The organism is Novibacillus thermophilus, assembly GCF_002005165.1.
In the GTDB taxonomy this organism is placed as follows: Bacteria; Bacillota; Bacilli; order Thermoactinomycetales; family Novibacillaceae; genus Novibacillus; species Novibacillus thermophilus.
Map to the genome: position 1 here is coordinate 1958729 of NZ_CP019699.1, position 57671 is coordinate 2016399.

Genomic DNA, 57671 nt, shown 5'->3' on the forward strand with positions numbered 1-57671 from the left:
TACATCCGCGGTCACGGGTTGCTTCACGACGATGTCGGCATTTACAGGGAAATAGAGGTAGAGGGAAGGAGGAAACCGTTTTACAACTTTACTTACATCGACCGCATTGTGGATGCTTACTTGGAATTAGGGGTTCGCCCCTTTGTCGAAGTCGGATTTATGCCGAAGCTGCTGGCTTCAGGAGGACAGACGCTCTTCGCCTGGGAGGCCAATGTGACTCCTCCGAAAGACTACGGGCAGTGGGCGTCACTCATCAAAGCCGTCGTCTCCCACTTTATCGAACGCTACGGCGAGGCGGAAGTTGTAAAGTGGCCGTTTGAAATTTGGAATGAGCCGAATCTCGTCGATTTTTGGAAAGGCGCCGATAAAGAAGAGTATTTTAAGTTGTACCAGGTCACGGCACACGCCATAAAAAGCGTCACCCCGGACATTCCAGTCGGCGGGCCGGCCATATGTGGAGGGTCTGATGAGTGGATCGTCGACTTTCTCCAATTTTGCCATCGAGAGCGCGTTCCGGTGGATTTCGTGACGAGGCACGCGTACACGTCGAGGGAGCCACACAAAGTGACGCCGGACTATTACTACCAGGAACTGGCGGAACCAGAAAAAATGCTCAACGAGTTCAAAAGTGTGCGGGCGTTGATCGAGGCGTCGCCGTTTCCTGCACTGCCTTTGCACATCACGGAATACAACACATCGTACAGCCCGGTGAACCCGATCCACGACACGGTATGCAATGCCGCTTATTTGGCGCGCATTTTAAGCGAAGGAGGAGATTACGCCGACACGTATTCGTATTGGACGTTTAGCGATGTGTTTGAGGAGAGGGATGTGCCGCGCGCCCAGTTTCACGGCGGGTTCGGGATGATCGGCTTAGGCAGCGTTCCGAAACCGACGTTCCACTTGTTCGCTTTTTTCAACGCTTTAGGGGAAGAGCGTTTGTACCGCGACCGTGAGACCGTTGTCACGCGAAAGTCGGACGGCACCATTGCCCTCGTCGCCTGGAATCTCGTGACCGAAAAGGGAGACGGGTTTGACAAGACCATCTCTTACGTCATTCCAGCGCCGGCAGACGACGTGTTCATTAAGCGCCAGACAGTGGACGAACAACACGCCAACCCGTGGAAAACGTGGAAAGAGATGGGGAGGCCGCGCTTTCCGAGTCACAGCATGGTGGACACATTGCGTCAGGCAGCCCAGCCGCTCATGCGGACGGCGCGCGCCAAAAGTGAAGCGGGTTTTGTCACACTCGATGTGACACTGACGAAAAATGAAGTGACACTCATTGAAATTGTGCCCGTTCGGGATGAGACCGACAGTTACGTCGGCCTGGACGATGCCCTGATCACATCATATTGATCTTGACGCCCGGGAGAAGAGGTGAGAGGGATGATACATATGGATTCTGCATGGAAAGAGAGTTACGCTTGCTGGTTGCAGTATAAAGAGATAGACGATGCATCTCTCGTCGAGCGTTATGCTTCTTACGGGCAACGCGTGGCAGTCGGCGGCGTTTCACCCGTCTTGCAGTCGGCTGCAAACGAATGCGTAAGAGGCATGACGTCTATGATCGGGGTAGAGCCGACTGTCTCTGACCGGATCACGCGAGATGCGACGCTGATCATCGGGACGAAGGACCAGGTTTCGCTCGAGGACTACGGTATTCGCACGAACCCCTTTCCCCACTTGCCCGATGACGGATACGTCATCCAAACGGCAAACGTAGGCGGAGGTGTTCTGTTGCTGTTGGGAAAGACAGACAGAGGTGCCTTGTACGCCGTCCACCATTTGTTGAGACTGATGCAGCTACGAAAACCCGTGGACGAATTAGCAATCGCTGAAGGCTCGAGGAACAACGTGAGGATGATCAACCACTGGGACAACATGGACGGCAGCGTCGAGCGGGGTTATGCGGGGCAGTCTATTTTTTTCGAGAACGGGAAATTCGCGGACAACCTAGAGCGCCTCGAAGATTACGCCCGACTGCTCTCCTCTGTCGGCATCAACGCCATTTCCGTGAACAACGTCAACGTCGGAAAAGTGGAAACGCGCTTGATTACGGAAGATTGGTTGCCTGAAGTCGCCCGCGTGGCGGATCTCTTTCGGGCGTACGGCATTCAAATCTTTTTGAGCATCAACTACGCCAGTCCAGTGGAAATTGGCGGACTGTCCACTGCCGATCCCCTCGATCCCGCCGTCCGGGAGTGGTGGAGCGAGAGGGTGGCGAACATCTACCGATTCATTCCGGATTTCGGCGGATTTCTCGTCAAAGCCGATTCCGAACACCGGCCCGGTCCCTTCACGTATGGAAGAAATCATGCCGAAGGGGCCAACATGCTCGGGGAAGCGTTGCGCCCGTTCGGCGGCCTCGTCATTTGGCGCTGCTTCGTATACGACTGCCAGCAGGACTGGCGCGACCGGTCGACGGATCGGGCGCGGGCGGCGTACGACCACTTTAAGCCGCTGGACGGAGCCTTTCTAGACAACGTCATTTTGCAAGTAAAAAACGGCCCGATGGACTTTCAGGTGCGGGAACCGGTGTCGCCGCTCTTTGGTGCGATGCCGCAGACGAATCAAGTCATCGAGCTTCAAATAACACAGGAGTATACCGGACAGCAAAAAGATTTGTGTTACCTCGTTCCCCAGTGGAAAGAAATTTTGGACTTTGACACGTACGCCAGAGGCAAGGGCTCAACAGTTAAATCCGTCGTTGACGGTTCTCTGTTCAACTACGCGCACAGCGGTATGGCGGCTGTCTCTAACGTCGGGCGCGATCTGAACTGGACCGGCCACACGCTGGCACAGGCCAACTTGTACGGGTACGGACGACTGGCGTGGAATCCGGAGATGCGGATTGAAGACGTGACAGACGAATGGGTGCGCTTGACCTTTGGACACGACTCGTCTGTTGTGGAACAAATTTCGAAGATGCTGCGTGAGTCTTGGCGCATCTACGAAAACTACACCGCTCCCCTGGGTGTCGGATGGATGGTCAACCCTGGCCACCACTACGGACCGAACGTGGACGGGTACGAATACTCCGTTTGGGGCACGTATCATTTTGCCGACCGGGACGGTGTCGGGGTGGACCGCACCGTCCAAACCGGCACCGGGTTTACGGCTCAGTATTTTTCGCCGAACGCTGAAATGTACGAATCGCTGGAGACGTGCCCCGACGAGTTGTTACTGTTTTTTCACCACGTTCCGTACACGCACCGGCTGAAGTCCGGAGAAACCGTCATTCAACACATTTACAACACGCACTTTGAAGGTGTCGAACAAGTCCAGGCGTTAAGAGAAGGGTGGAGAAAGCTGAAAGGTAAAATCGACGCTCTGAGATTTCACAACGTAGAGGAAAGGTTGGAGGCGCAACTGGCAAATGCGAGGGAGTGGCGCGACCAGATCAACACCTACTTTTACCGGAAATCTGGTATCCCCGACGAAAAAAACCGGACGATCTACAAATAGAATACGATCTTGATAGGAGATTTCATAGATGAGAATGGTATTTCGCTGGTTTGGAAAAGATCACGACCGTGTGGAGTTGCAGCACGTTAAGCAAATTCCGGGAGTGGAGGGAGTGGTGTGGGCGCTCCACGACATTCCGGCCGGAGAAGAGTGGCCGATGGACAGAATGTTAGAGGTGAAGCGTCAAGCAGACGAATGTGGTCTGCACATCGAGGTGGTGGAAAGCGTCAATGTGCACGAGGACATCAAACTGGGCCTCCCTTCCAGAGACGGCTATATCGAAAACTACCAAAGGACGATTGAAAAGCTGGCCCGGGTTGGGGTGAAAGTCATTTGCTACAACTTTATGCCCGTTTTTGACTGGATTCGGACGGACTTGTACAAACGCATGCACGACGGATCGACGACCTTGTTTTACGAGAAGCGCAAACTGGACCATATGGACCCGGCAGAACTCGTCGCCGCCATCGCGCACAACCCGGACCACGTGATGCCAGGTTGGGAACCGGAGCGCCTGAAATACGTGAAGCAGCTGTTTGAAGCGTACAGCGGCGTCACAAAGGAAGACTTGTGGCACAACTTGCAGTATTTTTTGGAGCGGATCGTACCTGTTGCCGAAAAGCACGGCATCCGCATGGCGATGCACCCGGACGATCCGCCGTGGCCTGTGTTCGGGTTGCCTAGAATTGTGACGTCATCAGAAGACATCCGAAGGCTGCTCAAACTCGTCGACAGCCCGTCTAACGGTATTACGTTATGCAGCGGGTCCCTCGGCGCCAATCCGGACAACAATGTTCCGGAAATGGTGGAAGAGTTTGCAGACCGAATTCCGTTCGCGCACATTCGCAATGTGAAAATTTACGAAAACGGCGACTTTATCGAAACGTCGCATCGGAGTGAAGACGGCTCCCTCGACATTTATCGCATCGTGAAAGCTTATCACGACTGCCAATTTACCGGGTACGTTCGCCCAGATCACGGGCGGACGATATGGGGGGAACAGGCGCGGCCCGGATACGGCCTGTACGACCGGGCGCTGGGCATTATGTACTTGTGGGGCATATGGGATGCGTTAGAAAGATCGACGAACTCACCGGTGGAGAGCGCCGGGGCCGAATGAGAGGAGGTTCGAAAGTGAATCCCATCCACGGCACCTTAAAAGGCAAAGTCGCTGTTGTCACGGGAGGCGGCGGAGTGTTGTGCGGGTGCATGTCGAAAGAGTTGGCCAGACAGGGAATGAAAGTCGCCATCTTGAACAGAGGATACGAAAAAGCGGAGAAAGTGGCGAACGAGATCCAGGCGGCAGGGGGAGAGGCGATACCGATTCAGTGCGATGTGCTGGACGTGGAAAGTGTGAAGAGAGCCGATGAGATCGTATTTGAGCGGTACGGCCGGTGCGACGTCCTCATTAACGGGGCTGGCGGCAATCATCCTAAAGGAAGCACGACGAATGAAACTTTGTCCCTTTCAGACGTGGAAGACGAAGCCGTCACCACGTTTTTTGACTTGACGGCTTCAGGGTTTAAATCAGTGTTTGACTTGAACGTCATTGGAACCCTGATCCCGACGCAAATTTTCGTAAAGCGCATGTTGGGGAAAAAGGGCACTGTCGTCAATATCTCTTCCATGAGTGCCCCGAGCCCGATGACAAAAGTTCCGGCATACAGCGGGGCTAAAGCGGCCATTGACAACTTCACTCAGTGGCTGGCCGTTTATTTGGCAGAGGCGGGAATACGCGTCAACGCCATTGCCCCTGGCTTCTTCTTGACAGAGCAAAACCGGTCACTTCTGATGAGGCCCGACGGCTCGCCTACGGAAAGATTGACAAAAATTTTGGCCCACACGCCCATGCAGCGGTTGGGAAAGCCGGAAGACCTACTAGGCACTCTGTTGTGGCTCATTGACGATGAGGCCAGCGGTTTCGTGACAGGGACGACGATTCCCGTTGACGGGGGTTTTATGGCTTACGCCGGCGTCTGAGACGCTGAACTCGTTTCTTGGGAAGGAGTGGCAGGTGTGGGAATAAAGGTGCAAACCGTTATCGAACGCCTTACGCGCCCTGTAGGGACCATTGAGAATACGGTCGATACGCTGAAGTTCGGTTCGCCGGATATGGAAGTGTCAGGAATCGCTGTGACGTTTATGCCGACGCAACATGCCATCCAAAAGGCCGTTGCCTTGGAAGCCAACCTCATGGTTGCCCATGAAGGCGTGTTTCACAGCCACTGGGATCGCCCATCTTACAAAGGCAGTGACGTTATGGAAGCGAAGCAGAGACTCATCAAAGAATCAGGGCTCGCCATTTACCGGTTTCACGATTACTGGCATCGCTATCGTCCGGACGGCATTGCCGAAGGATTGGTACGGTCCCTGAAGTGGGAGGCGTACGTTGAGAAAAAATCTAGAACGGCGACGGTGTTGAACATTCCGCCGACGACGGTCCACACAGTGGCCGAGTACGTGAAAACGCGACTCGGCCTCGATTTTGTGCGGTGTGTAGGGGAGTTGTCGATGAGCTGTCGCCGCGTCGGGTTACTGGTGGGGTATCGAGGGGGCGGGTCCACCGCCGTCCCCCTCTTTGAAGAGGAAGACCTTGAGGTCCTTGTTTACGGAGAAGGCCCGGAATGGGAAACGCCGGAATACGTCCGGGATGCCGTTTTTCAGGGGAGGAGGAGGGCGCTGATCGTACTCGGTCACGCTGAAAGTGAAGAACCTGGCATGCAGTACCTGGCTTCTCTGATGGAGGAGATGTTTCCCAGTGTCCCCATTTTTTATATTCCCGGTCAAAAAAATTTCCACGTCGTCTAACAGTCGGAAGGAGGGCAAGAAGTGGAACTCAAGATCAGAAAAAAAGAGCGGTTGAACGCAGGGTGGCGGTTTCAAAAGGGGAACCTGTCAGGTGCCCACCGCTCGTCTTTCGACGACAGCGATTGGAGGCGATTGAATGTCCCCCATGACTGGAGCATTGAGGAGCCCTTTGACAAAGACATGCCGTTCGGCAGCATGCAAGGGTATTTGCCCAGGTGGACGGTAGGCTGGTATCGAAAACACTTTACAGTAGACGCCGGTGACAGGGGGAAAAGAGTTGTCATTCAATTCGACGGCGTTCACCACAACAGTGAAGTGTGGTTAAACGGCCACTTCATTGGGAAAAGGCCTTATGGGTATGTAAGCTTCCAGTACGACTTGACACCGTATCTCTCGTATGAGCGAGAAAACGTGTTGGCCGTCAAAGTGGACAACACAGTGATGCCGTCGGACCGCTGGTATTCCGGATCTGGGATTTACCGCAACGTATGGCTGATCGCGGCAGACCCCCTTCACGTTGCCCAGTGGGGCACAGCCATCTTTGCAAAGAACATATCGAAAGATGAAGCGACACTCTCGATTCGGACTGCGGTTCACAATCAGTACCGTCAGAGTAAAACGTGCACCGTCGTGACAGAAATTCTCGATGACACAGGGGCTGTTCTGGGGGAGGTGACCTCCGCTGCGACCGTGGAAGCAGAGGAAACCCGGGAAGTGGATCAGTGCTTTCGCCTTGAGAAGCCTGAACTGTGGTCCCCGGATCGTCCGAAGCTTTACGCAGCCAAGACGATCCTCTACTGCGATGGGCGGCCGGTAGACGATTACGTCACACCGTTTGGCGTGCGGGACATCCAGCTGGACCCCCGTGAGGGATTGTCGATTAACGGGACGCCCACCAAATTAAAAGGGGTTTGCATCCACCACGACCTGGGGTGTTTGGGAGCGGCTTTCTACCTTCACGCGATGAAACGAAGGCTTCGCGTGCTGAAAGGCATGGGGTGCAATGCGATCCGCTTTGCCCACAATCCGATGGCTCCGGAATTGCTAGACTTGTGTGATCAGATGGGTTTCCTCGTCGTGAACGAAGCGTTTGACAAATGGAAATCCCTCTACTACGAAGAACTGTTCGACGAGTGGTGGAAAGAGGATCTCAGCGCCACGGTGCTTAGAGACCGCAACCACCCTTGTGTGTTGATGTGGAGTGTCGGCAACGAAGTTGAGGAACAAGGGCAGCCTGCCATGTTGCAAAGGTTGAAGATGCTCACAGACTACTGTCGCGAGCTGGACCCGACGCGGCCGGTCACATGTGCGCTCGAGCCTCACAACTCGCCCCCCCGTTTGCGCGATGCCCCTGTCGAGGACAAAGTGGAACACACGAAGAAGATAGCTGAGCACGTAGACGTTCTCGGATTAAACTACCAGGAACAGTGGTATGAGTCGTACAGAAAAGCCATGCCGCACATGCTCATAGTCGGGACGGAAACGTTTCCCTTTTATCGCGGTCGCGGCAACCGGGTCAAAGGGTTCGAACCGGTCAATCCGTGGTTCGACGTCGAGAAGCACGATTATGTCGTCGGCCAGTTTGTCTGGGTCGGCATTGACTACCTCGGGGAGGCACACGACCCGTGGAAAGGGTGGCCTTTCGGACTGGTTGACACGTGTGGCTTTCGAAAGCCGATATCCTATTTACACCAGAGCTTCTGGTCAGACGAGCCTTTCGTGCAAATGGCCGTGTTCGATGCGGACCGTGAAGAAAGCTGTCCCGCATGGAAACAGCATTGGAAATCTCCACCGTTTTCGTCACACTGGACCTTTCCGCACCTTGAAGGAAAAATGCTCCGGATGGTGACGTTTACGAATTGCGAGAGTGTTGAATTGAAGGTGAACGGCGAATCGTACGGGGAAAAGCGATTGGCGGATTTTTCCGATCGGATGATCGTTTGGCATCTGCCGTATTCACCCGGTACCGTGAAGGCGATTGGAAAAAAAGACGGCCGTGTGCTGTGCGCACACGAACTGAAGACGGCAGGCCGACCGGCCCGGCTGGCGATGAAAGCAGACCGCACCCGCATCGCGGCCGACGGGTACGACCTCGTGCACGTTGAAGTGGCCGTGACCGATGCGGAGGGGATAACGGTTCCCAGCGCCGAATGTGAGATCTGTTTTCGCGTGGAGGGAGAAGGCGAGATGATCGGGGTCGACAACGGAAATTTGTCTAGTGACGAGCCTTACAAAGGAGAGCGCAGGCGGACTTACCTAGGCAGGTGTCTAGCTGTTGTCCGGTCGACTTCGCGCGCGGGTGACATTCGACTGACGGCGACGTCAGGACCGCTAACAGAAAGTGTGACCATCAAAAGTGAAGCCGGAGCGGAGAAAACTGCTCATGTGTGACAGCAGGATTCGTTGTGTTTTAGGCGGTTTGCGTGTAAAATAGAGGTGTATAATAATTTGTATGATAAACAAACGAACTGAAAAGGGGAGACATACTGAGGATGAGCACGATTCAAAATCCGATTTTGAAAGGATTTAACCCGGATCCGAGCATTTGCCGTCGCGGGGATGACTACTATATTGCCGTTTCCACATTCGAATGGTTTCCTGGAGTCGGGATTTACCACTCCAAAGATCTGAAAAACTGGCGCCTCGTGAGCCGGCCGTTAAACAGGACGAGCCAGCTGGACATGAAAGGCAACCCGGATTCGGGCGGCATTTGGGCCCCTTGCCTCTCTTACCACGACGGCCAATTTTGGCTCATCTACACGGATGTCAAACAGGTTGACGGCATATGGAAAGACTGCCACAACTATTTAGTCACGTGTGATGAAGTGGACGGTGAGTGGAGCGAACCGGTGTACTTGAACGGCTCCGGCTTCGATCCGTCCCTGTTTCACGACGATGACGGCAAAAAGTATTTGGTAAACATGGTCTGGGATCACCGTGTCGGCCATCACCCTTTTTACGGCATTGCCTTACAGGAGTACTCACACGAAGAGCGGCGGTTGATAGGCGAACCGGTCGTTATTTTTAAAGGCACGGACATCAAGCTGACAGAGGCGCCGCACTTGTACAAAGTGGATGGCTACTACTATTTGATGACGGCCGAAGGGGGGACCCGGTACGAGCACTGCGTCACGATTGCCCGATCCAAGCACTTGAAGGGAGAGTATGAAGTCCATCCTGACAACCCGATTTTGACGAGTTGGCCTTATCCGAGACATCCACTGCAAAAAGCGGGACACGCCTCCATCGTGCGCACGCATACGGACGAATGGTACCTGGTGCACCTGACTGGCCGTCCGCTGCCCAGGGAAGGACAACCCGTCATACAGGAGCGGGGCTACTGCCCTCTCGGACGGGAAACGGCGATTCAGAAGCTGGAATGGCGAGACGGGTGGCCGTATGTGGTAGGTGGAAAAGCGCCATCCCTCCAAGTTGAAGGACCGCAAATTGGCGAAGTGAAGTGGCCGCAGGACTACGAAGTGAAAGACCACTTTGACAGCGATACGTTGAATCGCCACTTTCAGACGTTGAGAATCCCCCTCGGCGAAGACGTGATGACGCTGAAAGAGAGGAGAGGCTACTTGCGCCTGTACGGACGCGAATCGCTGACGTCCAAATTTACGCAAGCCTTCGTGGCCAGAAGGTGGCAAAGTTTCAACTTTAACGCCGAGACGAAAGTGGAATTCCGCCCGGTGACATTCCAACAGGCAGCCGGATTAGTGTGCTATTATAATACTGAGAACTGGACTTACTTGCACATCACGTGGGACGAGGAAAAGGGAAGAGTCATCGATGTGCTCCGCTGCGACAACTTCCAATTTTCACAACCTTTGGCAGGCCAACTGATCCCGGTACCGGACGAGGCTGAGGCGGTGTACTTGAGAGTCGAGGTCCGGACGGAAACGTACACGTTCTTCTACTCCTTCGACAGACAGAGCTGGAAGGAAATTCCGGTCGCTTTTCGTTCTTACAAGCTGTCAGACGATTACGTGCGGGGCGGCGGCTTCTTCACCGGAGCTTTCGTGGGCATGCACTGCCAAGATACGTCCGGCTCCAACGTTCACGCTGATTTCGACTACTTCCTGTACGAAGAAATCGACGGTGCGTGAGGCGAAAAAAGAAGCGATGGGCATGAACTGTTCGCGGACGAAACGTTCTTCTGGACAACGAAACGGCTGACACCCCTGCCACCACAACGCCTAAGACGCCCCCATGTATGACTGCCACTGCCATTTGAACCCGGGCGACATAGCGGGATAAAGACGTATCAGAACTTTTCCGGAACTGTGGCAGGAGGCCCTTGTGGCACATGGCGCGCTGTGCGTTAGAACGGCGCCGAGGAAAAGCAGTTGGACCGGATGGTACACACAGACCGCAAAAGGTGGAAGGAGTACGTCGTTGAGCTAGAGACTGCCGGTAACTGTGATCTGTAAACGCGTTCACTCGATTGGTGAGGGGAAAGGGGGATCATTCTGGGTAAGTGGAACACACTGCGCAATCAGATCCAGATCGTCTTCGTCGGTGTGATGGTTGTCGTTCTCCTCATAGTCGGGGTTTTGACCTATCACCAAGTGTCGATGCTACTCAAAAGTAATGCAGAGGAACAGATGCAACAAACGGCCATTGAAGCAAATGGCCGTTTTGAATCCCTTTACGAGCAGATCAACATGGTGACCAAGCAAGTGGCGACTGACGAAGGCGTCCAGCGGGTCCTGTTGCGGGAGTTGAGAGGAGAACGGGTGGCGTTTGGAGAGCGCCAGTCACTCATGAAAAGCGTGAACACGTTACAGGCCACTGCAGACGGCATCTATTCGCTGGAGCTGTATACACGAGACGGCCGGAGGCTCCTTCCGTTGGATGACGGGCGGCTGGCAGACCGCATCGGGCGACAGTGGGTGAAACAAGCCGAACGAGCCAAAGGGGGCCTCGTGTGGGTAGGGGAAGACCCTGAAGACGATGCGTATTTTCTCGCCCTTCGGCGCGTCAGTTTGATCGACCGACCCTTTGTTGGCGGAGGGTATTTGCTCATCCGCATCAGCCAAAACTACTTTCAGCTCCATAACGGCCACCCTTCCCATGCGGAAGAAGGGTACACGATTTTAGTCGATCAGTATGCGCATCCCATCGTGTCCAATTTTGACGGGGACTTCCGCCAGTTTCTGCAGAGCGAGGAAGCGACTGTTACGATTGATGAAAGGGATTACATGAAGGTGAGACAGTCGTCAGATGTCACCGGGTGGACGCTTGTGATTTTGACGCCGGTCAGTCAACTGACCCAAGGGATCTCAGTGATCCGCACGGGTATTGTGGGGGCGGGTATCGTCGGATTTGTCATTTTTTCCGCGTGTTCTTTCTTTTTGTCCACGATGATAACCCAACCGATTGTCCGCTTGACGGAAACGATGCGGCGGGCGAGCGAAGGGAAGTGGAAGACGAATCCGGTCAGCGCTTCCACCTCGGAAATTAACGAGTTGAATCATACGTACAACCAGCTCGTAAAAGAAACGAATCACCTTATACAAATGGTGTACGAGAAAGAATTGACCCGCAGCCGGACGGAGTTGAAGGCGCTTGAAGCCCAGATTCACCCCCACTTTCTGTTTAACACACTGGATGCCCTGTACTGGTCCCTGGAAGAAAAAAACGAAGAAGAACTGGCTGAACGCGTCCTCGCCATGTCTGAACTGTTTCGCTACACGATCAGCCGCAACCCCAAGGGGGAATGGGTGACGATCAAGGAAGAAATGGCGCACATCGACCGCTACCTCCAATTGATGAAAATGCGATTCGGAGAGCGCCTAAAGTGGCACCTCTCGTTACCCGCTGAATGGGAGAGGGTGCGAATACCGAAACTGCTCATTCAGCCTCTTGTTGAAAACGCCATTGTCCACGGGACTGGGAACAAAGCCGGCGACAGCTTTGTAACCGTGACGGTGGACAAGGTGCAGGACGAAGAACGTCTCGTCGTCAACGTGACAGACGACGGGCCGGGGATAGACCGGAAGACGATGAACTGGATCTACCAGTCGATGGAGGAGGGGGTCGCTTCTCCCTTTAAGGGAAACGGGATCGCCATTGCGAACGTGCACAAGCGGCTTCGGCTTTATTACAGTCCCAGTGAGTCAGACGGACTGGTCATCCAGAGTGAAGTTGGAAAAGGCACGTCTGTATCATTCGAAATACCGATTCATGGGGGGGAGAAGGATGAGCTCACAGAGCATTCTGGTCGTGGATGACGAACCGAGGGCGAGGCAAGGTTTAACGAAGACGTTGGAGCATTGGGCCAAGGGAAAATTCCGCATTTTAAGTGCTGCCGGCGGTAAAGAAGCGATTGACGTCGTCGAGCGCCAGGCCGTGCATCTATTAATTACCGACATCCGGATGCCGGAAATGACCGGATTGACGTTACTGGAAACGTTAAAGCGGCAGGACGATTATCCCGCGGCCATCGTCATTTCAGCTTACCCACAATTCGAATACGCGCAGGAAGCCCTTCGCCTCGGCGTTCTGAACTATTTGTTGAAACCCGTCAGCAAGTACAAGTTGATTGAGGCGGTGGAAGAGGCTCTCAAGGAGAAAGAGAAACAAATGAGAGCGGTCCTGATGGAGAAGGTGATCGACGATAAACTGATGGACGTCAAGGTCGAAGACGGCAAAATCCGGTCGTCCATCAAGGAGGCGATGCGTTACGTCGAGGAGCACTACGACCAAGACGTCAGTTTGAAACGGGTGGCGAGGCACGTCCACTTGAACGCCAGTTATTTCAGCGTGCTGTTTAAGGAAGAGACGGACATGACTTTTCGCGAGTACGTGACGAGAATTCGGCTGCAACACGCCAAGGAACTGCTCGTGTCGACGGACATGCCGGTGACGGAAATCGCAGAATCCGTCGGCTACAACACGGCGAAGTACTTTATCAAACTGTTCAAACAGTATGAAGGGGTTACCCCCCGTGCGTACCGGAGACGGGCGTTTGACACGTGACAGCCATCCAAAAAAAGTGGCATTTTCCCTAAACGCCGTGACCTACCGCATTCGTGGAGCAAATGGTAAATTGAACGTAGCGACAAAACGAAAGGGGACTCCACACATGTATAAAAAAACGTTATCATTCGGCATTATGCTTGTACTCGTCGTGTCACTCTTTCTTGCAGGATGTGGCGCTGGGGAAAATGCCGGTGAATCGGCCGACAGTGAAGCGAGCAGCGAACCTGGCGAAGAGGCTAAAACGATGAAACTGATGCATCTGTGGCCGGCGGGGAGTTCGAAACAGCACAACGAAATCGTGAGTAACATCATTGAGGAATACGAAGCGGAGCACCCGAATGTCAGCATTGAGACAGAGATCCTGGAGAACGAACAGTACAAAGAAAAACTGAAAGTGCTGTCAGCTTCCAATGAACTGCCGGATGTCGGCATGACGTGGGCGGCCGGCTTTCTGGAACCGTACGTGGACGGTAACATGTTCGCGCCGTTAGACGATGTCGTTGAAAACATCGGCCAAGACCAGTTTGTACCGGGAACGACGGAAGCTTACGCGGTGGACGGTACGACATACGGTCTTCCCCTCGAGTTGAACATCACCCCCGTTTACTACAACAAGAAAATTTTTGAGGAGTACGACCTCGATGTGCCGGAAACGTACGATCAGTTAAAAGACGTGATTCAAACGCTCGCCGACAACGGTGTGACGCCCGTCACGTTGGGCAACAAAGACCGTTGGACCGGTTCCATGTGGTACATGTATTTAGCTGACCGCATCGGTGGGCCGGAAACGATCACGAACGCCATCAACCGCACGATTTCTTTCGAAGACCCCGCTCTCATCGAAGCGGCAGAAGAGATCCAAAACCTCGTGGACATGGGTGCCTTCGTGAAAGGTTTCAACGGTTTGTCCAACGATGAGGCAAAAGGATATTTCTTGAACGAACAGGCGGCCATGTACTTAATGGCGACGTGGGAGCTACCGAACTTTACGACAAATGAGGATGTCCCCCAAGAGTTTAGAGACTCCGTCGGATTTTTTAAATTCCCAATCGTGGAAGGAGGAAAAGGCGACATCGACAGCTATGTCGGGGGACCTGGAGTCGGGCTGTTCGTTGCTGAAAATTCACCGGTAAAAGAAGAGGCGAAGGACTTTGTCTCCTTCTTCGTCGAGAAGTGGGGCGAGCAATCGGTGACGAAAGCCGGAGTCATACCGGCTACAAAAGTGGACACGTCCAACACAGACCTGCCGCAAATGTACATTGACATCTTGAACGAGCTCAACAATGCCACAAACATTACGCTGTATGCCGATGTTCAGATGAGCCCGAGCGCGGCGCAAGTGCACTTGGACATGATACAGTCGCTGTTCGGAAAAGAGACGACACCGGAAGACTTTGCAAAAGTTCAAGAGCAAGCCCTTGACGAAGAACAGTAACCTTACATGATCGTAAGTCGATAAGGGGCATATCTTCATCTGGTCGATATGCCCCTTTTCCATTCACTTGGACATCGCGTCAGGAGAGAGAACAGATGAACAAAGTCATGTCGAATAAACTGGTCATTGCCTTGTACGTTCTGCCTTCGCTTATTCTCGTACTCGCCCTGATTTACGTCCCCATTGTCTTAACGGGGTATTACGGCTTAATGGAGTGGGACGGCATCGGCGAGATGACGTTCGTCGGGCTGGAAAACTACGCCCAGTTAATGCAAGATGACAAGTTTTGGGACAGTACGTTGCACTCGTTTTTACTCGCTCTGTTTTCCACCATCAGTTTGGCGGGCTACTTAGTCATTTCCCTCGTGTTGTCCGGAAATATCAAAGGGGCCGATTTCCTTCGGAAAGTTTACTTGATTCCGATGCTGCTGTCATCGGTCGCCATCGCCCAGCTTTGGATTAAAATTTACGACCCGAACAACGGCATGATCAACAGCTTCCTTACGATGATGGGGGTAGAGAATACACCGACGTGGTTGGCCGACCCGGACATCGTGCTGTACGCCATATTTGTTCCCATCATCTGGCAGTACGCCGGGTTTTACATCATCATTTACTACGCCGCGTTGAAGGGGATTCCCCCATCGCTCATCGAAGCGGCGAGAATTGACGGAGCCAATCCGCTGCAGGTGGCCTTTAAAATCAAAATTCCCCTCATTGCAGGAGTCATTAAAGTGACGGTCGTCCTGGCTGTCGTCGGGTCATTGAAATACTTCGATTTAATTTACGTCATGACCGGCGGTGGACCGAACGGCGCCAGTGAAGTCATGGCGTCGTACATGTACCGAGAAGCGTTTACCAGTTTTCGTTTCGGTTACGGCAGTGCCATCGGATTTTGCCTGCTGTTGATTTGCCTCGTCGTGACCTGGGTCATTCGCAAGCTGACCGTTACGGACGAAGACATTCAGTATTAAAGAGGATGAGAAAAGGTGAAACGCATAGGATACGGCATTTTGTACACCGTTTTAGCTATTGTGGCAGTTTTTCAAGTTTACCCCCTCGTCTGGCTGTTTTTTTTCTCTTTGAAGGACAACCGAGAAATTTTTGGCATGTCCCCGTTCGCTCTGCCAACGGATCCGAAGTGGGAAAATTACGTGAAAGTGTGGACGGAAGGGAATATCAGCCTCTACTTTTTCAACAGTGTGTGGATTACGGCGGTCGCCGTCGTTCTGACGGTGATACTGGCGAGTTTTGTCACGTTTGCGATCACTCGCATGCGGTGGAAGCTGAGCAAATTCGTGCTCGGCTTGTTCATGGTCGGGCTCATGATTCCCATTCACTCGACCTTGATCCCGTTGTTCAGTTTTTTTCTCAAACTGAATCTCATCGACCACCCGCTGTCCATTATTTTGTCGTACACGGCGTTTAACCTTCCCATTACGATCATGATTTTGCTGGGGTTTTACTACACGCTGCCGCGGGAAGTGGAAGAGGCAGCCGTGATGGACGGCTGCTCCGTTCACCGCATCTTTTTTCGCATTACGCTTCCGATGACGACACCTGTTATGGTGACGACTGCCATTATCAACATGATTTACAACTGGAATGAATTCGTGTTTATCAACACGTTTATCAGTTCGGACCAGTATAAGACGTTGACGGTCGGGATTCAAAACTTTGTCGGACAGTACTTGACAGACTGGGGCGCCATCGGTGCAACCCTCGTCATCAGCATCGTCCCGATATTGGTCGCCTTTTTCATTTTGAGTAACCGGATCGTAGAAGGTCTCGCCGAAGGCGCCTTGAAAGGGTAAAACTTTGCACGCTGAGTGCCAGAGATGTCTCTATTAAGGCAAAGGAGAAGGTCTGTCGGACACGGCGAACAAATTTTGTAATATGCTGGAGACGGACCCGATCGCACAGGCACGGTCCCCGAGCTGGGATCGGACGACTTTCACATGTTCCGTTGAAAAATGAAGGGCCCGTGTGGCCAAGGTTTTCTCAATCGGGTTGAAAATCCACTTGCCGCCGGCGGCCAGTGTGTTCCCGATGACGACCAGGTTCGGGTTAAACGTGTTGACGATGTTCGCCACCCCGATGCCGAGGTATTCGCCGGTCTCGTTTAAGTTGGCAATGACGCGATCGTTCCCCCGGTTGGCCTCGTTGACGTAGTCGTAGAAAGAGGTGCGGCTCACATCGGACAAGCGGTAGTCTTCTTTCATTCGCATGTAAAAGGCTTTCTCTGATGCGTACATTTCCCAACAGCCGCGGTTGCCGCACGGGCACTTTAAGCCGTTGCGCTCAATGGTCATGTGCCCCATCTCGCCGGCGTAGCCGACGGCTCCGCGGTACAGTTCGTCGTTCAGTATGAGTCCGACCCCGATGCCGATCCCGGAGCTAATGTACGCCATGTGGTCGTATCCGTTGCCGGCTCCGAACATTTTTTCGCCGAGGGCCGCCATGTTGGCCTCGTTATCGAGGTAGACCGGCAGTTTGGTGTGCTCTTCTAAAATGCGCTTCAGCGGCGTCCTTCTCCAGTTTAAGTTCGGGGCAAGGAGGACCGAGCCGTTTTTGTAATCGACGATACCCGGAACGCCGACTCCGATGCCGAGAATTCCGTGTCTCGTCTGCGGTGCCAGCTGGACGGCTTGCTGAATGAGGGAAACGAGGGTGTCAATGATCTCGTCGGGCGTCAGTTCAGGGGAAATCGCTGTTTCTTTGCTCCAGAGAACTTCACAGTTCAAATTGGTCAGGAGAATCGAGATGTAGTGGACGCCGAGGTCCACTCCGATGACTGATCCGGCGTCTCCGTTAAAAAGCAAGAGGACAGGGCGTCTCCCGCCCGACGATTTGCCTGTCCCGATTTCACGCACGAAGTTCTCGTGAATCAGTTCTTCCACAAGGGAAGAAACTGTGGCCTTGTTCAACGACGTTTGCTTGGCAATTTCCGCCCGCGACACAGGGCCGTGATCTTTAATGAAGTTGAAAACAATCGATTTGTTCAGTTTCCTGACGAGTTTGAGGTCACCTGTCGTATGTGTCTTATCCATATGTCCCTCCAAGTTTATCTAGCTAACAAACTAAAAATCATTTTAACACATGCACCGGACGGAAGGAACACGTGGGGACTGATATGTTAAGCATTAATTTTATCGTTGACATCTCTAAGATATCTCCCATATACTTATACTTAGTTTAATATATAAATTATTAATAGGCAGTGTGTTGGCCGCTTGAATAAAATCGAGTCAAATGGAGGGATGTTGTACATGTCTTATTTCAAGAACATATCGAAAGTTCAGTATGAAGGACCGGAGTCAGACAATCCGCTTGCGTTTAAACACTACAATCCGAAAGAAGTCGTTGGCGGAAAGACGATGGAAGAGCATTTACGCTTTTCTGTCGCTTACTGGCATACCTTCACCGCTGACGGGACTGACCCGTTTGGCGCCCCGTCCATGGTGAGACCGTGGGATGAGTACACGGGGATGGACTTGGCGCGGGCACGTGTCGACGCCGCGTTCGAGCTGTTTGACAAGTTGGGCGTCCCCTTCTTTTGTTTCCACGACCGCGATATTGCGCCGGAAGGGGATACGCTTAAAGAGACAAATCAAAATTTAGATGAGATTGTCTCGCGCATTCAGGATTACATGAAAACGAGCAACGTCAAACTGCTGTGGAATACGGCGAACATGTTCAAACACCCGCGCTATGTTCACGGAGCGGCTACGACGTGCAACGCTGACGTCTTCGCGTACGCTGCCGCTCAGGTGAAAAAAGGACTGGAAGTGGCCAAGGAGCTGGGGGCCCAAAACTACGTCTTCTGGGGCGGCCGCGAAGGGTACCAGACACTGCTCAACACCGACATGCAATTGGAACTGGACAATTTGGCCCGCTTTTACCACATGGCTGTCGAGTACGCTAACGAAATCGGCTTTGACGGACAGTTTCTCATTGAGCCCAAGCCGAAAGAGCCGACAAAGCACCAGTACGATTTTGATGCGGCGACGGCCATCGCCTTTTTGCAAAAGTACGACTTGCAGGATCACTTTAAGTTGAACATTGAGGCGAACCACGCGACGTTGGCCGGACATACATTCCAACACGAGCTGCGCGTAGCCCGCATCAACGGCATGCTGGGGTCGGTGGACGCCAACCAGGGCGATCTGTTGCTCGGATGGGATACAGACGAATTCCCCACCGATCTGTACGCCACGACATTGGCGATGTACGAAATCTTGAAAAACGGTGGCTTGGGGTCAGGCGGCCTCAACTTTGACGCCAAGCCGAGGCGGGAATCCTTTGAAACTGACGATTTGCTCTACATTCACATCGTCGGCATGGACAGTTTTGCCAAGGGGTTGAAAGCGGCCCACAAACTGATTGAAGACCGTGTGTTGGAAGACTTTATCGAGAAACGCTACCGCAGTTTCAGAGAAGGGATCGGGCTGGAGATCACGTCGGGGAAAGCAGATTTCCATACGTTGGAAGCGTACGCGCTCCAAAATGACTCCATTCGGAATGAATCCGGTCGGCAAGAGATGCTGAAAGGGATGGTGAATCGGTACATCATGCGTGTCGATTAGATTGGTCATGGGGGGCTTTCTTGTCGTGTAAAGAGCTCGCCCCCTTGGTTTGTACAACATACAAATAAATAAAAACATTCTCCTTCGCGTCATGCTGAGCGACTTGCTGTGCATTTTAGAATTGATGCACTGGTATTCTAAATTTTTTAGGGAGGGATTAAGTTGAAAGGATTTCAAGCGATTACATGGGCGGTGCTGGTTGTGACCATGCTGTTTCTCGCTTCTGGCTGCTCTTCGCCTGACAGTACGGCAGAGGAGTCAGGAGGGGGAGAAAAGGTCAAGATCGGTCTCTCGCTGGACACTCTTAAAGAAGAAAGGTGGCAGAAAGACCGAGACATCTTTACCGCTAAGGCGGAAGAGTTAGGAGCTGAGGTGCTCGTTCAGTCGGCCGACGGCGATGACGCGACCCAGTTGTCACAAGCTGAAAACCTTATCACACAAGGGGTGGATGTACTCGTGGTCGTCCCGCACAATGCCAGCACGGCTGCAGCGATTGTCGAATCCGCCCACGAGGCAGACGTCCCGGTTCTCGCCTATGACCGTCTGATCTTAGATTCAGAAGTTGACCTTTACATTTCATTCGACAACGAGAAAGTGGGAGAAATGCAGGCCGACTACATCCGTCAACTGGTGCCCGAAGGCAACTATGTTCTGATCGGCGGAGCGCCGACAGACAACAATGCCAAGTTGTTGCGTCAAGGACAGATGAATGTGCTGCAACCTTTAGTCGACAGCGGTGACATCGAAATCGTACATGACGAATGGGCAGAAGACTGGCTGCCGGAGGAAGCGTTAAAAATCATGGAGAATGCTCTGACGGCGAATGACAACAACGTGGACGCGGTCGTGGCTTCCAATGACGCGACAGCAGGAGGGGCGATCGAGGCGTTAGCAGCTCAAAAACTGAGCGGGGAAGTTCCCGTTTCGGGTCAAGATGCCGATCTGGCCGCAGTTCAACGTGTCGTTGAAGGAACGCAAGCGATGACCGTGTACAAGCCGCTGCACGAATTAGCCCAAAGAGCGGCCGAAATCGCCGTTCAATTAGCCCAGGGAGAGGACATCGAAACTGATGACGCCATTCACAATGGCCTCGTAGACGTTCCGGCCGTACTGCTCGAACCGATTTCCGTTGACAAAGAAAATATGGTGGAAACCGTCATCGAAGACGGATTCTACGAATTCGATGAAGTCTACAAGAATGTCCCTGAATCAGAACGGCCTAATGTGGAGTGACGCACATAGGGGTCAGGGCGTGATCAGGGAGGGAGCCAGATGTCGGATGTCATGCTCGAGATGAAAAATATTTCGAAGGCATTTCCAGGCGTTAAAGCGTTGGATCAAGTGAGCTTTAAAGTAAAAAAGGGCGAAATCCATGCCCTTTGTGGTGAAAATGGCGCCGGCAAGTCCACTTTGATGAAAGTGTTGAGTGGACTGTACCCGTACGGAACATACAGCGGTGACATTCTCATAAAAGGTGAAAAAAAGCGGTTTGACAACATACGAGATGCGGAGAAGGCTGGTATCGCCATCATTTACCAGGAGTTGGCGCTCGTTCAGAAGATGACGGTCGGAGAAAACATCTTTCTCGGTGTCGAACCGAAGAAAAACGGACTCATCGATTGGAACAGACTGTACTATGAAACGTCCCGCTGGCTCAGGCAGGTCGGCTTAAACGTTGACCCGACGGCGGTTGTTGAACAGCTGGGCGTCGGACAGCAGCAGTTGGTGGAGATTGCCAAGGCCCTGTCGAAAAAGGCAGATATCCTCATCTTAGACGAACCGACAGCCGCTTTGACAGATGAAGAAGTTGAGCGCTTGCTCGCCATTCTGGACAACTTGCGCAAAGACGGCGTTTCCTGCATCTACATTTCACATAAGTTGAATGAAGTCTTTCGCATAGCGGACACGATTACCGTATTGCGTGACGGTCAATCCGTCTCGACGACACCTGTATCAGATATCGACGAAGACACTGTGATATCCCTTATGGTTGGGCGGGAACTGACAGAACAGTTTCCGTCCGTCAGACATACCGTTCAGGAAGACGTCTTAATCGTCGACGACCTCACTGTGTATGATCCGGAAAATCCGACGAAAGAAGTTGTAAAAGGGGTCTCTTTTACTGCCCGCAAGGGTGAAATATTGGGGATTGCCGGTTTAATGGGGGCAGGGCGCACGGAATTGGCCATGGCACTGTTTGGAGCTTATCCCGGCAAGTGGACAGGCTCGCTCACCCTGGACGGGCGGAAGATAACAGTTCAGCACCCTTATGACGCCATCCGTCACGGGATGGCCCTCGTGTCGGAAGACAGAAAGCGTTTTGGGCTCGTTTTGGATATGGACGTGAAGGCGAACATCACGTTGGCCAGTCTGGAGCGCGTGTCCAGACGGCACGTTTTGAATGAACAGGAGATCGTCAAATACAGCCAGTCATATGTGGACGACTTACGCATTAAAACCCCGTCACTAGAGACAAAACTCAGTCAGTTAAGCGGCGGAAACCAACAAAAAGTCGTACTGGGAAAGTGGTTGATGACACAACCGAAAGTGTTAATCTTAGACGAACCGACGAGGGGGATCGACGTCGGAGCCAAATATGAAATTTACAACTTGATGCACCGCCTCGTCGACGACGGGGTAACGGTCGTGATGATTTCTTCCGAACTTCCCGAGATACTCGGGATGAGCGACAGAATCCTCGTCATGCACGAGGGGAGGATCGTCCAGGAGTTCACAAAGGATGACGCCAGTCAGGAAAAGGTCATGATGGCTGCGACAGGGAGGGTATGAGGTGAAAGCAGAAACTCAAGATGTCTCGGCCAAAACGCATAAACTGTCGTTTGTAAAATGGGATGTGCGGGCGTACGCGCTCATCATAGCCTTGGCCGCGATTTGGGCAATTTTTACGATTTTGACTGATGGCGCATTTCTTTCTGATCGGAATTTATCCAACCTTTTCAGACAAATGTCCGTCATTTCTGTTCTCGCGATCGGGATGGTGCTCGTCATCGTGGCGGCCCACATCGATTTGTCAGTGGGATCGGTTGCCGGTCTGACGGGCGGTGTTGCGGCTGCATTGCACGTCTGGTTAGGGTTCAATACCGCAATCAGTATTGGAGCGGCCCTTCTGTTAGGCATCTTGATAGGACTGTGGCAAGGGTGGTGGGTGGCCTACAGAATGGTTCCCGCCTTTATTGTCACACTGGGCGGGATGTTGGCGTTCAGGGGAATGCTTTTGGCCATATCCCAGGGACAAACGATCGCCCCGCTCTCGGATTCGTTTAAAAGCATTGCGCAATCTTACATTCCGGTGTCCGTCGGGTGGGGTTAGGGGGACTGGTCGTCGTTTGTACGGCGTACGTCTTTTTCAGAAGGCGAAAATCGAGAATGTCGTACGGCTTTGATACACCTCCAGTGGCAGCGGATCTCGTCAAAGTCGCCGTGATCAGTTTGCTCACTCTGTTCTTTGTCTTTTTGATGAATGCTTACAAAGGGATTCCCACTCCGATTATTCTAGTGCTGTTACTGGGCATTGTCTTTACATTTATCGCGCAAAATACGTCCTTTGGACGTCAAATATACGCTATCGGCGGAAATATGGATGCGGCCCGGTTGTCCGGGATCAACATTAAGCGCAAAGTTTTAATGGTGTTTGTCCTAAACGGGTTTATGGCCGCCGTCGCCGGCGTGTTGCTGACAGCGCGAGTGAATGCCGCTTCGCCTGCGGCGGGAGAGATGTATGAACTGGATGCCATTGCGGCGGCCGTGATCGGCGGGACGAGTCTGATGGGAGGGACGGGAACGATCGTCGGCGCCGTTATCGGGGCCCTTGTCATGGCGAGCATTGACAACGGCATGAGCATGTTGAACGCGGATGTGTACTGGCAGTACATCGTAAAGGGTCTCATCCTGATTGTAGCCGTTTGGATCGATGTCGTGTCCAAAAGGAAAAAGGCGTAGGACGGAGACTTCCGTATTGTGTGAGGAACAGTTTATAGCTGCGGTACGCCGTGAGGCTAGACGTCAACACGTGAGTGACAAAGGAGATGGATGCGGTGCAATACGTGATCGGTGTTGATTTGGGAACGAGTGCGGTGAAAGTGCTCCTCGTGAGTCGGGACGGGGTCGTGAAGGAAGAAGTGTCCAAAGACTATCCCCTCATCCAGCCGCGATCCGGTTACAGTGAACAAGACCCGGAAGAGTGGGTCAGCAAAACAGTGGAAGCTCTAGCAGAGCTGATGACACGATCTGATGTCGATCCCGCTGATGTGGAAGGATTAAGTTTTTCCGGGCAGATGCACGGGCTCGTCCTCCTCGATCGGGAGCAAAACGTCCTCAGAAACGCGATTTTGTGGAACGATACGCGAACGACCGCCCAGTGCCGCCATATCGAGGAAGAGTTAGGCGATGCGCTGTTGGACATTGCGAAAAACCCTGCGTTGGAAGGTTTCACGTTGCCGAAGTTGCTGTGGGTGAAAGAACACGAACCGGATGTCTTTGAGCGGGCAGCGCTGTTTATGTTGCCGAAAGACTACGTCCGGTTCCGTCTCACAGGAGAGATTCACTGTGAATATTCCGATGCGGCGGGAACGCTCATGCTCGACGTGACGGAAAAAGTGTGGAGTCGCCGCATTTGTCGGGCTTTCGATCTTCCGGAGAGCTTGTGCCCGCCCCTTGTCGCTCCCCATGCCTTAGTCGGCACCCTTCTCCCCGACGTCGCAGCCGCGACGGGTTTGCGGGAGGAGACGAAAGTGTTCGCCGGGGGTGCAGACAACGCCTGCGGCGCCATCGGAGCGAACATATTGGCGCCGGGAGCAACGCTGTGCAGCATTGGGACGTCCGGGGTCGTCTTGTCGTACGAAGAAGACAAAACGCGGGATTTCAAAGGGAGGGTCCACTTTTTCAACCACGGGAAAGCAGACGCGTACTACACGATGGGTGTGACACTAGCCGCCGGCTACAGTCTCAGTTGGTTTAAACAGACGTTTGCGCCAAACGAACCGTTTGAATCGCTGTTAAGACATGTAGGGAACTCCGAAATGGGATCGAACGGGCTACTGTTCACCCCTTACTTGGTCGGAGAGCGGACCCCGCATGCAGATGCTTTTATCCGGGGCAGTTTTATCGGCATCGACAGTTCCCACACCCGAGACGATTTTGTGCGGGCTGTGTTGGAAGGCATCACGTTCTCCCTGAACGAGTCCCTCGCTATCTTCCGAGAGGCGGGTAAGACGGTCGACACCGTCGTCTCCATTGGCGGAGGGGCGCGAAACGAAGCGTGGCTGCAAATGCAGGCGGACATCTTTAACGCTCGCATTGTCCAACTGGAAAATGAGCAGGGTCCCGGGATGGGGGCAGCGATGCTTGCGGCGGTCGGCTGCGGATGGTTTGATTCGTTAAAGGCGTGTGCCGAGCGGTTCATCCGTCCGGCGAAAACGTTTGAACCGGTAGAGGAGCATGTCGCACGGTATGAAGAGCTGTTTCCGCTGTACCAAAAGGTGTATGCCGAGACGAAGGAACTGAGCGAACAGCTCCAGCCGTATCGCAAGTAGCCTGGTCCCTCAGTTAAGAGATGTGAAACCCGGTGATATTTGAGATGCCCTTAAAAAGAATCAGGCGGAGGTGAATGAATGGTTTTCCTCCGCCTGATTTTGCGTTTTGAGGAACGCTCTCTTCCTCAATTGATGCTCCGGGAAAAGAGGGACTTAGTTTATGGTGTTATAAAAAGAATTAGTGCATTGTGCCTAAATTTAGCACATAAAATTCAATGCTTTTATTTTATTTTTATGACACATATAGCTTCATTTCAATTATACAAAGCGATTACGATGTTAGTATTTTAATATAAAACAATAAAAAAATTACCACATATATTGACAGACACAACCAATGTCAATATAATTATGTTTAGAAAATAAATTAATATCTCAACTTTCTCACAGTAAATTGGATTTCTAAGCCTTACGGTTAATGGGTTTGTTGGTTGTTTCGAATACTTCTTGACATAAAAATTTGCAAAAAAAAACACCTCAACTTTTGGTATAGTTTAATTGTCCAGAAAAAACATTACCAAAAGCAGGTGAGGTGTCTCTTATTATGATAACGAATAACAGACTGAACAATCAACTACCAAAAGAAGTAAAAGCTATATTTGATGAACTTGAAATCTTAAAATATTTAAGGAAAGTGGGAATTAACAAGGGTTTCGGTTATTCCTGCGCCTATTTATTCCAGCTAGTTTTTAGTTTGGTTTTTGAAGGCAAAAATTTGTTTCGACTTCTTCAAAGTAAAAAAGCTAAAGATTTGCCGGAAAAAAACGCTATTTATCGCTTCTTAAATAACCCTCAATACAATTGGCGCAGGTTTTTACTTGTTTTGAGTACTTTCACCATTATGAAGGTAAGTAGTTTAACGAGACACGACCGTCCGAAAGTGCTGATCGTGGACGACTCATCTTATGAACGAAATCGCAGTAAAAAGGTTGAACTGCTTGCTCGCTGTTTCGATCATTCTTCTCAAAAAATGCGTTATTACAAAGGATTTCGTATGCTTACACTCGGCTGGTCAGATGGTGCTACATTTTTGCCTATTGATTTTGCTTTATTAAGCTCTACGAATTCCCAAATCAATGGGATTGATAACCGAATCGATAAGCGTACATCCGGTTATAAGCGGCGTGTCGAAGCTTTACAAAAAGCGCCGGAAGTTATTCCCAATATGATTAAACGGGCACTTTCTCAAGGAATCGATGCCTCATACGTTTTAATGGATACATGGTTTACCCAACAGCCTTTGATCAAGTCCATTGTGGATCAAGGGTTGGATGTTATTGGAATGGTGAAGGATACAAAACAAAGATATCAAGTGAACGGTGAATGGGTGAGCCTAAAAAAACTATACCAAACAGCTAAACCATCACAACATCAAAAGGGTATTTTGCGCTCTATTCACACAACGATGGCAAATGGCGTACCTGTTAAAGTGGTATTTATCCGTAATCGTAATAAAAAGAGACAGTGGCTAGCTATTTTGAGTACAGACTGTACTTTATCGGATCAAGAAATCATTCGTATTTATGGGATACGTTGGGATATTGAAGTATTCTTCAAAACAGTCAAATCCTTATTGAAACTCCAAAAAGAGTTCCAAGGAAGATCTTATGATTCCATGATCAGCCATACCACTATTGTGTTTACAAGGTACATTGTTTTGTCTTGGCAAAACCGAGTAAGTACAGATTATCGAACATTAGGCGGCATTTTTTATGAACTTTGTGATGAAATCGATGAACTAGATTGGGCCTTTGCACTTCAACTACTCATTGAAATTCTTGAAGATGCACTTCAAAATGTAAATCAAAAGATTAAAAAATTCATCGAAAGTCAATTACGTAAATGGATTGTAGTTTTGCCTAATTATATCAAGGCTTATTTACCAAAATTGAGCTGCGAAAGTTGAGTTAATATATTTAAAATAAAATATAATAGTTTAAACTATTTATTTTCTTCTTCTAAAAGAAATATGTCTCTACCAAATACTTGAGGCTATAAAGGAGCATTCCTGTAATGAAGAAAATTGAGGTTTAACAAAAAAGAGCCTCCTTGGTATAGTACGGGATGTCGATGACATCGACTCCTAAATTCAAAACCCAAGGAGGATTCGAAGTGAATTATAACCGGAATAAGAAATTGAAGCAAATCACACCGGAGACATTAGTTGTAGGGATGACATTGCGAAAGAAAAGCACGTCGCCCGAGCAGTCGATGACCGAGGGTATGAGTTTGGTAAGCGATTGGTTTTTGAAAACAACATAACGGGCTTTGAGCGATTATTAGCTTGGGTGTCCGAGAAGCAACAGGCATATGAAAAAACACATGTGATCCTCGGTTGTGAACCGACCGGACACTATTGGTTCAATCTCGCCTATTTCGCCAAGGCGAAAGAAATCCCGTTTGTCGTCGTCAATCCGATGCATGTGAAAAAAGCGAAGGAGCTCGATGACAATTCGCCATCTAAAACAGATACAAAAGACGCCCACGTCATCGCCCAATTGATCACAGACGGCCGATACGCCGTACCGAACCTGCAAGAGGGTGTATATGCCGAACTGCGGGAAGGCCTTAAAATTCGCGATCAGCTGTCGAAAGATTTGCAGATCATCACCGGTCGGATTGACAACTGGCTCGATCGTTATTTTCCGGAATTCCGGAGAGTGTTTAAAGATTGGGATGGCAAAGCCGCTTGGTACACCCTGAGCCATTTCCCATTGCCGGCAGAGGTCACTGCCATATCGGCAGAAGACCTGGTGAGGGAGTGGAAACAGGTCGCCCAGCGAGGCATCGGAATCAAACGGGCCCATACACTGCGGCAAGCAGCTGAGCGTTCCATCGGATTAACCGTCGGAACGCGGATGGCCAAACGTGCCCTGCAAAGTTTGCTCAAACAATACGAGCATCTTCAAGAAAGCATCGCAAGCATCGATGAAGAGATGGAGCAGCTGGTCAAAGTGATTCCAGGAACTGAAGAGATGATCGCCATGAAGGGCGTTAACGTTTTGACCGTGGCCACCTTTTTCGGCGAGGTTGGAGACATCGCCCACTATGAACATCCACGCCAGATTCAACGCCTTGCCGGGCTGAGCTTAACCGTACACCAATCGGGGAAATGCAAAGGTCAGACCCACATCACCAAGCGTGGACGCAGGCGACTGCGCAAAGCCTTATATCTCGTGGTTCGTCCGCTCGTTGTGCATAATGCGGCCTTTAAAGCCTTGCACGAATACTATACAACGCGGCAAGAACACCCGCTTAAGAAACAAGAATCGCTCATTGCCCTGAGTTGTAAACTCATCCGCGTGTTTTTTGCAATGGCCAAGAAACGATACCGGTTTGACGGCGAGAAAATGCTGCGAGACATGCCTCAGTTTTCCATACAGGAAGCAGCTTAAAAGAAAAAGTTAGGGAGTAGGCAACCTTTCGTTTGACACTCAAGGACGGTGGGAACACAATCGAAGCGCAGAGCCGAACCATATTTTCACCATCAGGGCCCAGACCCCGTAAAGGAGCAAAGTCGGCCTCCACCTCATGGATATGCCGGACGAAGGAATGTGAGGAGAAAATCCCGTGAGCCATGGGAGGGTAAGCGACCATGAGCTGAGTGGAGAAGAGATGCGCGATCATAAATAATTTTGAAAATTCCATTACAGGAGTTTTAGGGCATTACTCTTCACTCTATCGGAATATTCCGAAAAGAGGACTTTCTGGTAAAAGCCATGAAAAAGCTTCGAAATAAGTTCCTATGAAAATTTGAGAATGAACGAGCATGTTAAAGAAAATTATTTATTTCAAGAGGGAGGTGGTACTAAATTTATTTCAAGAGGGAGGTGGTACTAAAAGATAACGGCACTAAATCTTTACGCAGTTGAAAGGGGGCGGTTATGGTTCTAAATTGTCCGCAATATCGTCGTCATGAAAAAATAATATTCGAAAGGAGACGCTTGCATGTTGAGGCGATCTATGACATACCTACTGATGGTTTCAGTTGTTCTGTACACGGTGATGGTGCCGCTCACCATGATCGTAAATCCTCTAGCGGCATCAGCAGCCTCAGCGGATGATTTGCCTCAAGTGACGTCAGATGAGGACGAAAAAAGGGTCTTCATGTTCACACACACCGCCGGGTATCGCCATGAATCGATTGATGCCGCCAAGGAGGTCATGCCCCAATTAGCGGAAGAATACGGGTTTCACGTTGACATTTCAGAAGATGTAAGCGATTTAAATTCTGACAACTTGATGCAATACGACGTTTTAATGTTCGTCAATACGACAGGAAATTTCGGCAATGATGAACAGCGGCAGGCAGTGATCGACTTTGTCACATCTGGAAAAGGATTCGTGGGCGTTCACAGTGCGACGGATACCGGGTACGACTGGCCGGAGTACGGCGAAATGACAGGGGCGTACTTCAAGGAACACCCGTGGACCGAAGAGGTGACGTTCACGATAGAAGACGATGAATTTCCGGCGACCGCTCACCTGGCCCCCAGCTATACCCAATTGGAAGAGGTATACGTCTTTCAGGAAAATCCAAGGCATAAAGGCAAACATATTTTGATGAGTCTCGATATGGAGAGTGTCGACGGAAGTAGATTTGAAGATCATCCGACTGCGTGGTGTAGCCCGCATGGGGAGGGGAGAATGTTTTACACCGCCTTGGGTCATTATTCCGAAACGTGGTATTTGGAAGCGTTTCAACAGCACCTCTTAGGAGGATTGCAATACGCTTGGGGTGGCGTGCCCGACCATAAGTGTGGCGAGCCTTCCAAGAAACCGGGCTTGATTAAAGAGAAGATTACCGACTCCATTCCCCGCCCAATGGCTCTGGACATTGCTAACGATGGAACACTCTTCGTCATCAGTATCGAAGGCTATCTTTACGAGGTATCACAAGACGGCGACACCCAGCAGCTCCTGTCTCTCGAAACAACCACTGAAGGAGAACACGGCTTAATGGGTATCGCCTTAGACCCAGATTTTGAAGAAAATGGGCACATATATTTATATTACACCGAACCTGAGACTTTCGTCAACAAACTGTCGCGGTTTACGTATGAAGACGGCTCTGTCGACAGGTCGTCTGAAAAGGTCCTGTACACACTGCAGTCAGATGCGACTTGTTGTCACCAGGCAGGACACCTTTTGTTCGGACCGGATGGGAAACTGTATTTGACGTCAGGAGACAATCATCAGCCGACAAATGGACCGCAACCGTTGTCAATGGAAACGTCACAAAATCTGATGGATCCACGGGGCAGTATTCTTCGCTTCAATAAGGACGGAACCATCCCCGACGACAATCCGTTCGTGGGAAGGGACGACGCTCTGCCTGAAATTTACGCGTACGGTTTCCGCAACCCGTTCCGCATTTCTATCGACGAGAAGACTGGTGTCATTTACGAAGGTGACGTCGGTCCCGATCACCCGACAGACGATTACGACGAATTTAATGCGGTGACGGAACCGGGACAAAATTTTGGTTGGCCCCTCGGTATCGGGGATAAACCGTACAGCAATTATGCTGATCGGTTCCCGGATATGAGTGCTGAGGACATCGAAGAAGCGTTCGCTAAAACGAAAAAGCCGTCTGCTTTCTATCCTTACACACACAAAGAACCTTGGGGATCTGGCGGTCGATCTGCTTTTGCTGGTCCTGTCTACTATCATGAAGGGGAAGGTGGATTCCCAGATTTCATGGACGGCAAATTGTTGGCGTACGATTTTGTCCGCGGTTGGGTGAAGTTAGTCACAGTTGATGAAGAGGGCAACTTCCTGGAAGTGGAGGACTTTATCGAAGGTCTGGAACTGCCGATGGACATTAAAGTCGGTCCGGACGGTAATTTGTACGTGGCCCAGTTCGGGAACAGCTGGTGGGAAGAAAACGAGTACGCCGGAATTTTTAGATTCTCGTGGGACGTTTTGGAGCGAAGCCCGGTCATTCAAGCGAAAGCTAGTGTCACTTCCGGTTACGCCCCCTTGGAAGTATCATTCACGACTGAGGGAACGTACGATCCAGATGGCGACGACATCTCGTTCTCTTGGGATTTTGGTGACGGGAACACCAGTACAGAAGCCAATCCGACCCATACGTACACGGAAAACGGAGAATACAGAGTGACTCTCGTGGTCACGGACTCCACTGGCAGGAGTGCTACTTGGAACAGGACGATCGTCGTCGGAAACACGCCTCCTGAGGTCGAAATTACATCTCCGCCAGACGCCACATTCTTTGATATGGGCGATACGTTTACATTTACGGGATATGCCACTGATGCAGAAGACGGTGAAATCGCTTGTGAAGATTTGGAGTGGCAGCTCGACCTGTTGCACGACGACCACGGACACCCGCAAAATTACCAGCGGGGTTGTGAGGCCACTTTTACACTCTACGAGCCGGGACACGACCCTTACCGTGACAACATTTGGTGGCAAATGAAACTGGTGGTAAAAGACAGCGGGGGAGACGGAGCTCCGTCACTGACCGGGGAAGATGTCATTGTCTTCAATCAGAAACGGATGCAGGCTGAAAACTACGATGACATGTTCGGCATTCAGACAGAAGAGACTTCCGATTACGGCGGAGGCCAGAACGTCGGGTATGTGGAAGCAGGAGACTGGCTCAAGTATGAGCACATCCGTTTGGAAGATGTTGAACAGATGTACTTCCGGGTGGCGAGCGAGTCGGCAGGTGTTCATTTCGATGTGCGTTTAGATTCACCTGACGGTGAAACGATTGCCACAGTGACGCACCCTGCAACCGGCGGATGGCAGAATTGGACGACCGTCGGTACAGAACTAGAATATGTCCCGGAAGGGATACACGATCTTTACATTGTGTTTAACTCAGATGGGCAAAACATGAACTGGTTTCAGTTCCAACTCCCAGGAGACGATCCACCTCCAGAAGGAGACTACCCGGAAGTCCCGTCCCCTGAGCCGTCGCCTGTAAGTTTGATCGGGGCGTTGGACAGAAGCTCTTGGGATGTGTCTGCCAGCCACTCCGACTCATCGGACGTACCCGAGAACGCGGTTGACGGTAATCTCGACACGCGCTGGACGACAGGGACGCCGATGAAAGAGGGGATGTGGTATCAAATCGACTTTGGCAGTCCGCGTCTCATCAACCGGGTGCACATAGACTTTGGATCGAATCAAAACGCAGAAGACCATCAAGACTGGTTCCGCGGCTACGACATTCAAGTGTCGACAGACGGGGAGAACTGGACGACTGTCGTCGCTCAAGAGTCGAACGAGGATGTGGTCGTCGATGAGACGTTCGACCCGGTTAAAGCCCGTTACGTGAAGATTGTCAACACGAAAGACGACCCAGACAATCACTGGTGGGCTTCGATTCACGAAGCACACATCTTCACCCCACCGGTTAACGCGGAGAAGTGGACGTTTTCCTCAAACCGCGGCGATGAGAACGACGAGGACAATCCCTCCGATGAACAGCACGTTGTAGACCGTGACCCTAACACTCGTTGGGACTCCGGCGGGCATCAGACGCCCGGACAGTGGTTCATGGTCGACATGGGTGAGGAAAAAACGATTGACACAGTGACGTTTGATTCACTGGCACACAAAGATAACTACCCCCGCGGCTATGAGATCCAGATCTCGACGGACGGGGAAGCATGGATGACGGTAGCTGAAAAAGAACAAAACGAGGACGTCGTCATTGAGGAAACATTTGATGAAGTGGTCGCTCGTTACGTGAAAATTGTCCAAACAGGATCGTCCGATGAGCATTGGTGGGCCATCGACGAACTGGACATTCAAGATACGGCAGCGCCGGTGACGGTCGCTTCCCTCGACGGTGAAAAAGGGGAAGAAGGCTGGTATACGTCAGATGTGACGCTGACCCTTGACGCGGGGGACGAAGATTCAGACGTCGCAAGAACTGAGTTCAGCTTTGATGGAGAGACGTGGGAAACGTACAGTGAACCCCTGCTGATTAGCGACGAAGGCGAGACGGATATATGGTTCCGCTCTACTGATGCAGCAGGAAATGTCGAAGCAAGTGATTCCATCCGCGTTGTGATCTTCAAGTTGCCCCCGACTGCGGAAAATATGAAGAAGGTTGTGGAACAGTTTGAGGAAGACGGAGCCTTCACTGACGAAGGAGCGTCTCGCAAGCTGAACGTTCACTTGACGTTAGTGGCCCGCTATGAAGACAGAGGCGATGCCGAAAAAGTCGTCAAACACATGCAAAACTTTAAGCTTTTACTCGACTACCAACGAGAGAATGAGCTCATATCGGAAAAGGCGTCCCGCACATTAAACGCCTATGCCGATTACGTCGTCAATAAGTGGCTGTAGTCGCTTCAGGGCCCCTGTGGCCGGTGACAACTCGCCGCCACAGGGGGATTTTCACATCCAGGCGCCAGCCGTACTCGGTTTGGCTTTAATAAGAACGTCAAGACAAAATAAAAACAGCAAGAAGAAGTACAGAGTGGTATAAGAGCTGTAGACCCCGATATTTCATTTCAGAGAAGGGGGAGACAGATGAAACTCGCTTTTAGCACGAATGCATTTACGAACATGACATTGCCTGAAGCGGTAGCGGCAGTAGGCCGGCTCGGCTACGAAGGGGTTGAAATATTGGCCGATGTCCCACACGCGTTTCCACCGAGGGACGATGCGCCGTGGGTACTTGATGTGAAATGGCAGCTAGAGCGATACGACATAAAGGTGTCCAATATTAACGGCAACACGGCAGCCGGATTCTTTCGCGACCGGACAGGGGAACCGACATTTGAACCGTCCCTTTGCAATGCCGCGCAGGACGTGAGGCGTCAACGAATTAACTACACGAAAGGCTGTATCGATCTGGCCAACGTTCTAGGAGCGTCGAACATCAGCATTACGAGCGGAATGTGTCTTCCCGGGAACCCGCCGCGGCAAGCATTGAAGTTTTTGCGCGAATCATTAGAAGAACTGGTAGACTATGCAGAACAGCGCGAGGTGAATATCGGGATTGAGTATGAACCGGGGCTTTTGATCGAGAACGGCCAAGAACTGTTTGAATTGATGCAAGTCGTAGCGTCTCCAAGACTCGGAGTCAATTTAGATGTGGGACATGTCCAGGTCATCGGCGAAGATTTAGACATTCTATTGAAAAAATTGGGCCCCCGCATTTGGAATGTGCATTTGGAAGACATTGACAGACAGAAACACTATCACCTCATTCCGGGGGAAGGCACGATGGATTTTCACAGTATTATAGGGAAATTGAGACATATCGGCTACGATCGCTATATCACGGTCGAGTTGTACACCTATGTAAACGAACCTGTGAATGCTGCAGAAAGATCAATCAGTTTTTTACGACCGCTGGTTAAATCTACAGAAGGAGAGATTGTGAATGAAGTATTTTGACCCCCATATTCACGTCTATTCCAGGACAGTAGACGACTATGAAGCTATGAGCGCAGCAGGGCTGCGCGTCATAGTAGAGCCGGCATTTTGGCTAGGGAGCGAACGGCGTTATCCAGAAACCCATTTTGATTACTTTCACCACGTATTGACGTTTGAGCCAGAACGGGCCAAAAAGTACGGCATCGATCATTACTGTTGTCTGGCCATGAATCCGAAAGAAGCCAACAATTTGGAAATCGCCCACCAAGTGATCGACGGATTGCCCGAGTATTTGAAACACGACCACTGCGTCGCCATCGGAGAAGTCGGATTTGACAAGATTACGGATGCAGAAGAGGAAGTCATGCGAAGACAGCTTCAGCTGGCAAAAAACCTGAGCATGCCAGTGATGATACACACCCCTCACGTGAATAAACGGGAGGGCACCATCCGGACCATCGAAATTTTAAAGGAGATGGATTTAGATCCGCAACAAGTTTTGCTCGACCATAACAACGACGACACGATTGACGTAGCGGTAGAGTACGGTGGTTGGATCGGCATGACGCTGTACCCAGGCAAAATATCTGTCGGAGGAGCATTAGAAATTTTAGAGAGGTATGGCACTGACCGCATGTTAATCAATTCGGCGGCGGACTGGGGCCCGGCAGATCCCTTAAGTGTAGCGAAAGCGCGCCGTGACATGAGGTTAAGGGGTATTCCGATGAGGAGATTCAAAAATTGGTGTGGGACAACCCAATTCAATTTTACAAGCAGTCTGGCAAACTGAAGTTGGAAGACTTGGAGGCGGTTTCTTTATGAAACTCGCCTTCAGCAGCAACGGGTTTAAGAAGTACGACCTCTTGGAGGCGATTGACCGCTTGGCGGATATCGGGTATGAGGGTATAGAAATACTGGCTGACATCCCCCACGCTTTTCCTCCGGACGTAACAGAAGAGAGAATTAACGCTATACGCGAGCGGCTGAAAAAACACGGTATGTCGATTTCTAACTTAAACGCGTTCATGTTGTACGGCATAAGGGACAACTGGCGGCCGTCTTTTATCGAGGCGGACGAGAAGGAGCGACGCCTGCGCATCGACCACACCCATCAGTGCATTGATTTGGCCGTCCAACTGGGAATTCAGACTCTCTCGACAGAACCAGGCGGTCCGATCGACGGCGTGGATGTGGACTGGGCCAACCACCTGTTTATATCGGCGATGGAGGAATTGGCGGACCACGCTGAAAAAGTGGGTGTGACAATTCTAGTCGAACCGGAACCGCATTTGCTCATCGAAAATTCCGATCAATTTATTGCTTTTAAAAAAGCCGTTCCATCCGAGGCAGTTGCACTGAATTTTGACGTTGGCCATTTTTTCTGTGTAGGTGAAGACCCGGTCGAGCTAGTGGAGAAGCTGCTTCCTTACACGAAACACTACCATTTAGAGGATATTGCTGCTGACAGAGTGCATCAACATTTAATTCCAGGAACGGGAGCTATTAATATTCCGCGTGTTTTGCAAACGATTCAACGGACAGGGTACGATGGTTTCATTACTGTTGAGTTGTACCCTTACGAGAACCGGGCGATGAAGGCTGCCAGCGAAGCGTATCAGTACGTCAAGAAGATCATGGATGCGCTATGACCCGTATCCGTTCCTATCTGGAGTTGATCCGGTTTCCGAATCTGTTTTCGGCGATGGCAGATATTGTAGCCGGTGCGTGGGTGGCTGTGGGACTGTCGTCGAGTTCCCCATTTTCGTTAGAGCTTGCAGCCCTTCTTTTATCCAGTGCTGCTCTGTATGCGATGGGCATTGTGATGAACGATTATTTTGACTTTGAACTTGATTGTAAGGAGCGCCCAGAGCGACCTTTGCCTTCCGGAAGGATCAGCCGCTCCTCTGCCCTTTCGTTAGGAGCGGCACTCGGGCTAACGGGGGTGGGACTGGCTGCTTTAGTGAACGACGTCAGTCTGATCATTGCCGTGATGATTGTCGGGTGTGCGTTACTTTATGACCGTTATACGAAGCACTCGATCATAGCCGGTCCGCTCACAATGGGAATTTGCCGCGGTCTTAATCTGCTGTTAGGTGTCAGTCTAGTGGCGGAACAAGTCGCCCCATACTGGTGGTTGTCTGGCTTTGGCTTTTTGTACATTTTTTCAGTCACGGCCATGTCACAGGGAGAAACAGGAGCAGGGACTCACCTTAGCCGCGTGCGATTGATGGCATTTACGCTCTGTGTATGTGCTTTGGGAAGCGCCTCCTTGTTTCATCTTTCCTCACACGCGGTGTCCAGTCTGTTAGCGGTCGTTCTATTTTTAGCTTGGACCTTTTCGGCAGTCGGACCTGCACTGCGTATGCCAACTGCCGAATGGATTCGGAAAGCGGTCGAGCGGTGTGTTATCGGACTGCCTCTTTTGGATGCGGCGGTCGCCACGCCGTTTGGCGGGTGGGCTGCTTTCGGGTCGACTATGGTGTTGTTGTTGCTCGGCATTTTTTTCGCTCGCGTGTTTGCCGTGACATGAGATCTGTAAAGGAGTTGAGAGCATGAGTAAAAAACATGTTGTCGTATTGGACATCATCAGTTTAACTCCGGCAATGTTACACGATACTGAGCTCACCCCCAATATACAAAACATCTTGAAAGACGGAAGTCACGCAAAGGTAAAACCTGTGTTTCCTGCCGTCACCGGATCGATGCAGGCGACCTACATTACCGGAAAACCGCCGGGCGAGCACGGCATTGTGTGTAATGGGATACCGGATCAAGCGTACAAGGACATCACAATGTGGAACCAGACGATGGTCCCGATTCAAGGGGAGAAACTGTGGGAAAAACTGAAAAAAGAGGATCCCGAGGCGACAACGGCGATTTTGTTTTGGCAATTCAGCAAGCTGTCCACTGCTGATTACGTCGTGACCCCTGCCCCGATACATCTGGAAAATCACATGATTTTGTGGTGTGATTCCAAACCCCGTGATCTGTACGGACGATTGCGAGAAAAGTATGGCGAATTTGACCTTGGTGCGTTTTGGGGTCCCCTTGCTTCCCTTAAGTCGAGCGAGTGGATTGCTCAGGCGGCCCTGGATGTACTGGATGAATACCGGCCGCGCTTATCCCTCGTCTACTTGCCGAACATGGATTACGATGCACAGCGGTTCGGGCCGGACAGCACGAGGGCACGACAGTCCGTAAAAGACATTGACACGTTAATCGGACGATTCGTACAGGAATTGGAACGGCGCGGGCTCAAGGACGATACGAGACTTGTCCTTTTGTCGGAGTACGCATTTAAAAATGTCCAAAGGCCCGTGTACATTAACCGGTTGCTGAATGAGAAAGGTTATATAGCCGTTAAGAGAGTAAAAGGGATGGATTTCTTGGATTTGGAGATGTGCCGGGCCTTTGCCATGGCTGATCATCAACTGGCGCACATCTATGTGAACGACACCGCTGACGTCGCAGCTGTTCAACAGCTGCTAAGGGACACACCTGGTATAGCAGAAGTTTGGGGGGAAGCGGAAAAACGGGCACACCAGATTGACCATGAACGGGCAGGAGATTTAATTGCCATTGCTGAACCGGACAGCTGGTTTGTGTATTACTGGTGGTGGGATGACAAATATGCGCCGGAGTTTGCTTACACCGTGGATATTCACCGCAAACCGGGTTATGATCCCGTTGAACTTTTCGTTGATCCGAAAACGCGGAACATACCGCTCGAACCTGAGCGGATTGGGGGTTCCCACGGTCTACCGCCGCGCGGAGAAGAGGATATGGTGTCTCTAGTGGTATCGGGCAAAGATCTCGACCTTCCAGAAGAGCTCAAAGCCACGGAAGTCCACGATCTGTTGTTGGAACTGGCAAAACAACCGAAAGGAGCCTACAAGTGAGTGGAATATGCCTGTCATTGCCTTTCCATCCCTAGCGTGTCAGAAAAATAAACGCTCATGATTTCATTAAAAGGGCATAAAATAAACAAAAAGTATATCAATGCATCATTGTGAATGTAGAAATAGAGTCTTTGTTTAAATACCAAATTAACAGAAATAAATGTGGTAGCGGGAGGAAGGAATGTGCTTTTGGAGATGAAAGCGATCTCAAAGTCATTTCACGGGATCACGGTCTTACATAATGTCCATTTTCGTTTGCGCGAAGGGGAAGTACATGCGCTCGTTGGAGAGAACGGCGCGGGAAAGTCAACGTTGATGAAAATACTGGCAGGAATCTACGAGCCGGAAGAGGGAGAAGTGCTTCTTCGCGGTCAAAAAGTGTACATTGATTCACCGACTGTTTCACAACGGCTCGGTATTTCCGTCATTCACCAAGAGTTGAACTTAGTCCCCTATATGACTGTTGCAGAAAATATATTTTTAGGCAGAGAACCGAACAAAAAGGGGTGGCTGAGTTACGACCACATGGTCAAAGGGACAGTCCAATTACTAGGCCAACTTGGCTTAGATTTAAATCCTAAGGCTTATGTCCACAGCTTGAGCATCGGAGAACAGCAAATCGTTGAAATCGCCAAAGCGCTCTCAATTCACGCTGACATCCTTATTATGGACGAACCGACGGCCGTCCTGACGGAATACGAGGCGTCCAAGTTGTTTCAACTTATAGAAAAATTAAAAAAACAAGGCGTCGGGATCGTCTACATTTCGCACCGTTTGTCTGAAATCAAACGGGTTTGCGACCGCATGACCGTGTTGCGTGACGGTCAGCTTGTGACTACCTGTGACACTGATGAAGTAACGGAGCGTGACATCGCCAATCTAATGGTTGGACGGGAGCTTCAGAATCTGTACCCGGAAAAACCGGATCGTATTGGGAATGAAGTTCTCCGTGTCGAAAAATTAAGCAAAGCGCCCTATTTTCACAATGTGAGCTTTCGTTTAAGGAGAGGAGAAATTGTCGGCTTTGCCGGGCTGATCGGAGCAGGGAGGACAGAGTTAGTCCGGGCGATTTTCGGGGATATTCGTCCAGACGCAGGCAAGGTGTATGTGCAAGGAGAGGAGGTTCACATCCGCAGTCCCGCCAACGCCATCCAACACGGCATTGGCTTTTCGACCGAGGACCGGAAAAAAACGGGTTTGTTCATGGACTTGAGTGTCGGGCAAAATGTGATCCTTCCGAGTTTAAACAACGTCAGCCGGATGTCTTTCGTCAATCGGAGAAGAGAACGCGCACTTGTGAAAAAGAAAGTGGAAGAACTCAAGATCAAACTAAACCACCTGAATCAACCGGTCAAAAACTTGAGCGGTGGAAATCAGCAAAAAGTCGTATTAGCCAAGTGGCTGTTGGCGGAAACCGAACTGTTTTTTTTGGACGAACCGACCAGGGGGATTGATGTCGGGGCGAAAGGAGAGATCTACCAATTGATTGCCCGCCTTGCAGCGGATGGGAAGGGAGTCGTCATCATTTCTTCTGAATTGCCCGAATTGCTGGGGTTGTGCAACCGCATTGTCGTGATGCACAAAGGTCAGGTACAAGGAGAACTGGACGCTCGAGAAGCGACGGAGCAGGCGATTATGGCCATGGCTACCGGTCTTTAGAAAGGGGTGGAACCATGTCGAGCATACCAACAGAGACTGATACTCAAACAAAGGTACAGCCTGAGCCGTACAAGCCGCCGCGAAGTCGCGTTTGGTTTAAATATTTGTGGGATCAGTATAGCGTCGTGTTTGCCTTTATCGTTCTTGTCGTGTTTGCCTCGATTTTAAGTGACAGCTTTCTATCTATTGCAAACGTGACGAATGTTCTACGCCAAATATCGATTATCGGAGTGTTGGCCGTCGGCATGACGTTTGTCATTCTGCTCGGCGGAATTGATTTGTCTGTCGGCTCAGTATTGGCTTTGACAGGTACTGTCATCATGGCTTCGCAGGCGGATTACGGTATGCCCGTATTTACGGCGATCGGACTTGGTTTGTTAGCCGGCGCGCTCATCGGAATGGTCAACGGATTGATGATCACTTACGGCAAAATTGCAGCCTTTATTGTCACGCTGGCGATGATGACGATTTCACGCTCCTTGGCTCTATACTATGCCGATGCCGGGTCCATCTCTGGTACGAACATGCAGTACGCAGCAATCGGCAATGGGTATCTATGGCAAATTCCTGTTCCCGTTATTATTTTCGTGATCATTGTGCTCATTGCTTACATGCTTTTAGAGAGAACGACTTTCGGACGACACGTATACGCCGTTGGCGGGAATGTACAAGCCGCAAGATTGTCTGCCGTCCCGGTGTACCGGGTGACGATACTGGCGTACATGATTTGTGGTTTAACAGCTGCTGTTGGTGCCGTTATAGAGACATCGCGGCTCAATTCCGTTTCCACGTCCAGTTCTGGAATGATGTATGAGTTGGATGCCATTGCCGCAGTCATTATCGGGGGTGCCAGCTTAGCTGGTGGACGTGGGCGTGTGATCGGAACATTGTTCGGAGTTCTCATACTAGGTGTATTAAGCAATGTGATGAACTTGCTCAACATTTCACCTTACATACAGGGGGTGGTCAAGGGAGCGATCATTTTAGCTGCGGTGTTGCTGCAGAAGAGGGGTTAGACGACAAAACGGCAGAATGCAGGGGGAGAAAAAATGGTGAACCGGGGTTTTTGGGTAACGGTCGTCATGGCACTAGCACTAATTTTGGGGATGGCGGCTTGCAGTGTCGACGAGCCTCCAGGTGCGGAAAGCGGGGAGATGAACAGTGAAAACAGTGATGGAGAAAGTGAAGGGGATACAGACGGGTCATCCGCCGGTGACGGCCCCTTTACGATAGGGATTTCGCTACCTGCGGCTGATCACGGTTGGATGGGGGCGCTGATCGCGAACGCTGAAGAGGAAGCCAAAAAACATGACAACGTTGAATACATTTTGCATACGGCTAACGATCCGAACAAACAGACGTCTGATATCGAAGATTTAATGACAAAAGGTGTCGATGCTATTGTCATGCTCCCGATTGAAACGGCTGCACTGACACCTGTAGCCGACACTGTCGCTGAACAGGGCATCCCGTTGGTTGTCGTGGATCGTGAGGTGAATACGGAAAGCTACCGCACATACGTGGGAGGAGATAATTACGGGATCGGGTTTGGAAATGGGAAATACTTAGTCGAAGGGCTGACAGAGAAAAACGGAGAACCGAGGGGAAGAGTCGTCGAAATTACAGGAGTTCCTTCCAGTGTGACTGATTTGCGGAGTCAAGGATTCCGCGATTATCTAGAAAACTATCCAGATATCGAAATTGTAGCCAGCCAACCAGGAGACTTTACCCGGGAAGCGGCCCTCAAAGCGACGGAAAACATTTTGCAGGCCAATCCAGAAATTGACGCTATTTACTCACAGGACGATGACATGACCATCGGCATCGTGCAAGCGATTCGAGACGCGCAGAGGCAAGATGAGATGTTCATCGTCAGTTCAGGGGAATGAAGGAAATTTACCAGATGATGAAGGAGAACCAAAACCCTGAGATCGTCGTTTCGTTAAGATATCCACCAACGATGGGGGCTCTCGGTGTCAATCTAGCAGTTAAACTGCTTAACGGCGATAGCCTAGACGGTTTTTGGGGAGAGAGCATTCCCCATCGAGTGATGTTGGAGGCGACACCTGTGACGCCTGAAAATGTAGAAGACTATTACGATCCTGATGCAATTTACTAGGTGAGAGAGTTCAATTGCTATAGACAAATGAAAGGAGAGATTCAAGATGAAGCTCGGAGTATTTGCTGTTCTGTTTGGGGAACTTTCACTGGAAGGTGCGCTAGACAAGGTAAAGGAAGCCGGTCTCGAAGCCGTGGAGATCGGGGCTGGCGGATACCCTGGCAACGCTCACTGCAACCCCCGACAATTGTTAAGTGATGAAGCGTCTATTTCCCGTTTAAAATCGGCTGTAGAGGAACGCGGATTAGAAATTAGTGCGTTAAGTTGTCACGGAAACCCGTTACATCCTGATGAAGAGATTGCAACTCTGCATCACCGGCAGTTTGAAGAAACGGTCAAGTTAGCGAGTGCCCTAGGTGTTGATACCGTTGTGACCTTTTCCGGCTGTCCAGGAGAATCGGAACACTCGAAGTACCCCGCATGGGTCACGTGTCCGTGGCCTCCTGATTTTCTGAAGGTGTTGGAATGGCAGTGGTCGGAAAAGGTGATCCCCTATTGGCAAAAGCAATCTGAGTTTTTGCGGGAACACGGGGTTCGCGTCGCCATCGAAGCCCACCCGGGATTTGTCGTGTACAACACTGAAACAGCACTTCGTTTAAGGAGGGAAGCCGGGGACAACATCGGGGTGAACTTTGATCCGTCCCACTTGTTCTGGCAAAATATGGATCCCGAAGAGTGTATTAAGGCACTTGGAGATTCTATCTACCACGTCCACGCGAAAGATACGTCGATAGATAAAAGAAACACCGCGTTAAACGGTGTTCTTGATGTCAAGCCGTACGCGCAGGAGCTGGAGCGCTCGTGGATTTTCCGTACCATCGGGTATGGGCACGGCGTGGAAGTGTGGAAAAATATTGTAAGTGCACTGAAGAAGGTTGGATACGACGGTGTCATCAGTATCGAACATGAAGATAGCCTCATGTCGGTCAATGAAGGATTTACCAAGGCGGTGGAATTGTTAAAGGATGCCTTAATCTATGAGAAAGCAGGTGAGATGTGGTGGGCGTAACCCGGTCTGTCCGTGTCGGGATGGTCGGCTACAAGTTTATGGGAAAGGCACACAGCCACGCTTACAAGGATGTCGGCCTGTTCTTTGACTTGGGAGCACAGGTGCGCATGCAGGCCATCTGTGGACGGAATGAAGCGGCCGTCAGAGAGGCGGCCGAGCAGTACGGCTGGGCGAGCTATGAAACGGACTACCGGCGTTTGGTCGAACGCGACGACCTTGACTTGATTGACGTCAATGCTCCCAGCAATGTGCACAAAGATATCGTGATCGCCGCTGCGCGCGCTGGGAAGCATGTCCTGTGTGAAAAGCCGTTAGCCCTTTCGCTGGCGGACGCGAGGGAGATGTTGGCGACGGCTGAAGCAGCGGGTGTCAAACACGGAATATGCTTTAACTACCGTTTTCTACCGGCGGTACAGTTGGCAAAGCAACTGATTGACGAAGGGAAGATCGGGGAAATCTATCACTACCGCGCTCTCTACTTGCAGGATTGGCTCGTTGATCCTAAAGCGCCTTTGGCCTGGCGCCTGCAAAGAGAAATAGCGGGTTCAGGCGCACACGGTGATCTGAATGCGCACTGCATCGATCTAGCTCGCTTTCTTATCGGGGATTTTGACTGTGTCGTGGGACAGAGCAAGACGTTTGTCAAACAGCGACCGAAACCTGTAGAGATGAGTGGATTAACTGCGAAAGGTTCCGGTGAAATGGGGGATGTGACGGTAGACGATACGACCTCGTTCCTCGCCCAGTTTAAAAACGGGGCTCTGGGAACGTTCGAAGCCACCAGGTATGCGACGGGATGGAAGAACGGGAACTTGTTTGAAATTAACGGGAGTAAAGGTTCGATCCGCTTTAACTTGGAGCGTCTCAATGAGTTGCAAGTGTATTTCGCTGATGAAGAACCCCGTACGCAAGGATTCAAAACGATTATGGTGACAGAAGATGTTCATCCGTATGCAGGTCACTGGTGGCCGCCAGGACACATTATTGGCTACGAACACGGGTTTGTCCATGTGGTGTACGAGTTGATTCAAAGTATTGTGGAAGACAAACCGTTTGTTCCCGACTTTTCGGACGGGGTCGAGTGCCAGCGTGTTTTGGAAGCGGTGGACCAATCCATTGAAACCGGTTCATGGGTGGCGATTGAAGACCTATAACGTGACCATTCAAGGCAACGCCAGTTTTTCGTAATGTTTATACAGGGAGTGGAACCTCCCTGTATAATGTTTGTGCCACGGCTTTCGCTTGCCGCAAAAGTGGATGATGGACGTGTGGCGAATGACGTAGTCCATGTCAATGTTGCCGTTACTCATCATCTTGTAGTAGCGGTAAAATCTGGCGTCGTAGTTGAACCGAATTTCGTCTATTTCCTTGATCGATTTGGAGTAAAGGGCGTTAATGATGTCTTGATCGGGCAAAATCAGCCTTTTTTTGTTTTCTTCGACAAAGTTGTAGATGTCTTGTTCGTTTATTTTCTCTCGCTGCAGCGGAAGGTTCATGAGCAACACGCCCGAATTGTAGTAAGCCTCGATTTCGTAAGGCCGTAACCTCAGTTTGTTAATTTCCGTTATGGAGACTCGGTCGTGATAGGCAGCGGCGTAAAGAAAGCCGGAAAGGTCCGTATCGTACAGGGATTGAATTTCGTTGATGACGAGAATGTCAGGGTCTAGGTACAAGATCTTGTCCAGATTCTCAGGTAAAAATTTGAAGGCCAAGAGCCGGTAGTACATTTCCTTTGTGTAATGCTTTAAGACGGGAGCCCTGTCAAAGTAGTCATCCTGTACTTCGACTTCGATAAGCGTTTGGCCGTGTTCAGCGACAAAATGGTCAATGTCGGAGACGTCCTCCCCTTTTAAGCGAGAGTGCATGAGGTAGATGTGAAAGGGTACACCTGGGTTGTTGATAAACATGGACTTCAGCATCACTTTGAGGGCCTTGAGGTAGTTCGCATTGATTGTCACCAGAATATTCATACATCCTCAACTCTCCAGTACAGTACTCATGATAAGTTGTCGATGAATAAACGGACGACGTCCGCTCCGCCGACAAACGTCCCCAGTGAACTTCCCAAATTGGCCAGTACGACCACTAACAGAATACGCGTCACCTTATTGTGCCAAAAACCTTTCACACTAAACACATCTTCGGAAAGTTTCTCGAAGTCGGCTACACTCGGTCGCTGCACGAAAGCTTGCGCAATGCCGGCAAACCACCCCGCTGCCAACAGGGGGTTTAACGACGTGATGGGAGCAGCGACAAACGCCGTCAAAATGGCAAGGGGGTGTCCTAACGCCAGGGCCGATCCAATGGCCGAGAGAGATCCGTTCCACAACACCCAACTCACCGTTTGCTGATATCCCGCCTCCGGATTCGTGAAAAACGTGTAGGCGATTGCAGCAAGAATGAGAAGGGGAATGGACCAGGCGACGATTTTGGGCCATGTTGGTTTAGGCGGGATTTGGCTCAGGTGGGCTAAATCGTGTTCCTTGTGGATCTCCCGCTTAATGCCGGGAACGTGGGCGGCTCCCACGACCGCGACGACTTTTTCCCCAGGGGCCTCTTTTATTTTTTGAGCCAAGTACTGGTCTCTTTCATCAATGAGCGGCACTTTCAACTTGGGGAACGTGGCGGTGAATTCGTGGAGAATGGCGTTAATCGCATCTTGCGACTTCATCTTTTCTAGTTCTTCTTCCGAGATGCTCTCCGTATTAAAAATGCTGGCGATCATTTGCGAAAGAAGTTTTACCTTTCCCCAAAATCCGATGCTGTGCCAAATGCGGGCAAACGTAATTTGTATGTTTCGGTCCGCGAGGACGAGGTTGGCCCCGGTCGTTTTTGCCGATTCGATCCCCTGTACCATCTCCTGGCCGGCCTGAATGCCGAACTGCTTGGCGATTCGTTTTTGAAAAGAAGAAATGGCCAAATTGACGAGCATCAGCGATGCTTTCTTTTCCTTAATCACCTTGAAAATGTCCGTTTCTTTCCACTTATTCCCTTTCACTAACGACTCATACCGCTGTTTGTCCAATTCAATGCAGACCGAATCGGGCCTTTCGGCCTCAATGACGTCTTTCACTTGTTCGGCACTGTGTTTCGACACGTGGGCCGTTCCGATCAGGATGTATTCCTTGCCCTGTAACTGTATTCGCGTGATGGTTTCGTTTGTTTCAGCCATAGTGTCCTTCCTTTTTTCTCGTCAGTCTTCCTTCATTATACAACAATTCATAAGATTGACATCCTCAAGGAACGTGATATGATGAAATCGTCATACAACATTCATTTCCGCTAGGGGCGCCTTGTATGAGGCTGAGATTAAAGCACAAGCTTTAAGACCCTTGGAACCTGATCTGGCTCGTACCAGCGGAGGGAAGTGGAGACGTTGTTTCATTTGGGACAAACGTGCGTCTTTCAAAACTTTCCTCCTCACAAGCCGGACACGAGAGCGAGGAGGATTTTTTTATGCGGTTTTCTGAGACGCTGCGCGACGCAGCCAAGACAAGTTGGGAGAAAAGTTTGAACCACCCGTTTGTGTTAGGGATTGTGCGCGGAGACTTGCCGTTGGAGACGTTCAGGTTTTACGTTTTGCAGGATATTTACTACTTGAAACACTTCGGGAAAGTTCACGCGATGGGGGCTGCGCAAGCGGACGACTTCCGGGTGACGTCACTGTTGGCGGGAAAAGCGAAACTGACGGCAGAGGCGGAGTTGACCGTGCATCGGGAACACGCCGAAGTACTGAACATTACGGATGACGACCTCGCCCAGTTTCGGCCGGCACCGACGGCTTACGCTTACACATCCCATTTGTACCGGGCCGCACTGTCTGGCCGGCTGGGGGATACGGTTGCCGCTCTGCTGCCGTGTTATTGGTTGTACGGAGAGATTGGACGCAAGTACCGCGATGCAACACCGAAGGAGCCCGTCTATCAAAATTGGATCAAAACGTATGCCAGCGACTGGTTCCAAACGTCGGTCCAGGAACAAATCGACCTTTTGGACCGCATTGCCAAAGACGCGAGTGAGAAGGAACGGCGCAGTATGAAAGAGCAATTTGTCATGGCCAGCGAATACGAACTTGCATTCTGGGAGATGGCCTATACGCAGGAAGCGTGGCCGTCCAATGAAACCATTTCTCAATGAATTTGGCTACCAATGAGTAGAGCGTCCTCTGAGGAGGACGCTCTGATTCGTTCAGGGGAGATGTATAAGGTTAGAAAGGTCCCCTGAACGGTCCGCCAAAGGGTCCGCCGAACGGACCGAAAAAGGGTCCGACAAACGGTCCGAAGAACGGCGGGTACGGTGGAAACAGTGGAATCCCTAATCCAAATCCGAACGGGAACAGATTCGTTTCGGCATACGGCTGCTGCTGAGTGTTGTACCACGGTTGTTCATAGCCTTGAACAGCGCCATGACCTGGATACTGCTGAACGTGAATTCCTTCATCGCGGTACGGTTCACTGGAATATTCCGGCTGCTGGTTGTCGGATACCGATGAGCTCACGTGTCAACCCTCCCTCGGTGTTCTTTTGCCCATGATAGCCTATGCAAAAGAACAACAAGGGAAACTTGTCATAAACGAAAAGTCAAAACGTAAAGATGGAAGTGGGACGAATGATTTCGACGACATAGGACATTCGTCGCATTTTTTTTAGGAAAATTAGAGGATTATTGACAAAGGTGTAGAAGACATAACAGGTAAGGGAGAAAGAGGGGGGAGTTCGTGTTAAAAATTGCGTTGTTGTGCCTTTTGTTTTTATCTCTGTTATTCTTCTTAATCGACCAGAGAAAGGGGTATCCGTGCGTCGATCCGGAAGAGGAACGGCGTTTTGACACGTGCGATGACGAATGGGGACATTTCGCAGTCTCTGCCGTCGTTCCCGACGAGTAGAAGCGGCATGCCTTCGGGTATTCCTCTTTTTTTGCAGGATTTTGGCCGTGTAAGGCGAATAGTGACCGTACGCCTTCCTATTACCACCGCTGGAGGTGATCTTGATGGGAAAACCGAAGGTGTTTCTAACCCGGGAACTTCCGTCACCCGTGATGGCATTTTTAAAAGAGCATACAGAGCTCTCGTACAATGCAGAAGACCGGGTGTTAAAAAAACAGGAAATCATCGAAGGTGTGCAGGGAAAGGCAGGACTGATTTCACTCGTCACGGACACGATTGACAGGGAGGTCATCGAAGCGGCGCCGGACTTGAAGGTGATCAGCAACTACGCAGTCGGATTCAACAATATCGATGTGGAAGCGGCGACAGAACACAACATTGCCGTGACGAACACCCCGGGGGTGTTGACAGAGACGACGGCTGACCTGGCGTGGGCGCTCTTGATGACCGTTGCCCGCCGCGTTGTGGAAGGCGACGTGTACACGCGGTCCGGGCAATGGGAGAATTGGGCACCGCAGCTCTTTCTCGGCAGCGATGTACACGGGGCCACGTTGGGCATTGTCGGCATGGGACGCATCGGACAAGCGGTAGCGCGGCGGGCGAGGGGGTTTGAGATGGACGTCCTCTACTACAGCCGGACGCGGTTACCTCTGGAGCAAGAACGGAGCCTGAACGCCGAATACGTCACCAAAGAAGAGTTGTTACAGCGAGCCGATTACATCTCCATCCATGTGCCGTACACGGAAGGGACGCACCACTTCATCGGCGAAAGGGAGTTGAAGCTGATGAAGGAAACGGCCTACTTGATTAACACCGCCCGCGGACCGATCGTGGACGAAAAAGCCCTGGTCCACGCCTTGGAACACGGCGTCATTGCCGGTGCCGGGCTGGACGTGTACGAACGCGAACCCCAGCTGGAACCTGGGTTGAAAGATCTGTCCAACGTCGTTCTGTTGCCGCACATCGGAAGTGCTTCAGTGAAAACCCGGACGAACATGGGGATGATGGCGGCCCAAAATGTATTGGCTGTGTTAACGGGCAGACCGTGCGAGAACGTCGTCAATCAAGCGGGGCTGCACCAATAGCTGTTTTAAATAGGAGGTTGACAGACGATGAAACTATTTGTGTCGGTGGACATGGAAGGGATCACGGGCCTTGTCGATCAGACCTTTGTCGATTCAAGCCAACGCCACTACACCCGCGGCCAGCAGTTGATGACCGATGAGGCGAATCACATCGTCGAGGCGGCGTTCAACGTAGGGTGCGGCGAAGTGATCGTCAACGACAGCCATTCTAAAATGAACAACGTGTTGATTGAGAAACTTCATCCGGAAGCGAAACTCATTTCCGGCGATGTGAAGCCGTTTTCGATGATGCAGGGGCTTGACGACAGCTTTGACGCCGCCATATTCGCCGGTTACCACGCCAGGGCGGCGATGAGGGGCATCTTGAGCCACACGATGATTTTCGGCGTTCGCCACGTGTTCGTCGACGGTGTCGCCGTCGGAGAATTCGGCTTAAACGCTTATTTGGCAGGCTATTACGGCGTTCCAGTCATTATGGTGGCGGGTGACGACGAGATCGCCAAAGAAGCGGAAACGCTCATTCCCGGGATTACGACCGCTGTTGTGAAGGAGTGCATTTCCCGGACGGCGGCATGCTGCCTGACCCCGCAAAAAAGCGGAAAGCTGCTGCGGGAAAAAACGGCCCAGGCTTTGGCAAACAGGGATCGGGTCAAACCACTCGTACCGCCGGACAACCCGGTCCTCAAGATCGAGTTTGCCAATTACGGACAGGCGGAATGGGCCAATCTTCTGCCGGGAACGCACATCGAGGCAGGCAGCACCGTTACATACCAGGCGAACGACATGTTGGAAGCTTACCAGGCGATGATCGTGATGACGGAGTTAGCGATGAAAGCCGCGTTCAGTTAGTGGAACGAAAAGACCTCCAACGGCCTTTGGGGCGTCGTGGGAGGTGAAAAATTAGCCTTCGTGGTTATGCCGGGACGTCTAGGCCTTTGCTGTTGACTCCCCAAATTTTGCTGAAGGTGAAGACGAGAGCGAACATGGCGAGAATGCCGCTTGCGACAGACGCGAGGGCAGATCCCGTCAACCCGACGGTGAGAAACGCCACGATGCCGCTTAATCCGCCGGTGATGGCGTAGGGGAGCTGGGTATTTACGTGATCGATGTGGTCACAAGAAGAGCCGGCGGACGACAAGATCGTCGTGTCCGAAATCGGGGAGCAGTGGTCGCCGAAAATGCCTCCGCTGAGGACGGCGGCGATGGCCGGGAAGACGGAGACATCCATCGATACGGCCAACGGAATGGCGATAGGGATCATGATGGCAAACGTTCCGTAAGACGTCCCGGTTGTAAACGAAATCAACATGCCGACGGCGAACAGCAAGACGGGGATCAACTGCGGCGACGTCGTCTGCTCTGCGAGGCTGATGACGTATTCGGCTGTCCCCACTGCCTCCGTCACACTCCCGATGGACCACGCCAATGTCAAGATGATGTAGACGAGTGTCATGCCTTTAATGCCGCTGAAGTAGATGTCGATGGCTTTGCCGACGCTGAACATGTTTTGTCCAACCCCGAGGGCCAGCCCGACCATTCCCGCAACAAACGCTGCGAGCATGATCGAGACGGAGCCGTCCGCTTCACCGATGGCATTCACGAAGTCGTTCTCCGGAAAACCGCCTGTCCACAGGAACAGAGGGGGAATCAACCCTAGAAGCACGACAAGGGGGATCACCATGTTGCGCAACTTGGGCACAACGTTTTCCGGCGGCGTGGAATCGGTAATGTCTTGTGCCGACGGAAGTTTTGCCCCCTCGCGGAAAAGGGCGCCGGTCGTCCGCGCCCGTTTCTCGGCTGCGGCCATCGGGCCAAATTCTAGCTTCGTCAAGACCGTGAGGGCGACGAGCAGCAGAGCGAGGATCGCGTAAAAATTAAAAGGAATCGTTTTGAGATAGGCCAGGTACGCAGATTCGGAAATGCCGAGATCTGCAAACTGCGCTCCAATTAACCCCATCACGAAAACGACCCACGTAGACACAGGTGCCAGCAAACACATGGGGGCAGAAGTGGAATCGACGATGTACGCCAGTTTTTCCCGCGACACTTTCATTTTGTCCGTGACCGGGCGCATGACACTGCCGACGGTTAACGCGTTAAAGTAGTCCTCAAAGAAAATCGCGATCCCGAACAGCCAGGTCGATATCTGGGCGCCCCGGGGGGTTTTGACCCTTTTTGCAATCGCTTCGGCGATGGCGTGCGCTCCGCCCGTTTTTTGCAGCACGGCGATGAGGCCGCCGAAAAAAGCACCGTACAGAATGATCGTGGCACTCCACTCATCGCCAATACTCGGAATGATAAAATCTTTGAAACTGGCGAACACGCCCATGAGTGGGTTCCAATCGTTCACCATCGTCGCTCCGATCCACACGCCAACGAAGAGAGCCGGAATGACATTGCGCGTCATAAGAGCTAAAATAATAGCTAGAACCGGAGGCAGTAGGGAGAGAATGCCGAACTCCATAAAGCGCTTTCTCCTTTCTAGAAAAAATGAAAAAATTAAGCGATGATTCAAACTTTACTTCCTTTAAAGATATTATACATGAAGCGATATAATAAAACATTACGGAACCGTCATGCAGTGTTATGATAAAAGTGTGCCAGGAAAGGAGCGTTGGGACGTGAAAGATCGACTGTATGCCAGATTAGATGAACTCTACACGGAAATGGTGGACATCCGACGTTATTTGCATCAGTATCCCGAACTTTCATTCCAGGAAGTGAAGACGCCGGCATACGTTGCCGATTACCACCGCCGCCTCGGGCACGACGTGCGTACCGGAGTCGGCGAACGGGGTGTCGTCGCCGTTCTGCGCGGTGCCAAGCCGGGGAAGACTGTCGCGTTGCGCGCCGACTTTGACGCGCTGCCCATTCAAGAAGAAAACGACATCCCGTATCAATCGAAAGTAGACGGGGTGATGCACGCCTGCGGGCACGACGGACATACGGCGACGCTGCTCGTGTTGGCCAAAGTACTTAACTGCTTAAAAGAGGACCTTAAGGGCAATGTCGTCTTCATTCACCAGCATGCGGAGGAGCTTGCTCCTGGTGGCGCGATGGCGATGATCAAAGACGGCTGTCTCGAAGGTGTCGACGTCATCTTCGGCACTCACTTGTGGGCCACCACGCCTTACGGGACCATCCAGTACCGCATAGGTCCGTTTATGGCCGCTGCCGACCGATTTGAGATTGAGATTCGCGGACAGGGCGGGCACGGGGCCCAACCGCATCTGACGAAAGACGCTGTCGTCGTCGGATCGCAGCTCGTCATGAATCTGCAGCAACTCGTCAGCCGCCGCGTCGATCCGGTGGAGTCGGCTGTCGTGTCGGTCGGAAGTTTTGTCGCGGAGAACGCCTTTAACGTCATCTCCGGGTCGGCCCGGCTGGAAGGGACGGTTCGGACGTTTAACAGCGGCGTGCGGGACTTCATCGAACGCGAAATAGAGCGGATCGTCAACGGTACGTGCATGAGTGCGGACGCAGACTACCGCTACCAGTACGACAGGGGCTACCCCCCGGTCGTCAACCACCGGGAGGAGACCGAGCGGTTGGTCAAATCGGCATCTCGTGTCCCCGGAGTGGAAAACGTCGAAGAAGCGCCGCTGCAAATGGGGGCTGAAGATTTCGCCCACTACCTCCGTCACGTGAAAGGGACCTTTTTCTTTACGGGGGCGAGACATCCCGATTGGGAGGTTGCTTACCCGCATCACCATCCGAAGTTTAACATCGACGAGCGGGCGATGCTCGTGGCAGCGAAAACCCTCGGTGCCGTGACGCTCGACTACTTGCACAAGACGGCAGAAGGAGCCGAACTGACTGCCGAAACGTAACGGTTCAGTGGAATCTAGAGTGCGGCGTGAGCTGGCCTGTCATAACAGGTGCCGGTAACATGGGGATGGAAAAGCGCATCCCCGGGTCGTCCCGGTTCTGTCCAATTGCAGCCTCGGTGACAGACGAAGTCGGAGTGATTTTACAGAGGAGGTTGGTGAAGATGTACACGTTGCCGGATAAAGAGGTGCGGAAGCGGATATTGGAAGAGGCGAAGACGATTGCCGTCGTCGGGTTGTCGGCCAATCCGGAGCGTACGAGTCACATGATTGCCAAAGCTTTACAACAAAACGGGTACCGCATCATCCCGGTTAACCCGATGTTGACGGAACCGGTGTTGGGAGAACAACCGTACGCCAGTCTGGAGGACATTCCAGAAGCGGTGGACATCGTCGACGTGTTTCGCCGCAGTGAGTACACCCCGGAGATTGCAAAACAGGCGGTGAAGATCAAGGCAAAAGTTCTCTGGCTGCAAGAAGGCGTCTACAATGAAGAAGCGTACGAGTACGCCAGTAAACACGGGTTAACCGTCATCATGGACCACTGCATTAAAGTAGACCACGCGCTTCTCGTCAAAAAGGGCGCGCAATGAATCCCTGTTCCGTTATCACATTAGATCGGTGTCCAGGTTCCTTCTTCGTCTCTGTATGCTATAATGAAAGCACGAGGTGATGCAGGTGGAAACACTGAAGCTGTCGACTCTCGTCATGACGATCACCCCGGAATTATACAGTTTGTTGACGAAAGAAGAACTCGAAGCCGATGTGATGATTCAAGGTGACATTGACAAACTAAAACGAGAGGATGTCAACCGCATCATCGCCTCTGCCATTGAACAAAACGTATCCACTCCTTACCATTGACGGTGAGGAGTTTTGTATGTGCGGATTTCTCGAGGTGGGTGTGTTACAATAAACCGAGAAAGGGCGATGATGATGAAAAAGGATGAGGCAGACCTTCTAATGAAGGCCTTGCAGTCGGCTTTAGATCCCGAGGAGTGGGCGGTTCGACGTGACGGAAAACGGTGGTACATCGTATGTCAATCTGACAGCCGAAAGATGGAGCTGCCCGCACACGAGTTGAAAGACGAGTTGGACCGACTGGAAAAACAGGAAGAGAAAGACAAGGCCGTGCAGGCGTTCGTCTCCCGCGTCACCCGGGCTTTACCTGCCACAGAGCAATCGATCCGTTTGCGCGAACAACAACATATGATTTATCCGGTCATGCGCACTGCCGCTTTCCCGACAGGGGAGACGGCTGGAAAGCGTCTGTTAAAGCGGGAACATACAGCTGAATCGATCGTCCTGTACGCCCTGGATTTCGGAGAGAGTTATGTCCTCGTCAACGAAGAGATGGCCCGTGACGCCGAGGTGACAACAGACGAGGTTCACCACTGGGCCCTGCACAATGTGAAACAGCTGCCGAATGAACCGAAGTTGGATTTTGTCGCTGACAACCGGTTCTACTTTTTCAGTCACGATCACTATGCGGCCAGCCGCATTTTAAACGACAAGCTGCTCTACGACTTACAGAAAAAAATAACGGGCGAGATGATCGCCGCCATTCCGCATCAAGATGTGTTGATTGTCGCGGATGTACGCAATTCGGCCGGGTACGACGTGATCAGCCGACTGGCGATGAAGTTTTACGGCGAGGGGCACATTCCGATTACGCCGATGCCGTTGATGGTGGAAGAAAACCGGGAGCTGACCCCGATTTTTGTCATGCCGGAGACCATCAAGCAGAAAAAAACGTTTAAGTAAACGTAACGGTACCGCTAGATAGAGAGGAGCCTGATGTTTGAGTAGAAAAACGTGGATATGGTTGACAGTTGCCAGCGCTGTCGTGCTGGTGCTGTTAATCGGCGGCGCGATCGTCGCTGTCATGAATGTCAGCAGCACGTCAGGAGGCGGTGTTGCGACCCGTTGGGAAGAACACGTCGTGAAAGAAGGGGGACGGATCGCATACTGCTCCTGAACGTAGACGGGATGATCATGTCGAGCATAACCGGAACGACGCTGGGAGCCGCTGGCACCAGTTCTGACGAAATGCGCGCGAAACTGGATCAGGCGATGAAAGATAAGACGCTGAAGGGTATCGTCGTCCATGTCAATTCACCGGGCGGTGACGTCGTGGCCAGCGATGAAATTTACCGGAAACTGGTGCAAGTAAAGGAAGAAACGGGACTTCCCCTCGTGTTCTCCTTCGGGTCTACGGCTGCATCGGGCGGCTATTACATTGCCGCGGCAGCTGACCAGATCGTGAGCAACCCGATGACGATCACCGGCAGCATCGGCGTCATCATGTCCAGTTACAACTACAGCGAATTGGCGGACAAAGCCGGCGTCAGGGAAGTGATCATCAAAAGCGGCGAGATGAAAGACATGGGGTCCGGCATGCGCGACATGACAGACGAAGAGCGCGACGTCCTTCAAACGGTGGTCGACGAATCGTACGGCCGGTTTGTCGAAGTCGTCTCCACCGGCCGCGGCATGTCCGAAGACCGCGTGCGCGACTTGGCAGACGGCCGCATTTACACGGGACAGCAGGCGAAAGAGTTAGGGTTAGTCGACCAGTTGGGGACGCTGGAGGATGCGATTCAGACCGCGGAAGAATTGGCTGGCGTAACAGACGCGACAGTCGTCAGTTACAGCGAGCCGTTCAACTTGTCCTCCCTTTTCCGCATGACGGCTGAACAGCTAGCGGGAAGGAAACCGTTGTCTGTCGCCGAACTTTTGGAGGTCAATCCCCCGGGGCTCATGTATTTGTACACAACGGACTGAACGTCGTAGGCAAGAGCTCATCCCTGCTACCAGTTCCCTAGCTCTGGGCGATGAGGATCACGGTGAAGCGATAGTACGACTATCGCACCTGTCCGACTCCCCATTTTGTTCAAAAAGATGTCAAAAATAATGTCGACTATTGTCGACTGTTTGTGGTATAGTATAAGTGTAAACAAGATTGACCCTCTTGTTTACAAGGTAGATGCTACCACGCTTCTTAACTCCTTTAATCTTGACCCTCTTTACATGCTAATGGGCTGGACATGTCGTCCAGCCGCTTTTTTTTGCCATTGCAGTTCTAAATTAGTGTACACTGTGAGGGAGTCACTTCATCATGATCGGACGGAGGTTAGAGGATGATCTCGGTACTGTTTGTATGCTTAGGGAACATTTGCCGCTCTCCGATGGCGGAGGCTGTCTTTCGCCACAAAGTGAAGGAACAGGGCCTGGACCGGCATTTTACCATCGACTCAGCCGGGACGGGGAGCTGGCACATAGGTGAAAAGCCCCATCGGGGGACGCGTGAACTGCTCCGCCGCCATAAGATTGACTTCAGCGGCATCGTCGCCAGAAAGGTGAGTCAAGACGATCTCGCAACCTTTGACTACCTCATTGCGATGGACGACGACAACTTGGACGTTCTGAAAAAGATGGCGGGCAACCGGAAGACGGGAAAGGTCGCCAGGCTCCTCGACTTTGTTCCGGAGGTCAGCCGCTCGTCAGTCCCCGACCCGTACTACACCGGCAATTTCGACGAAGTGTACGATTTAATCGATAGAGGATGCGAACGGCTCCTCGCCTACATCAGGGAGAAGGAAGGAGTATGAAGCAAAAACTGGCCCGCATTTTGTGTGAGACGGGGGATTCGTCTCCGGTTACAGATGTGCGTCGAGTGTCGGGCGGGGACATCAGTGAGGCGTATCGCGTAGAGACGTTTGAAGGGACGTACTTCGTAAAGTACAACGAGAACGTGCCGGGCGATTTCTTCCAAAAAGAGGCAGAAGGGTTGCGTTTGTTAAAAGAGACCGGGGCGTTGCGCGTTCCTGACGTGTACGGTTACAGCCGCGGCCGTTCACCCGCACAAGGGTTCATCGTGTTGGAGTGGATCGAAGGACGGACAAGCCGTCACACAGAGGAACAATTGGGCAGGGGGTTGGCGTCGCTGCACAGCTCCCATCACGACTGTTACGGACTGGAGGCGGACAATTACATTGGCAGACTGCCCCAGCCGAACGGGTGGTTTAACGACTGGGTGGATTTTTTCAGGGAGAAGCGCCTCGGGGCGCAAGTGCAACTGGCGGAGGAGCGGGGCGCGCTCCCGCCGTCCAGGCGAGACAAACTGGACCGTTTGCTCGCTTCCTTGGAGCGGTGGCTGCCGCGGTACGGACAGCCATCGCTTCTCCACGGCGACTTGTGGAGCGGGAACTGGATCGCGGGCCCCGAAGGGGAACCGTACCTCATCGACCCCGCTGTCTTCTACGGGGAGCGGGAGTTTGAACTGGCCTTCACCGAGTTGTTCGGCGGCTTTTCACCGCGATTTTACGAAGCGTACAACGAGGTTTCCCCCCTTTCCGGCAGTTACGAAGAGCGAAAACCCTTGTATCAACTGTACTACTTGCTCGTGCACCTGACTTTGTTCGGTGAAACGTACGGCCCTTCCGTCGACCGGGTGTTGGCGTATTACGTCGGATAAAGTTCACTGTTTGAAGGTATGGTATAGACCACATCAGAATATTTGATACAATAGGCATGAGGCTTTCTATCACTGAATGCCAATGGAGGCCCTTTACCGCCAGCAGGCATTTATGCCCCACACCAATACTGTACCAGCAGGCCTTCAGACATCCCCCTTACCCAATACACTCTATATGTGCCGATGCCATCAGAGCGGCAGCACGTACTGAGGGTTAGGATTCTGGCGGAAGCTCGACGGAAGGAGAATCGAAGGAATGGTAGCGGACGCACAAACAGTTTTGCGAGGACGCATCGTATTGGAGGACGGAATTCTGGAAGACGGCATCGTCGCCTTTCGAGGGGAGACGATCCAATATGTCGGACCGCCTTTGACAGAGTACACCCAGTCGGATGATCTGGTTCAGACGGACGGATACATATGGCCCGGGCTGATCGACCTTCACGTTCACGGAGCGGGAGGCTGTGATGTGATGGACGCCACCCCGGACGCCATCGAGACGATTTCCC

Annotated in this window: 49 protein-coding genes, 1 pseudogene and 1 riboswitch (2 of these 51 running past the window's edge); of the genes and pseudogenes, 45 read left to right on the plus strand and 5 right to left on the minus strand. The window is 51.6% G+C overall.

Annotated elements, in window-relative coordinates:
* From B0W44_RS09810 to B0W44_RS09865, 12 genes are all read left to right on the plus strand, one after another.
* Positions 1-1359, plus strand: the 3' portion of a protein-coding gene (locus tag B0W44_RS09810) for a GH39 family glycosyl hydrolase (protein ID WP_077719883.1). It extends 150 nt beyond the left edge of the window; 1359 of the gene's 1509 nt are visible here — the last part of the coding sequence; its start codon lies off the left edge, out of view; its stop codon occupies positions 1357-1359.
* A gap of 39 nt (positions 1360-1398) precedes the next feature.
* The gene (locus B0W44_RS09815; protein ID WP_077719884.1) at positions 1399-3468 is read left to right on the plus strand and encodes an alpha-glucuronidase family glycosyl hydrolase; all 2070 of its coding nucleotides are present in this window, start codon (positions 1399-1401) and stop codon (positions 3466-3468) included.
* Between the two features lie 28 nt (positions 3469-3496).
* Positions 3497-4588: a mannonate dehydratase gene (gene uxuA / locus B0W44_RS09820; protein ID WP_077719885.1), complete on the plus strand. Its 1092-nt coding sequence runs from the start codon at positions 3497-3499 to the stop codon at positions 4586-4588.
* 14 nt (positions 4589-4602) lie between these two features.
* Positions 4603-5448: an SDR family oxidoreductase gene (locus tag B0W44_RS09825; protein WP_077719886.1), complete on the plus strand. Its 846-nt coding sequence runs from the start codon at positions 4603-4605 to the stop codon at positions 5446-5448.
* Positions 5449-5484: 36 nt separating this feature from the next.
* Complete coding sequence (locus B0W44_RS09830; RefSeq protein ID WP_077719887.1) at positions 5485-6276, plus strand: Nif3-like dinuclear metal center hexameric protein; 792 nt, start codon at positions 5485-5487, stop codon at positions 6274-6276.
* A 21-nt stretch (positions 6277-6297) separates the two neighbouring features.
* Positions 6298-8667, plus strand: coding sequence for a glycoside hydrolase family 2 TIM barrel-domain containing protein (locus B0W44_RS09835; protein ID WP_077719888.1), 2370 nt, complete (start codon positions 6298-6300; stop codon positions 8665-8667).
* A 101-nt stretch (positions 8668-8768) separates the two neighbouring features.
* Positions 8769-10385 (plus strand): glycoside hydrolase family 43 protein, encoded by a 1617-nt coding sequence (locus B0W44_RS09840; protein ID WP_077719889.1) that lies wholly within the window; start codon positions 8769-8771, stop codon positions 10383-10385.
* Positions 10386-10802: 417 nt separating this feature from the next.
* Positions 10803-12512 (plus strand): cache domain-containing sensor histidine kinase, encoded by a 1710-nt coding sequence (locus B0W44_RS09845; RefSeq protein WP_077719890.1) that lies wholly within the window; start codon positions 10803-10805, stop codon positions 12510-12512.
* Positions 12481-13260, plus strand: a complete 780-nt coding sequence (locus B0W44_RS09850; protein WP_077719891.1) for a response regulator transcription factor — start codon at positions 12481-12483, stop codon at positions 13258-13260. The genes B0W44_RS09845 and B0W44_RS09850 overlap by 32 nt, the downstream gene beginning before the upstream one ends.
* Before the next feature lie 106 nt (positions 13261-13366).
* Positions 13367-14698, plus strand: coding sequence for an extracellular solute-binding protein (locus tag B0W44_RS09855; RefSeq protein WP_077721331.1), 1332 nt, complete (start codon positions 13367-13369; stop codon positions 14696-14698).
* A gap of 95 nt (positions 14699-14793) precedes the next feature.
* Positions 14794-15672, plus strand: a complete 879-nt coding sequence (locus B0W44_RS09860) for a carbohydrate ABC transporter permease (RefSeq protein ID WP_077719892.1) — start codon at positions 14794-14796, stop codon at positions 15670-15672.
* Between the two features lie 15 nt (positions 15673-15687).
* Positions 15688-16512, plus strand: a complete 825-nt coding sequence (locus B0W44_RS09865) for a carbohydrate ABC transporter permease (RefSeq protein ID WP_077719893.1) — start codon at positions 15688-15690, stop codon at positions 16510-16512.
* Between the two features lie 33 nt (positions 16513-16545).
* Here the strand turns inward: B0W44_RS09865 and B0W44_RS09870 are convergent, their stop codons facing one another.
* A complete protein-coding gene (locus B0W44_RS09870) occupies positions 16546-17748 on the minus strand; it encodes an ROK family transcriptional regulator (RefSeq protein ID WP_077719894.1) in 1203 nt (400 codons plus the stop codon).
* Positions 17749-17967: 219 nt separating this feature from the next.
* Between B0W44_RS09870 and xylA the strand changes: the two genes are divergently transcribed.
* The 20 genes and pseudogenes from xylA to B0W44_RS09970 all read left to right on the plus strand — a co-directional run bounded on the left by xylA (position 17968) and on the right by B0W44_RS09970 (position 44042).
* On the plus strand, positions 17968-19284 hold the full coding sequence (gene xylA, locus B0W44_RS09875; RefSeq protein ID WP_077719895.1) for a xylose isomerase: 1317 nt from the start codon (positions 17968-17970) through the stop codon (positions 19282-19284).
* A gap of 162 nt (positions 19285-19446) precedes the next feature.
* Positions 19447-20517: a D-xylose ABC transporter substrate-binding protein gene (xylF, locus tag B0W44_RS09880; protein ID WP_228440945.1), complete on the plus strand. Its 1071-nt coding sequence runs from the start codon at positions 19447-19449 to the stop codon at positions 20515-20517.
* Between the two features lie 39 nt (positions 20518-20556).
* On the plus strand, positions 20557-22074 hold the full coding sequence (locus B0W44_RS09885) for a xylose ABC transporter ATP-binding protein (protein ID WP_077719896.1): 1518 nt from the start codon (positions 20557-20559) through the stop codon (positions 22072-22074).
* Between the two features lies 1 nt (position 22075).
* Positions 22076-22615, plus strand: a complete 540-nt coding sequence (locus B0W44_RS19070; protein WP_335582605.1) for an ABC transporter permease subunit — start codon at positions 22076-22078, stop codon at positions 22613-22615.
* On the plus strand, positions 22606-23244 hold the full coding sequence (locus tag B0W44_RS19075) for a sugar ABC transporter permease (protein ID WP_335582606.1): 639 nt from the start codon (positions 22606-22608) through the stop codon (positions 23242-23244). The genes B0W44_RS19070 and B0W44_RS19075 overlap by 10 nt, the downstream gene beginning before the upstream one ends.
* A 95-nt stretch (positions 23245-23339) precedes the next feature.
* Entirely contained in the window at positions 23340-24836 is a 1497-nt protein-coding gene (gene xylB / locus B0W44_RS09895; RefSeq protein ID WP_077719897.1) for a xylulokinase, read from the plus strand.
* A 544-nt stretch (positions 24837-25380) separates the two neighbouring features.
* Complete coding sequence (locus B0W44_RS09905; protein ID WP_077718657.1) at positions 25381-26742, plus strand: IS4 family transposase; 1362 nt, start codon at positions 25381-25383, stop codon at positions 26740-26742.
* A gap of 206 nt (positions 26743-26948) precedes the next feature.
* Positions 26949-28231 (plus strand): annotated as a pseudogene (locus B0W44_RS09910) (IS110 family RNA-guided transposase).
* Between the two features lie 568 nt (positions 28232-28799).
* Positions 28800-33164: a ThuA domain-containing protein gene (locus B0W44_RS09915; protein WP_169835517.1), complete on the plus strand. Its 4365-nt coding sequence runs from the start codon at positions 28800-28802 to the stop codon at positions 33162-33164.
* Between the two features lie 186 nt (positions 33165-33350).
* Positions 33351-34223, plus strand: coding sequence for a sugar phosphate isomerase/epimerase family protein (locus tag B0W44_RS09920; RefSeq protein WP_077719900.1), 873 nt, complete (start codon positions 33351-33353; stop codon positions 34221-34223).
* A complete protein-coding gene (locus tag B0W44_RS09925) occupies positions 34210-34992 on the plus strand; it encodes a TatD family hydrolase (RefSeq protein ID WP_228440948.1) in 783 nt (260 codons plus the stop codon). Before B0W44_RS09920 ends, B0W44_RS09925 begins: the two co-directional genes overlap by 14 nt.
* Before the next feature lie 28 nt (positions 34993-35020).
* Positions 35021-35851 carry a sugar phosphate isomerase/epimerase family protein gene (locus B0W44_RS09930; protein WP_077719901.1) on the plus strand — a complete coding sequence of 277 codons (831 nt, stop codon included), beginning with the start codon at positions 35021-35023 and terminating at the stop codon, positions 35849-35851.
* Positions 35848-36732, plus strand: coding sequence for a UbiA-like protein EboC (gene eboC, locus B0W44_RS09935; RefSeq protein ID WP_077719902.1), 885 nt, complete (start codon positions 35848-35850; stop codon positions 36730-36732). Before B0W44_RS09930 ends, eboC begins: the two co-directional genes overlap by 4 nt.
* 22 nt (positions 36733-36754) lie before the next feature.
* Positions 36755-38101, plus strand: coding sequence for an alkaline phosphatase family protein (locus B0W44_RS09940; protein ID WP_077719903.1), 1347 nt, complete (start codon positions 36755-36757; stop codon positions 38099-38101).
* 183 nt (positions 38102-38284) lie between these two features.
* A complete protein-coding gene (locus B0W44_RS09945; RefSeq protein WP_228440951.1) occupies positions 38285-39760 on the plus strand; it encodes a sugar ABC transporter ATP-binding protein in 1476 nt (491 codons plus the stop codon).
* Between the two features lie 14 nt (positions 39761-39774).
* Positions 39775-40776, plus strand: coding sequence for an ABC transporter permease (locus tag B0W44_RS09950; RefSeq protein WP_077719904.1), 1002 nt, complete (start codon positions 39775-39777; stop codon positions 40774-40776).
* A gap of 33 nt (positions 40777-40809) precedes the next feature.
* A complete protein-coding gene (locus tag B0W44_RS09955; protein ID WP_077719905.1) occupies positions 40810-41649 on the plus strand; it encodes a substrate-binding domain-containing protein in 840 nt (279 codons plus the stop codon).
* Positions 41646-41879: a hypothetical protein gene (locus B0W44_RS09960; RefSeq protein ID WP_077719906.1), complete on the plus strand. Its 234-nt coding sequence runs from the start codon at positions 41646-41648 to the stop codon at positions 41877-41879. Before B0W44_RS09955 ends, B0W44_RS09960 begins: the two co-directional genes overlap by 4 nt.
* A 46-nt stretch (positions 41880-41925) precedes the next feature.
* Positions 41926-42888, plus strand: a complete 963-nt coding sequence (locus B0W44_RS09965; protein WP_077719907.1) for a sugar phosphate isomerase/epimerase family protein — start codon at positions 41926-41928, stop codon at positions 42886-42888.
* A gap of 20 nt (positions 42889-42908) precedes the next feature.
* Complete coding sequence (locus tag B0W44_RS09970; RefSeq protein WP_077721334.1) at positions 42909-44042, plus strand: Gfo/Idh/MocA family protein; 1134 nt, start codon at positions 42909-42911, stop codon at positions 44040-44042.
* Between the two features lie 9 nt (positions 44043-44051).
* Here B0W44_RS09970 and B0W44_RS09975 read toward each other — a convergent pair whose 3' ends face one another.
* Together B0W44_RS09975 and B0W44_RS09980 are read right to left on the minus strand one after the other, a co-directional pair.
* The gene (locus B0W44_RS09975) at positions 44052-44858 is read right to left on the minus strand and encodes a glycosyltransferase family 8 protein (RefSeq protein ID WP_077719908.1); all 807 of its coding nucleotides are present in this window, start codon (positions 44856-44858) and stop codon (positions 44052-44054) included.
* 26 nt (positions 44859-44884) lie between these two features.
* Positions 44885-46060 (minus strand): TraB/GumN family protein, encoded by a 1176-nt coding sequence (locus B0W44_RS09980; protein ID WP_077719909.1) that lies wholly within the window; start codon positions 46058-46060, stop codon positions 44885-44887.
* A gap of 102 nt (positions 46061-46162) precedes the next feature.
* Positions 46163-46271, plus strand: a riboswitch (TPP riboswitch).
* A 73-nt stretch (positions 46272-46344) separates the two neighbouring features.
* On the opposite strand from B0W44_RS09980, the gene tenA reads away from it, so the two are divergent.
* Positions 46345-47025, plus strand: a complete 681-nt coding sequence (tenA, locus tag B0W44_RS09985; RefSeq protein WP_077719910.1) for a thiaminase II — start codon at positions 46345-46347, stop codon at positions 47023-47025.
* A gap of 70 nt (positions 47026-47095) precedes the next feature.
* Here the strand turns inward: tenA and B0W44_RS09990 are convergent, their stop codons facing one another.
* On the minus strand, positions 47096-47386 hold the full coding sequence (locus B0W44_RS09990) for a hypothetical protein (RefSeq protein ID WP_077719911.1): 291 nt from the start codon (positions 47384-47386) through the stop codon (positions 47096-47098).
* A gap of 219 nt (positions 47387-47605) precedes the next feature.
* On the opposite strand from B0W44_RS09990, the gene B0W44_RS18145 reads away from it, so the two are divergent.
* The 3 genes from B0W44_RS18145 (at position 47606) to B0W44_RS10000 (ending at position 49707) form a co-directional block, all read left to right on the plus strand.
* Entirely contained in the window at positions 47606-47773 is a 168-nt protein-coding gene (locus B0W44_RS18145; RefSeq protein WP_169835518.1) for a hypothetical protein, read from the plus strand.
* A gap of 104 nt (positions 47774-47877) precedes the next feature.
* The gene (locus B0W44_RS09995; protein WP_077719912.1) at positions 47878-48858 is read left to right on the plus strand and encodes a 2-hydroxyacid dehydrogenase; all 981 of its coding nucleotides are present in this window, start codon (positions 47878-47880) and stop codon (positions 48856-48858) included.
* 27 nt (positions 48859-48885) lie between these two features.
* Positions 48886-49707: a M55 family metallopeptidase gene (locus B0W44_RS10000; protein ID WP_077719913.1), complete on the plus strand. Its 822-nt coding sequence runs from the start codon at positions 48886-48888 to the stop codon at positions 49705-49707.
* Between the two features lie 64 nt (positions 49708-49771).
* On the opposite strand, the gene B0W44_RS10005 is transcribed toward B0W44_RS10000, so the two are convergent.
* The gene (locus B0W44_RS10005) at positions 49772-51322 is read right to left on the minus strand and encodes a Na+/H+ antiporter NhaC family protein (RefSeq protein WP_077719914.1); all 1551 of its coding nucleotides are present in this window, start codon (positions 51320-51322) and stop codon (positions 49772-49774) included.
* Positions 51323-51479: 157 nt separating this feature from the next.
* On the opposite strand from B0W44_RS10005, the gene B0W44_RS10010 reads away from it, so the two are divergent.
* The 9 genes from B0W44_RS10010 to nagA form a co-directional block, all read left to right on the plus strand.
* On the plus strand, positions 51480-52688 hold the full coding sequence (locus B0W44_RS10010) for a M20 family metallopeptidase (protein ID WP_149026978.1): 1209 nt from the start codon (positions 51480-51482) through the stop codon (positions 52686-52688).
* Positions 52689-52849: 161 nt separating this feature from the next.
* Positions 52850-53278: a CoA-binding protein gene (locus tag B0W44_RS10015; protein ID WP_077721335.1), complete on the plus strand. Its 429-nt coding sequence runs from the start codon at positions 52850-52852 to the stop codon at positions 53276-53278.
* An 85-nt stretch (positions 53279-53363) separates the two neighbouring features.
* The gene (locus tag B0W44_RS10020) at positions 53364-53549 is read left to right on the plus strand and encodes a hypothetical protein (RefSeq protein WP_077719916.1); all 186 of its coding nucleotides are present in this window, start codon (positions 53364-53366) and stop codon (positions 53547-53549) included.
* 66 nt (positions 53550-53615) lie between these two features.
* The gene (locus B0W44_RS10025) at positions 53616-54449 is read left to right on the plus strand and encodes a DUF1444 family protein (RefSeq protein WP_169835519.1); all 834 of its coding nucleotides are present in this window, start codon (positions 53616-53618) and stop codon (positions 54447-54449) included.
* Positions 54450-54486: 37 nt separating this feature from the next.
* Positions 54487-54663, plus strand: a complete 177-nt coding sequence (locus tag B0W44_RS18150) for a hypothetical protein (protein WP_169835520.1) — start codon at positions 54487-54489, stop codon at positions 54661-54663.
* Between the two features lie 17 nt (positions 54664-54680).
* A complete protein-coding gene (gene sppA, locus B0W44_RS10030) occupies positions 54681-55469 on the plus strand; it encodes a signal peptide peptidase SppA (protein ID WP_169835521.1) in 789 nt (262 codons plus the stop codon).
* A gap of 356 nt (positions 55470-55825) precedes the next feature.
* Entirely contained in the window at positions 55826-56296 is a 471-nt protein-coding gene (locus tag B0W44_RS10035; protein WP_077719919.1) for a low molecular weight protein-tyrosine-phosphatase, read from the plus strand.
* Complete coding sequence (locus B0W44_RS10040; protein ID WP_077719920.1) at positions 56293-57162, plus strand: fructosamine kinase family protein; 870 nt, start codon at positions 56293-56295, stop codon at positions 57160-57162. The genes B0W44_RS10035 and B0W44_RS10040 overlap by 4 nt, the downstream gene beginning before the upstream one ends.
* A 256-nt stretch (positions 57163-57418) precedes the next feature.
* A protein-coding gene (gene nagA, locus B0W44_RS10045; protein ID WP_077719921.1) for an N-acetylglucosamine-6-phosphate deacetylase crosses the window boundary here: on the plus strand, positions 57419-57671 show its start. The gene runs 926 nt beyond the window's last position; the window shows 253 of its 1179 coding nt (coding positions 1-253); its start codon is at positions 57419-57421; the stop codon falls past the right edge of the window.

Coding starts and splice junctions, on each gene's coding strand:
- B0W44_RS09815 (WP_077719884.1), top strand. CDS start 1,399: ATGGATTCTGCATGGAAAGAGAGTTACGCTTGCTGGTTGCAGTATAAA.
- uxuA (WP_077719885.1), top strand. CDS start 3,497: ATGAGAATGGTATTTCGCTGGTTTGGAAAAGATCACGACCGTGTGGAG.
- B0W44_RS09840 (WP_077719889.1), top strand. CDS start 8,769: ATGAGCACGATTCAAAATCCGATTTTGAAAGGATTTAACCCGGATCCG.
- B0W44_RS09845 (WP_077719890.1), top strand. CDS start 10,803: ATGGTTGTCGTTCTCCTCATAGTCGGGGTTTTGACCTATCACCAAGTG.
- B0W44_RS09850 (WP_077719891.1), top strand. CDS start 12,481: ATGAGCTCACAGAGCATTCTGGTCGTGGATGACGAACCGAGGGCGAGG.
- B0W44_RS09855 (WP_077721331.1), top strand. CDS start 13,367: ATGTATAAAAAAACGTTATCATTCGGCATTATGCTTGTACTCGTCGTG.
- B0W44_RS09860 (WP_077719892.1), top strand. CDS start 14,794: ATGAACAAAGTCATGTCGAATAAACTGGTCATTGCCTTGTACGTTCTG.
- B0W44_RS09870 (WP_077719894.1), bottom strand. CDS start 17,748: ATGGATAAGACACATACGACAGGTGACCTCAAACTCGTCAGGAAACTG.
- xylA (WP_077719895.1), top strand. CDS start 17,968: ATGTCTTATTTCAAGAACATATCGAAAGTTCAGTATGAAGGACCGGAG.
- B0W44_RS09885 (WP_077719896.1), top strand. CDS start 20,557: ATGTCGGATGTCATGCTCGAGATGAAAAATATTTCGAAGGCATTTCCA.
- B0W44_RS09905 (WP_077718657.1), top strand. CDS start 25,381: ATGATAACGAATAACAGACTGAACAATCAACTACCAAAAGAAGTAAAA.
- B0W44_RS09915 (WP_169835517.1), top strand. CDS start 28,800: ATGACATACCTACTGATGGTTTCAGTTGTTCTGTACACGGTGATGGTG.
- B0W44_RS09920 (WP_077719900.1), top strand. CDS start 33,351: ATGAAACTCGCTTTTAGCACGAATGCATTTACGAACATGACATTGCCT.
- B0W44_RS09925 (WP_228440948.1), top strand. CDS start 34,210: ATGAAGTATTTTGACCCCCATATTCACGTCTATTCCAGGACAGTAGAC.
- B0W44_RS09930 (WP_077719901.1), top strand. CDS start 35,021: ATGAAACTCGCCTTCAGCAGCAACGGGTTTAAGAAGTACGACCTCTTG.
- eboC (WP_077719902.1), top strand. CDS start 35,848: ATGACCCGTATCCGTTCCTATCTGGAGTTGATCCGGTTTCCGAATCTG.
- B0W44_RS09940 (WP_077719903.1), top strand. CDS start 36,755: ATGAGTAAAAAACATGTTGTCGTATTGGACATCATCAGTTTAACTCCG.
- B0W44_RS09950 (WP_077719904.1), top strand. CDS start 39,775: ATGTCGAGCATACCAACAGAGACTGATACTCAAACAAAGGTACAGCCT.
- B0W44_RS09955 (WP_077719905.1), top strand. CDS start 40,810: ATGGTGAACCGGGGTTTTTGGGTAACGGTCGTCATGGCACTAGCACTA.
- B0W44_RS09960 (WP_077719906.1), top strand. CDS start 41,646: ATGAAGGAAATTTACCAGATGATGAAGGAGAACCAAAACCCTGAGATC.
- B0W44_RS09965 (WP_077719907.1), top strand. CDS start 41,926: ATGAAGCTCGGAGTATTTGCTGTTCTGTTTGGGGAACTTTCACTGGAA.
- B0W44_RS09970 (WP_077721334.1), top strand. CDS start 42,909: ATGGTCGGCTACAAGTTTATGGGAAAGGCACACAGCCACGCTTACAAG.
- B0W44_RS09975 (WP_077719908.1), bottom strand. CDS start 44,858: ATGAATATTCTGGTGACAATCAATGCGAACTACCTCAAGGCCCTCAAA.
- B0W44_RS09980 (WP_077719909.1), bottom strand. CDS start 46,060: ATGGCTGAAACAAACGAAACCATCACGCGAATACAGTTACAGGGCAAG.
- tenA (WP_077719910.1), top strand. CDS start 46,345: ATGCGGTTTTCTGAGACGCTGCGCGACGCAGCCAAGACAAGTTGGGAG.
- B0W44_RS09995 (WP_077719912.1), top strand. CDS start 47,878: ATGGGAAAACCGAAGGTGTTTCTAACCCGGGAACTTCCGTCACCCGTG.
- B0W44_RS10000 (WP_077719913.1), top strand. CDS start 48,886: ATGAAACTATTTGTGTCGGTGGACATGGAAGGGATCACGGGCCTTGTC.
- B0W44_RS10005 (WP_077719914.1), bottom strand. CDS start 51,322: ATGGAGTTCGGCATTCTCTCCCTACTGCCTCCGGTTCTAGCTATTATT.
- B0W44_RS10015 (WP_077721335.1), top strand. CDS start 52,850: ATGTACACGTTGCCGGATAAAGAGGTGCGGAAGCGGATATTGGAAGAG.
- B0W44_RS10025 (WP_169835519.1), top strand. CDS start 53,616: ATGATGATGAAAAAGGATGAGGCAGACCTTCTAATGAAGGCCTTGCAG.
- sppA (WP_169835521.1), top strand. CDS start 54,681: ATGTCGAGCATAACCGGAACGACGCTGGGAGCCGCTGGCACCAGTTCT.
- B0W44_RS10035 (WP_077719919.1), top strand. CDS start 55,826: ATGATCTCGGTACTGTTTGTATGCTTAGGGAACATTTGCCGCTCTCCG.
- B0W44_RS10040 (WP_077719920.1), top strand. CDS start 56,293: ATGAAGCAAAAACTGGCCCGCATTTTGTGTGAGACGGGGGATTCGTCT.